This window comes from Sheuella amnicola (assembly GCF_010499255.1).
Classification (GTDB): Bacteria; Pseudomonadota; Gammaproteobacteria; order Burkholderiales; family Burkholderiaceae_B; genus Zwartia; species Zwartia amnicola.
Map to the genome: position 1 here is coordinate 115343 of NZ_JAAGRN010000003.1, position 57671 is coordinate 173013.

Annotated in this window: 45 protein-coding genes, 1 tRNA gene and 1 pseudogene (2 of these 47 running past the window's edge); 14 read left to right on the forward strand and 33 right to left on the reverse strand. The window is 51.0% G+C overall.

All coding sequences use genetic code 11. From position 1 onward, the window contains the following. The 4 genes from acnA to efp form a co-directional block, all read left to right on the forward strand. Positions 1-1544: the 3' portion of an aconitate hydratase AcnA gene (gene acnA / locus G3I67_RS05360; RefSeq protein WP_163652876.1), read on the forward strand. It extends 1162 nt beyond the left edge of the window; the window shows 1544 of its 2706 coding nt (coding positions 1163-2706); the start codon falls outside the window, past its left edge; its stop codon occupies positions 1542-1544. A 121-nt stretch (positions 1545-1665) separates the two neighbouring features. Beyond that, positions 1666-2877, forward strand: coding sequence for a DUF2863 family protein (locus tag G3I67_RS05365; RefSeq protein ID WP_163652316.1), 1212 nt, complete (start codon positions 1666-1668; stop codon positions 2875-2877). 2 nt (positions 2878-2879) lie between these two features. After that, on the forward strand, positions 2880-4028 hold the full coding sequence (gene earP, locus G3I67_RS05370; protein WP_235931736.1) for an elongation factor P maturation arginine rhamnosyltransferase EarP: 1149 nt from the start codon (positions 2880-2882) through the stop codon (positions 4026-4028). Between the two features lie 86 nt (positions 4029-4114). Next, positions 4115-4672, forward strand: coding sequence for an elongation factor P (efp, locus tag G3I67_RS05375; RefSeq protein ID WP_163652321.1), 558 nt, complete (start codon positions 4115-4117; stop codon positions 4670-4672). Positions 4673-4708: 36 nt separating this feature from the next. Here the strand turns inward: efp and G3I67_RS05380 are convergent, their stop codons facing one another. From G3I67_RS05380 to G3I67_RS05410, 7 genes are all read right to left on the reverse strand, one after another. Beyond that, positions 4709-4960, reverse strand: coding sequence for a YkgJ family cysteine cluster protein (locus G3I67_RS05380; protein ID WP_163652880.1), 252 nt, complete (start codon positions 4958-4960; stop codon positions 4709-4711). Positions 4961-4999: 39 nt separating this feature from the next. After that, positions 5000-5518, reverse strand: coding sequence for a DUF1178 family protein (locus G3I67_RS05385; RefSeq protein ID WP_163652323.1), 519 nt, complete (start codon positions 5516-5518; stop codon positions 5000-5002). A gap of 80 nt (positions 5519-5598) precedes the next feature. After that, positions 5599-8784, reverse strand: a complete 3186-nt coding sequence (locus G3I67_RS14960; protein WP_235931707.1) for a dipeptide ABC transporter ATP-binding protein — start codon at positions 8782-8784, stop codon at positions 5599-5601. 5 nt (positions 8785-8789) lie between these two features. Next, positions 8790-9767 (reverse strand): ABC transporter permease, encoded by a 978-nt coding sequence (locus G3I67_RS05395; RefSeq protein WP_163652325.1) that lies wholly within the window; start codon positions 9765-9767, stop codon positions 8790-8792. Further along, positions 9764-12007, reverse strand: a complete 2244-nt coding sequence (locus G3I67_RS05400; protein WP_375539301.1) for an ABC transporter substrate-binding protein — start codon at positions 12005-12007, stop codon at positions 9764-9766. The genes G3I67_RS05395 and G3I67_RS05400 overlap by 4 nt, the downstream gene beginning before the upstream one ends. A gap of 20 nt (positions 12008-12027) precedes the next feature. Then, on the reverse strand, positions 12028-12663 hold the full coding sequence (locus tag G3I67_RS05405; RefSeq protein ID WP_163652327.1) for a thermonuclease family protein: 636 nt from the start codon (positions 12661-12663) through the stop codon (positions 12028-12030). Positions 12664-12752: 89 nt separating this feature from the next. Next, positions 12753-13781 carry a magnesium and cobalt transport protein CorA gene (locus tag G3I67_RS05410; RefSeq protein WP_235931709.1) on the reverse strand — a complete coding sequence of 343 codons (1029 nt, stop codon included), beginning with the start codon at positions 13779-13781 and terminating at the stop codon, positions 12753-12755. A gap of 67 nt (positions 13782-13848) precedes the next feature. On the opposite strand from G3I67_RS05410, the gene G3I67_RS05415 reads away from it, so the two are divergent. Together G3I67_RS05415 and G3I67_RS05420 are read left to right on the forward strand one after the other, a co-directional pair. Beyond that, on the forward strand, positions 13849-14796 hold the full coding sequence (locus G3I67_RS05415; RefSeq protein WP_163652331.1) for a D-2-hydroxyacid dehydrogenase: 948 nt from the start codon (positions 13849-13851) through the stop codon (positions 14794-14796). A 61-nt stretch (positions 14797-14857) separates the two neighbouring features. Then, positions 14858-15853: a Bug family tripartite tricarboxylate transporter substrate binding protein gene (locus G3I67_RS05420; RefSeq protein ID WP_311197047.1), complete on the forward strand. Its 996-nt coding sequence runs from the start codon at positions 14858-14860 to the stop codon at positions 15851-15853. A gap of 11 nt (positions 15854-15864) precedes the next feature. On the opposite strand, the gene G3I67_RS05425 is transcribed toward G3I67_RS05420, so the two are convergent. From G3I67_RS05425 to asd, 4 genes are all read right to left on the reverse strand, one after another. Beyond that, the gene (locus tag G3I67_RS05425; RefSeq protein ID WP_163652333.1) at positions 15865-16440 is read right to left on the reverse strand and encodes a hypothetical protein; all 576 of its coding nucleotides are present in this window, start codon (positions 16438-16440) and stop codon (positions 15865-15867) included. Positions 16441-16468: 28 nt separating this feature from the next. Next, positions 16469-16828 (reverse strand): winged helix DNA-binding protein, encoded by a 360-nt coding sequence (locus tag G3I67_RS05430; protein WP_163652335.1) that lies wholly within the window; start codon positions 16826-16828, stop codon positions 16469-16471. 178 nt (positions 16829-17006) lie between these two features. After that, positions 17007-18308: a lysophospholipid transporter LplT gene (gene lplT, locus G3I67_RS05435; protein WP_163652337.1), complete on the reverse strand. Its 1302-nt coding sequence runs from the start codon at positions 18306-18308 to the stop codon at positions 17007-17009. Next, positions 18305-19198 (reverse strand): archaetidylserine decarboxylase, encoded by an 894-nt coding sequence (asd, locus tag G3I67_RS05440; protein WP_235931711.1) that lies wholly within the window; start codon positions 19196-19198, stop codon positions 18305-18307. The genes lplT (G3I67_RS05435) and asd overlap by 4 nt, the downstream gene beginning before the upstream one ends. 110 nt (positions 19199-19308) lie before the next feature. On the opposite strand from asd, the gene G3I67_RS05445 reads away from it, so the two are divergent. Beyond that, on the forward strand, positions 19309-20910 hold the full coding sequence (locus tag G3I67_RS05445) for an aminotransferase class III-fold pyridoxal phosphate-dependent enzyme (RefSeq protein ID WP_235931714.1): 1602 nt from the start codon (positions 19309-19311) through the stop codon (positions 20908-20910). Positions 20911-20963: 53 nt separating this feature from the next. Here the strand turns inward: G3I67_RS05445 and G3I67_RS05450 are convergent, their stop codons facing one another. Beyond that, on the reverse strand, positions 20964-21575 hold the full coding sequence (locus tag G3I67_RS05450) for a hypothetical protein (protein ID WP_311197048.1): 612 nt from the start codon (positions 21573-21575) through the stop codon (positions 20964-20966). A 265-nt stretch (positions 21576-21840) separates the two neighbouring features. Here G3I67_RS05450 and G3I67_RS05455 point away from each other — a divergent pair, with 265 nt between their 5' ends. Further along, entirely contained in the window at positions 21841-23067 is a 1227-nt protein-coding gene (locus tag G3I67_RS05455) for a glycosyltransferase family 4 protein (RefSeq protein ID WP_163652341.1), read from the forward strand. A 3-nt stretch (positions 23068-23070) separates the two neighbouring features. Continuing rightward, positions 23071-23883: pseudogene (locus tag G3I67_RS05460) on the forward strand (UDP-2,3-diacylglucosamine diphosphatase); the annotation flags it as partial. 31 nt (positions 23884-23914) lie between these two features. Here G3I67_RS05460 and G3I67_RS05465 read toward each other — a convergent pair. The 17 genes from G3I67_RS05465 to smc all read right to left on the reverse strand — a co-directional run bounded on the left by G3I67_RS05465 (position 23915) and on the right by smc (position 46628). After that, complete coding sequence (locus G3I67_RS05465; RefSeq protein ID WP_163652345.1) at positions 23915-24448, reverse strand: C40 family peptidase; 534 nt, start codon at positions 24446-24448, stop codon at positions 23915-23917. A gap of 40 nt (positions 24449-24488) precedes the next feature. After that, positions 24489-25712, reverse strand: coding sequence for a hypothetical protein (locus G3I67_RS05470; RefSeq protein ID WP_163652347.1), 1224 nt, complete (start codon positions 25710-25712; stop codon positions 24489-24491). 204 nt (positions 25713-25916) lie between these two features. Beyond that, a tRNA-Arg gene (locus G3I67_RS05475) sits at positions 25917-25993 on the reverse strand. A gap of 64 nt (positions 25994-26057) precedes the next feature. Then, a complete protein-coding gene (locus G3I67_RS05480) occupies positions 26058-27014 on the reverse strand; it encodes a glycosyltransferase family 9 protein (protein ID WP_163652348.1) in 957 nt (318 codons plus the stop codon). A gap of 9 nt (positions 27015-27023) precedes the next feature. Next, positions 27024-28913, reverse strand: coding sequence for a ferrous iron transporter B (feoB, locus tag G3I67_RS05485; protein ID WP_163652350.1), 1890 nt, complete (start codon positions 28911-28913; stop codon positions 27024-27026). Further along, positions 28906-29157, reverse strand: coding sequence for a FeoA family protein (locus G3I67_RS05490; RefSeq protein WP_163652352.1), 252 nt, complete (start codon positions 29155-29157; stop codon positions 28906-28908). The genes feoB and G3I67_RS05490 overlap by 8 nt, the downstream gene beginning before the upstream one ends. 141 nt (positions 29158-29298) lie before the next feature. Then, the gene (locus G3I67_RS05495) at positions 29299-30651 is read right to left on the reverse strand and encodes an MATE family efflux transporter (protein WP_311197049.1); all 1353 of its coding nucleotides are present in this window, start codon (positions 30649-30651) and stop codon (positions 29299-29301) included. 95 nt (positions 30652-30746) lie between these two features. Continuing rightward, positions 30747-31973 (reverse strand): beta-barrel domain-containing protein, encoded by a 1227-nt coding sequence (locus G3I67_RS05500; RefSeq protein WP_163652354.1) that lies wholly within the window; start codon positions 31971-31973, stop codon positions 30747-30749. Next, positions 31970-33760 (reverse strand): type I secretion system permease/ATPase, encoded by a 1791-nt coding sequence (locus tag G3I67_RS05505; RefSeq protein WP_163652356.1) that lies wholly within the window; start codon positions 33758-33760, stop codon positions 31970-31972. The genes G3I67_RS05500 and G3I67_RS05505 overlap by 4 nt, the downstream gene beginning before the upstream one ends. A gap of 2 nt (positions 33761-33762) precedes the next feature. Beyond that, positions 33763-35067: a TolC family protein gene (locus tag G3I67_RS05510; RefSeq protein WP_163652358.1), complete on the reverse strand. Its 1305-nt coding sequence runs from the start codon at positions 35065-35067 to the stop codon at positions 33763-33765. Further along, positions 35055-35603 (reverse strand): DUF4214 domain-containing protein, encoded by a 549-nt coding sequence (locus G3I67_RS05515; RefSeq protein WP_163652360.1) that lies wholly within the window; start codon positions 35601-35603, stop codon positions 35055-35057. Before G3I67_RS05515 ends, G3I67_RS05510 begins: the two co-directional genes overlap by 13 nt. A gap of 82 nt (positions 35604-35685) precedes the next feature. Further along, positions 35686-37095 carry a histidine kinase dimerization/phospho-acceptor domain-containing protein gene (locus G3I67_RS05520; RefSeq protein ID WP_163652362.1) on the reverse strand — a complete coding sequence of 470 codons (1410 nt, stop codon included), beginning with the start codon at positions 37093-37095 and terminating at the stop codon, positions 35686-35688. Beyond that, the gene (locus tag G3I67_RS05525; protein ID WP_163652364.1) at positions 37095-37754 is read right to left on the reverse strand and encodes a response regulator transcription factor; all 660 of its coding nucleotides are present in this window, start codon (positions 37752-37754) and stop codon (positions 37095-37097) included. The genes G3I67_RS05520 and G3I67_RS05525 overlap by 1 nt, the downstream gene beginning before the upstream one ends. Before the next feature lie 131 nt (positions 37755-37885). Then, positions 37886-39934, reverse strand: coding sequence for an amidohydrolase family protein (locus G3I67_RS05530; RefSeq protein ID WP_163652366.1), 2049 nt, complete (start codon positions 39932-39934; stop codon positions 37886-37888). Positions 39935-39943: 9 nt separating this feature from the next. Further along, the gene (gene ligA / locus G3I67_RS05535) at positions 39944-41998 is read right to left on the reverse strand and encodes an NAD-dependent DNA ligase LigA (protein ID WP_163652368.1); all 2055 of its coding nucleotides are present in this window, start codon (positions 41996-41998) and stop codon (positions 39944-39946) included. Positions 41999-42010: 12 nt separating this feature from the next. Then, entirely contained in the window at positions 42011-43069 is a 1059-nt protein-coding gene (locus G3I67_RS05540; RefSeq protein ID WP_163652899.1) for a cell division protein ZipA C-terminal FtsZ-binding domain-containing protein, read from the reverse strand. Positions 43070-43097: 28 nt separating this feature from the next. Then, entirely contained in the window at positions 43098-46628 is a 3531-nt protein-coding gene (gene smc / locus G3I67_RS05545) for a chromosome segregation protein SMC (protein ID WP_163652370.1), read from the reverse strand. A gap of 127 nt (positions 46629-46755) precedes the next feature. Between smc and lplT (G3I67_RS05550) the strand changes: the two genes are divergently transcribed. Continuing rightward, on the forward strand, positions 46756-48102 hold the full coding sequence (gene lplT / locus G3I67_RS05550) for a lysophospholipid transporter LplT (RefSeq protein ID WP_163652372.1): 1347 nt from the start codon (positions 46756-46758) through the stop codon (positions 48100-48102). 28 nt (positions 48103-48130) lie between these two features. Here the strand turns inward: lplT (G3I67_RS05550) and G3I67_RS05555 are convergent, their stop codons facing one another. Both G3I67_RS05555 and tsaB read right to left on the reverse strand, forming a co-directional pair. Beyond that, positions 48131-49051, reverse strand: coding sequence for a uracil-DNA glycosylase (locus tag G3I67_RS05555; RefSeq protein WP_311197050.1), 921 nt, complete (start codon positions 49049-49051; stop codon positions 48131-48133). A 3-nt stretch (positions 49052-49054) separates the two neighbouring features. Next, positions 49055-50287: a tRNA (adenosine(37)-N6)-threonylcarbamoyltransferase complex dimerization subunit type 1 TsaB gene (gene tsaB / locus G3I67_RS05560; protein ID WP_163652374.1), complete on the reverse strand. Its 1233-nt coding sequence runs from the start codon at positions 50285-50287 to the stop codon at positions 49055-49057. 114 nt (positions 50288-50401) lie between these two features. Between tsaB and ompR the strand changes: the two genes are divergently transcribed. After that, positions 50402-51136, forward strand: a complete 735-nt coding sequence (gene ompR / locus G3I67_RS05565) for an osmolarity response regulator transcription factor OmpR (protein ID WP_163652376.1) — start codon at positions 50402-50404, stop codon at positions 51134-51136. 3 nt (positions 51137-51139) lie between these two features. Then, positions 51140-52471 carry an ATP-binding protein gene (locus tag G3I67_RS05570; protein WP_163652378.1) on the forward strand — a complete coding sequence of 444 codons (1332 nt, stop codon included), beginning with the start codon at positions 51140-51142 and terminating at the stop codon, positions 52469-52471. Here the strand turns inward: G3I67_RS05570 and ispF are convergent. Continuing rightward, positions 52412-52945, reverse strand: coding sequence for a 2-C-methyl-D-erythritol 2,4-cyclodiphosphate synthase (ispF, locus tag G3I67_RS05575; RefSeq protein ID WP_163652380.1), 534 nt, complete (start codon positions 52943-52945; stop codon positions 52412-52414). The two genes, G3I67_RS05570 and ispF, sit on opposite strands and share 60 nt — an antisense overlap. After that, positions 52942-53631 (reverse strand): 2-C-methyl-D-erythritol 4-phosphate cytidylyltransferase, encoded by a 690-nt coding sequence (ispD, locus tag G3I67_RS05580; protein ID WP_163652905.1) that lies wholly within the window; start codon positions 53629-53631, stop codon positions 52942-52944. The genes ispF and ispD overlap by 4 nt, the downstream gene beginning before the upstream one ends. Before the next feature lie 128 nt (positions 53632-53759). Here ispD and mfd point away from each other — a divergent pair, with 128 nt between their 5' ends. Both mfd and serB read left to right on the forward strand, forming a co-directional pair. Further along, complete coding sequence (gene mfd / locus G3I67_RS05585) at positions 53760-57203, forward strand: transcription-repair coupling factor (protein WP_163652382.1); 3444 nt, start codon at positions 53760-53762, stop codon at positions 57201-57203. Positions 57204-57221: 18 nt separating this feature from the next. Further along, positions 57222-57671, forward strand: partial view of a phosphoserine phosphatase SerB gene (serB, locus tag G3I67_RS05590; protein WP_163652384.1) — the 5' portion only. It continues 408 nt past the right edge of the window; only the first 450 of its 858 coding nucleotides appear in the window; its start codon is at positions 57222-57224; the stop codon falls past the right edge of the window.

Consider the following 57671-nt stretch of genomic DNA (forward strand, 5'->3'; position numbering starts at 1 on the left):
TGAAGTCGACATTCACCACTTTGTTTTCCAAACCGATTGCGGAAAACGGATTTAATCAACCCCCTGCCAAATTAGGGCGTGAATTCACAACCTCCACGGGATCCATTCTGCGCAATGGTGACATTCTGATCGCAGCGATCACCTCTTGCACCAATACATCCAACCCTAGCGTCATGCTCGCAGCCGGCCTACTGGCCAAGAAGGCGGTTAAAGCGGGCCTGAAAGTTCGCCCACATGTCAAAACATCGCTTGCCCCCGGATCTCGAGTTGTCACGGAATATCTTGAGCGAGCCGGCTTGCTCAATTCGCTTGATGAGCTCGGATTCAATGTCGCGGCCTATGGTTGCACAACATGTATTGGCAACGCGGGAGATCTCGCGCCGGAATTTAATCAGACGATCATTGATGACGATCTTATTTGTGCAGCCGTTTTATCCGGCAATCGCAACTTCGAAGCTCGAATCCATCCCAATCTGAAAGCTAATTTTCTTGCGTCACCTCCCCTTGTGGTCGCCTATGCGATTGCAGGCAATATCACCCGGGATCTCATGACCGAACCTGTCGGCAAAGGAACTAAAGGGGATGTCTATCTGGGCGACATTTGGCCCACCGCCAAAGAGGTCGAAGATTTAATGCGATTCGCGATGGACCCGAAAGTCTTTCGTAAAAACTACGATCAGGTTCAGAGCAAGCCAGGCAAACTCTGGGAACATATCGAAGGCGTCACCGGAAACATATACAACTGGCCTGAATCAACCTACATCGCCAAGCCTCCCTTCTTTGATCACTTCGCTATGAAGCCGGATGCAATGCCTTCGATAACCGGGGCACGAGCTTTGGGAATTTTCGGTGATTCCGTAACAACCGATCACATCTCGCCTGCAGGATCGATCAAAGAAACATCTCCGGCGGGACAGTGGTTGATCGAACATGGGATCCGTAAAGAAAACTTCAACAGTTACGGATCCAGACGCGGCAATCACGAAATCATGATGCGCGGCACGTTCGCCAATGTCAGAATTAAAAACCTTATGATTCCGCCGAGACCGGACGGGTCACGCATCGAAGGCGGAGAAACGATTCACCAACCCGATGGCCGTCGGATGTCGATTTATGATGCAGCCATGCAATACATGACAACGGGTGTGCCAACAGTCGTATTTGGTGGCGAGGAATATGGAACAGGCTCTTCTCGCGACTGGGCGGCTAAAGGAACTTACCTGCTTGGGATCAGGGCTGTGATTGTGCGAAGTTTCGAAAGAATTCATCGCAGCAACCTGGTTGGCATGGGGGTGCTGCCTTTGCAATTCAAGGGTCGGGATTCTGTGGATTCGCTTCACATTACAGGCAGTGAACTCTTCGATATTGAAGGCCTTGAGCATGGAATCAAACCGCAACAAGATGTCACGCTAGTGATTCATCGACCCAAAGGACATATCGATCGGATACCGTTGTTATTACGAATAGATACACCGATTGAGGTTGATTACTACCAACATGGAGGGATTTTGCCTTTTGTCCTTCGCCAATTGCTATCAGACTAGAAACATTGCACTAAGAGCAACATAGATACATTTGTCGCATCATCCGGATAACAATGCGGTCGACTATTTAGATCGCATTGTTCGTTACACTAGAGGTTCCGATCGTTGTTGTTGACTTTTTATGGCCCGTTCTTCATCCGCTCACACTTCGCGCCTGACTCGTGAAGCGACCCGTCTTGTTACCCTGTCTGTGGCTTTACACAACTCGGGCAGCAGGGTTGAAGATACTTTCTGGGAATCCGAGTTCGGAATATCTCTTACGAAGCTCATGCGTAGCGGCAACGATTCGGCTATTGATATAGCACTTGAATACCTGTCAAAGTGCAATCCTGATGCCTATGAAGTATTGATCGAACAGGCTGAAACCGCATCGGAATCATGCAAAATCGAAAAGGACGATCAGCAGTACGATGTTCTTCTCATCGTTGCTCCAGTCGTTGCCTGGACTAGATACAGCATTCCTGCACCCGCCCTATCCGACTCGGATGCATCCTTGCTCAAGGATGTGCTGCGAACCCAAGTATTGGCCAAAGGCGCTCGTATCGCCTTAATGCCGCAACTGGCAAGTCTGGACCAAATGCCTCGCACATTTTGCGAAACCTGGGATTGGATGCAAAAACTGGGTTTGCAAGCTCTGGGAGGCACAAACGCATACCCTTCACTGAATCAAGAACCCGACGCGGTCAATATGCTGGCTGATACCCGCTATCTGGTTGCAGCAGTCGCCGTACCCAAAGGTCAGGCTATTTTTCGCTGGCAAGAAACACCGGGAGAACAGGGTGAAGGACGTGTTCAAGCACTATCAAACTGGATCGAACACGCCAGACCCGTTTTTTCCAGAATATTGACTGGATGTGGTTTTGAAATTATTTTGCCTGATGCCTTCTATGTCAGTAACCGTGAGGCCGATCGTCAAGTACGCCCTCTTTCGGTCAAAGCGGCCATTTTGTGGCTTTGTAGTGTGCTGAATGTAGAGCCTAATCGTTTACGCGCCATTATTGCCGGTTGCGGTGAAAATCGCGTCGACGAGTATCGGATAGGGTTTACGCAAAAAAACCAGTCCGAAGTCATCTATGGTTGCCTATGGCCCATGTATGAGCGGGAGGATGGCCAAGAATTTTTCGAAGGCGAAGCAGCACAGCCGGACACGCAGGATGAAATAGTCGCGCTCATCAAAGAATGCGGCATCTCCGACATCAGACGTTTACCCGGCATACTGGCTCCCGAGTTTTGTGAAGATTGCGGTGCACCCTACTTTCCGAACCCTTCCGGAGAAATGGTGCACGCTGAGCTTCCCGAAGGAGCCGAAGCAGCGCCAACCCATTTGCACTAATGATGCGGGCAGACATTTTCTGCCGGGTCATTGACAACTTTGGCGACATTGGCGTGGCATGGCGACTTGCTCGTCAATTAAATTCTGAACATGACTGGTCGATTCGACTCTGGGTTGACGATCTGCAAAGTTTTGAAAAGCTCGAACCCAGAGTGCGCAAACAGCCTTCAATCGACGGAATCGAGATCGTTCACTGGACAAATGAAACTGCAGAAAATCCGGCTGATGTCGCCATCGCGATGTTTTCCTGCGATTTACCGGCCACTTATCTCGAAAAAATCAAAATCTCGCCAATCGTATGGATTAATCTCGAATACCTGAGTGCGGAAAACTGGGTTGAATCCTGTCATGCGCTGCCTTCATTGCGTTCGGATGGATTGTCATCCTACTTTTACTTTCCCGGCTTCACCTTGCGAACAGGCGGTTTATTGCGAGAGGTTGATCTAATCACCAGAAGAAATGAATGGCTCGACCATCCGGCCGCACAACTCTCCTTTCTGAAATCCCTTGGAATATCGACTCAGGCTCTTGAAGCATGGCAAGGAAAAAATCAACAACACAAGGCTAAGCTCATTTCGTTGTTCTGCTACCCGAATGCCCCAATACATTCCGCCGTCGAATTACTGACTAAATCAGATACTGCATCTGTGCTTCTGATACCAAAAGGGATCGCACCACATCTGCAAACCAGTCGAATCGGCAATCTTTTCATAGAACGCATTCCTTTCGTTCCTCAAATCGATTACGACAAGATACTCTGGACATGCGACTTGAATTTCGTCAGAGGCGAGGATTCAGTTGTGCGTGCAATCTGGGCCGGCAAACCTTTCATTTGGCAGATTTACAGTCAGACCGAGAATACTCACCTGGTCAAGCTGGATGCCTGGCTGGCACGCTCCGGTCTGCCGCAATCCGTTGGAGAACTTTTTCGCTCCTGGAATCCACCTTCGGATCAATCCAGAAATGCTCCCGACCAACTGTCGATGCATGCGACTGATCAGGATTTTTCGAAGTTTTTTAGAATAAACCTCGCGAATCCGGCCTTCGAAAACTGGCAAGCCCATGCCAGTCGTTTAACCGAAACGCTTCTCAACATGCCTGAGCTGGCATCCTCGCTTGACCGCTTCGTCCGCAACAAGTTAGCCAGTTAGAGCAATATCGGCCCAGAAAGGCTAAAATAGCGGGCTACTCCGGAATTTAGCCCCGGAGATCTTCTGTTCTACCGGAGTGTTAAAGAATGAAAACCGCACAAGAGCTGCGCGTGGGCAACGTTGTCATGATCGGCAAGGATCCGATGGTGATTCAACGCGCCGAATACAGCAAATCAGGCCGCAATGCGTCGGTCGTCAAATTCAAATTCAAAAACCTGCTGACAGGCTCGGGATCCGAAACAGTCTCCAAGGCTGACGAAAAGTTCGACGTTGTCGTGCTCGAGCGTAAAGAGTGTAATTACTCTTATTTTGGCGATCCCATGTATGTTTTCATGGATGCTGATTTCAACCAGTACGAAATCGAAGCCGAAAGCATGGGTGACGCCCTGCACTACCTTGAGGAAGGTATGCCGGTAGAAGTCGTGTTCTACGAAGGTCGCGCAATTTCTGTCGAGTTGCCCACAATCCTCGTTCGCGAGATTGTCTATACCGAGCCTGCGGTACGTGGCGACACCTCGGGTAAGGTCATGAAGCCTGCCAAAATCAACACTGGTTATGAGTTGCCTGTTCCACTCTTCTGCGATATTGGTGACAAGATCGAAATCGATACGCGTACCGGCGAATACCGCAGCCGCGTAATGTAATCTTGGCAGTATGTTGTTAGCGATGCGATGCGCAAATCAGCGCGTCGCTCGTTCAAGCTCCTCCAACCATCGCAAAGCGTGCTCTTTATTTGCACCGCACATCTCATCGGATGGTTGTAACCCCCCACAAAATGCAGGTCGACCGGGCTGACCGAATATCGCGCATCGATTATCGGACATCAACTGCACGCAACGCATGCCCGCGGGCTTACCATCGGGCATACCCGGTATCGGACTGGTAATGGATGGAGCGATGCAGCAAGCACCGCAATCCGGACGGCAGTTCATCATGGCATGAAAGTCGGTATGGCTCGAAATACTCGATCCCTACTGCATTCTATCCGTGTCCAGAAAATCAGGTAGGGCGACCACTGCGATACCCTCCTCGGCAAGTGCTTCACGCTCCTCACGTGTTGCGGTGCCTCTGATCGGGCGCTCTTCAGACTCACCTTCGTGTATGCGCCGCGCTTCTTGTGCGAATTTATCGCCTACGTTTTCGGTCTTGCTGATGAATTCGCGCATTTGCACCATGATAGCGGCTTGCAATTGTGCCAGCTCGGGCGATGCGGCCGTTACCGGCTGGGATGCGATCGGAGCAATATCGGATGAATTCGAAGGCGCAGAAGACTGGTCAGCCTGCTGATGGCTTGCTTGCCTCTGAGCTTCATTGAAATGACCCACGTTCAATCTGGGTGCGGATAATCTTTTTACGATCGAGACACTTTGACACATCGGGCACGTTACCAGCCCGCGCGCCTGTTGCGCGTCATAATCTTCGTGCGAACCAAACCACCCCTCGAAGAGATGGCCATTTTCACACTGCAGATCGAATACTTTTAATCCCATAACTACTGTATAAGGTCGAAAATCAAAAAATCAACAGCAAAGTATAACTGAGCGCCTGTTCAATATATCGGTCTCACACGTCAATCAAAACTCAGACGCGGGACGGATGCCAACAATTCACTAGTCACGGCATGCTGAGGCTTGAGCAGTACCTGATCGGTCGAACCAAGCTCAACCAATCTGCCGGCATCCATAACCGCCACACGATCGGCAATATATTCGACTACTCCAAAATTGTGGGTGATGAATAAATACGCCATCCTCGTTTCACGTTGCAGATCTGACAATAAATCCAGAATCTGCGCTTGGACCGACACATCAAGCGCAGAAGTCGGCTCATCCAGAATCAACACTTTAGGTTCGACGGCCAAAGCGCGTGCAATGGCGATACGCTGTCGTTGACCACCCGAAAACTCGTGAGGAAAGCGCATCGCGCAATCCTTGGGTAAGCCGACGCGATCCAGCAAATAGTCTATACGGCGCTGTTGCTCGACACGCGACCACTCCGGCCTCAAAGCGGCAATCCCCTCAAGCAAAATGGCACCGATTCGCATGCGAGGGTCGAGTGATGCATATGGATCCTGAAAAACAATTTGAATCTGTCGGCGCATCTCCGAAGACAGGCCACTACTTATTCCAAGCAAATCATGTCCATCGATCTGAGCCGAGCCCAGCACTTTCACACTGGGATCGATTAATCGCAACAGTGCTTTGGCAATCGTGGTTTTGCCACACCCTGAGGCTCCGACAAGCGCAACCGTCTCACCGGCTTTGAGCGTCAAATCGACATCCTGAACCACTTTGTTCCAGGAAACGATACGACGTAACAATCCCTGGCGAATCGGATACTCGACTTTCAAGCTACGCACTTCGAGTACCACCGGACCAACGTCAGACGATTCCGAAATACAGGCATGATGAGTCATCACACGATCTTGACCGTTACGGGACAAGGGTCGCCCACGCTTGGCAAAAGTAGGAATAGCATCAAAGAGTTCCCGTGCGTAAGGATGTTTGGGCGCAGTAAAAAAGACATCGGCGCTAGCCGTTTCCACTATTTCGCCGTAACGCATCAACGCAACCGTATCCGCGACATCTCGCACTACAGCCAAATCATGGGTAATCATCAATACAGCCATACCCATTTCTTTCTGTATATCCGCAAGCAATCGGAGCACTTGCGCCTGAACGGTGACGTCCAGCGCGGTGGTTGGCTCATCGGCGATCAAGAGATCCGGCTCTGCGGCCAGTGCGATTGCAATCATGATGCGCTGCTTCTGTCCACCCGAAAACTGAAAAGGATAATCATCGATCCGTACGGATGGATCCGGAATGCCAACTCGTGACAGCCACTCTATCGCACGGGCTCGCGCAGCCTGTCCACGTAACTCTGTGTGCAACTCGATCGGTTCGATCAACTGGGCACCGATCCGCATGACCGGATTTAAACTCGTCGCCGGCTCCTGAAAAATCATTCCTGCCCTACCGCCTCGCACTCGACGCATTTGGGATTCGGATAAGGAATTGATCTCGATGCCATCCAAGTCAATGCGTCCGCCGGACACACGCAACGCATCTGGCAACAATCTCATCATCGCCATTGCCGTCATGCTTTTGCCTGACCCTGATTCTCCCACCAAGGCGAACGTTTCCCCTCTGGACACGCTCAGTGCCAACGCCTTCACCGCGTAACGCAGTTGTTCATCGGAATCGATCGCCACATCCAGATTCGACACCGTTAACACTTCAGATGAATTAGGCTTCACACTCGAATCCGCGGCCGCATCCGCAATCAGTCCGCAAGCCGCCGACACGCCAGATCCCAGCCTACGTAACCTGAACATACGACTGCGGGGATCGAAGGCGTCTCTCACCGCATCCGAAAACAAATTGGCGGATAGAACCAAAGCCAGCATGAAGACGAACGCCGCAAGCAGATTCCACCAGATCATCGGGTCGCGTGACATTTCGAAACGGGCCTTTTCTATCATCGAACCAAACGAATTCATCGTCGGATCGACCCCGATACCCAGATAAGACAGTACGGCTTCGTAGAGCACCAATCCGGAAAACTCCAGCACAACGGTGATCAGCACGATATGCATCACATTCGGCGCCAAATGACGCGCCATGATGCGCCAGCTCGATATGCCGAATGCACGCGCAGCCTGGACATACTCAAGCTCCCGCAGTTTGAGGACTTCAGCCCTTAACAACCGACATAGTCCGGACCATCCTGTTAATCCCAGAATCATGCACAGTAAAAAAAGGCGTAAATCAGCTCGCTGTGAAGCTGTGGGAAACAGACTGGCATTGGCATCGATGTATACCTGCATCATTAACACGCAGGCAGCAATCAGCAACACACCGGGAATGGATGTCAAAGTGGTGTAAACATACTGGATCACATCGTCGATCCAGCCTTTGAAATAACCCGAAGCTATCCCCAGAATCATGGCGGGAGGCAACATGGCAACCGTCGTCAGGCTTCCTATCACCCAAGCGGTTCGTATGCTCTTCAAAGCCTGCCAAAGCACATCATTGCCGGTTCGATCCGTGCCTAGCACGTGATAGCCCGAAGTGAGCCCGACCGTCGCGCCCAAAATCAGACACATGAGCATGACAGTGATCAGGATGGCTCGCCATGGCAGCTCTGTATCACGATGCCATATGCGGCCAAGCATGTCGGTTAGGCCAAGCGAGGCATTCGCATTGGGGCGCGAAAGCTTCCATACAATTAAGAGCACAAAACACAAACCAACTAGTGCGCCAAACAGCATTCCGCTTGCGGCACGAACAAGGACATCACGATGCCAATCTTGTTCTGGATTCTGCAAATGCTTGCCGCCAAAACGCAAACGCGGAAAGTCCCTGCGAGGCTCGCCACCATCCTGCAAAATCGACTCTTTGGTGAATTGCAACCATGCCAGTGGCGCCGAATAAGTTTTTTCTGGACGAACAAAAGCTGTATCGTCAAGCAACGCGTCCAGAACCGAAACCACTTTAGGAGCGTACACAGGCGTGCTATTGGCAGACGCACCCGCCACAGTAGGCAAACGGGGCTGAAAATGAAGCGAATCAAGTAAGCCAATGACGACAAAAAACGCCAATACCACGGCTGAACACATCGCAGGAGCGTTGCGCGCAACGCGTCCCCACACGGCCCGCAAGGTGTGGGTTCGGGAAACATGCCACGCATAAACCAATACAGCACCCACCAAGGCGAAGAGCGCAACATCTGTCCATAGAAAAATAATTTTTGGCATGATGTCTACTCGAACCTCACCCGCGGATCCGCAAGCGTGTATGAGATGTCAGCCATAATCAAACCAACGATATATAAAGCCGACCCCAAAAACACCATCGCACGTACGACCGAAAAATCTTGCGCGCCAATGGCATCAATTGTGTAACTACCCAAACCGGGAATTCCGAAAAAAGACTCTGAAATCAGACTTCCCATAAAAAGCAAGGGCAGCGCAGACACCGTTCCGGTCAAAATAGGAAGCATCGCGTTGCGCAGCACATGCCTAAAAAGCACTATTCGTTCGCTCAAGCCTTTCGCACGTGCGGTACGCACATAGTCTTTACTGATCTCTTCCAGAAACAGGCTACGATAAAAACGTGCTTCAGGACCAAGCCTTGCAACGATCGCAACCAAAACAGGCAGTGACAGGAACTTGATCATATCCAACCCGCCCGCAAATCCCGAATACGGTACAAGTCTCAAGACTTTCGAAAACAGCCACTGTCCGGCAATGATGTAAAAAAGACTGGAGATCGACAGCATCACCACGCATAAAACGACACCCCAAAAATCAAGCCGAGTCGTTCGGAAAAATATCAACACAAGTGAAAACGACACGCTTGCAATCAATCCAAGCACAAACGTCGGCAAGGCCAAAGCCAGGCTGGGCCCCATGCGTGCGCCTATTTCCCGACTAATGTCGCGACCACCATCGGAAGAACCGAAATCAAACTTGAGCAATGGGATGGAGCGTTGATAGAAAATCGTGTCCGTGTATTTATCCAGACCTGCCTTTTGATCATTGATAAAAAGCGGCTTGTCGTATCCATGTTCCACTTTCCATTTTTCGACCGCCTCGGCACTCACCCTTTGCCCGCCAATCGCCAAGCGCGCCATATCATCCGGCGTATTTACCGCGAAAAACAATATGAAGGTAAATAAATTGACCCCAATCAGGATAAGCACGCCATACATCAGGCGGCGCAAAATATAACCCGTCATTTCGCGTCCTCCCCGGCCACATTTCCGAAAGCGGTTCGTCGATCCTGTTTACGCAAAGTACGACCGGCCAACCAGAGCACCAACCCGATGAGCGCAACAATCAATCCAACGGGCCACCAGATCGGTGGATTCCATTCCTGGATTTTTTTTGCTCGCAATTCCGAATCGATTTTCATGTACTGCAGCGTATTGCGCACCATCTGTGTCGGCTTGGCATTTCCAACCCATTGCTGGAAGGCGCCGCCCGATTTGGGAAACACGCCGAACATCCAAGGCGCATCAACTTGAAGGATTTCGATCATTTGCGCAATGACGCGCTCTTTTTCCGGACCATCAGGCAAGTCGCGCATTCTTTCGAATAACGCATCGTATTCGGGATTTTCGTAATTGGATGCGTTTTCACCACCCTTACCGGCTTTTACGTTAGGGCCATAGAGCAAAAAGAGAAAGTTTTCGGCATCCGGATAGTCCGCCACCCATCCCCACATGTACATTTGGGCAACGCCACGCGCCATCTTTTCCTGAAAACGGTTGTAATCGGTTGCCCGAATATCCATTTGAACACCCAGAAGGCTGAATTGTCTGCGCATCCAGTCCAGGGTTGGACTCGAACCACTGGCACCGCCCATCGCGTCGAAATACAGAACCAGAGGTTCGCCCGTTTTTTCATCGCGGCCGTTTGGATAGCCTGCCTGCGCAAGCAATCGTTTGGCTTGGTCCAGGGATTTACGAACAGCCTTGCCACCCTTAACGTCATAAACAACCCGGTTGATTCCAGCCTCACCCGGGATATAACCCAACACACCCGGCGGCACAGGGCCGTAAGCGACTTGAGCCTGGTCGTTTTCGAAAATCGCGACATACTCTTCCCAGTTAAACGCAATGCTTAAGGCCTGGCGCAGCTTTCGATTGCGAACCTGCTGCTCGGGAGTATCCCCCCGACCGACAACCGGATCCTTCCAGTTGAATCCAAAGTATTGCATCTGCGCTTCGACTGTTGTCGGCAACTGAATAGCATGTTGCGCGTACAGTGCTGCCTTTTCGGTCGAATCACCCGCCGCAACCAGCATCGCAACGCCTGTATCGCCCCGGTCGACTTGCGGGATGTCGTAATAGCCCTGGATAAACTTGCCCTGCAACGGAATGCTTTCCTTCTCCATGTTGAAGACAATGCGATCGATAAACGGCGTCATTTTTCCGCAATCCGCAAGCAACCCTTTCTCTCGATCTCCCGGTTCGCCCTCGCATGGATAGGGTTCGCCCCTGAAATTCGGGTTACGCTCAAGTACATGACGGCGATTCTGTATCGATTCACCCAGCATGTAAGGACCCGTCCCAACGGGCCAGTTGTTCAGGGTCAAATTTCGCCGGGCCATGCCGGGCTGGCTGTAAAACCGATCAGCTTCCCAAGGAATGGGCGCGACAAAAGTCATAGCCAGCCAGTATTTGAATTGAGGATACAACCCCTTGACTCGAATACGCAAAGTGTGCGAATCCAGTGCTTGAACGCCTGCAAAGCCCGTTTCTCGCAAATCCAGCCAAGGCACATCCCGAGTGCCAACCGGCAAATCCTTGCGCAAGGCCGCATCCATCTCCCGCAGTCTGCTGCCATACTGTTTAAAGCCGACAATATGCTCGGCCAGCGTCGAAAAAATCGGTGACGCCACGCGAGGGCTTGCCAAACGACGCAAGGCATAAACATAGTCGTAGGCCGTCAACTCGCGTGTTCCGGTCTTCGCAAAATCCGTCATTGCGAATTTGTCTTTCAACTCCGATTCGTGAATGGGCCAATAACTAAACTCGCCGTCCTCCTCGCGCGCAAAAACCGGATTGGGTGCGAACATGATTCCACGCTTGAGCTCAATGTCGTATACGCTTTCGGCGATATCGGCGACCGGAGCGGCCGCGGGTAACTCGCGCCCATCTTTGTCCAGAAACTTGGGCTCGGCAATCGAGGTAGCTGTCCTGGGAATCAACTCATAAGGACGCTTGAGGTAGTGATATCCGTAAAGCGGCTCATAAATGTTGTATGTATAAGGCGTCTCGTCGGTCGAGTAAGATCTTGCCGGATCCAAAAACTTGGGGGACCGCGCGGCAAATGCCGTATAAAGCACGTTCTTCTTCTCGGCTCCGGTCGGATAGGGGCTGTTGATCGCCGCATCCATCCCCTGCGGACCGCACCCCATCAGAATGGCTGCAGAAAATACGACCGCAATCATTCGCCGACCCCGGCCCATCAGTTTGAGCTGCATATTCTTCTTCAGCACTTTTGCTTTTGCCAGCAAACATCACGCCAAACCCACGGCGCCACGGCATTCGGCTCGGCCCACAACCCGAGCTTTTGGGCACGCGCCTGCTTTTCCAAGTCGACCAGGCTGCGATCGCGCAAGTATTTACCCCCACCTTGCTGATTGGCCCAAGCCATTCCCTTTTCGACCTGCAGCCTATTCGCAGTCGTCTCACCCACCGGAACATCGCATACATCACGACCGTAGCGGTCCTTTTCGTAGCAAGTCAGCGTTAAAGTCTTACCGGCCACATATTCAGCCAGATTCTTTCGCGACGCCTCGCCAAAAGGTTGACCAGGGCGCGCGCTACCGTGCGAAGTTTCGGGAGCGTCGATACTGGCCAAACGAATACGATGCGTTTCGCGATCAATCAGGATGTTGATGGTATCGCCATCAGAAACTTGAACCACTTTCCCGGTGAGCGTGAAAGTGGCGGACTTGGGTGATGCCGCCGCGGCCTGGCTCATTCCGGGGATTTCGGGATTCATGAAAAACGTGGCGAGTCCCACGATCCCCACTGCCAAAATCGCGGCCACCGGACGGGAAACGCCAGTCAAACGCAGTAGACCCGCAAGTCGGGACGTAGAAACAGGCAAGGTATTTTTCATCGATAAAAAAACCTAACTAATTGATAATTAAAAGATAATTAATATTTATACACTAATAAAAAGCCTAAAAATCCGGGCCATTTACACGATCACAGCCATTTAGCCTTTCGGAAGCGATAGTACAGGTAACCGCACACACTGGTCATCAATCCGGTGATTACCCAAAAGCCATATTTCCATTTGAGTTCCGGAATGTTCTCAAAGTTCATTCCATATATGCCGGCAATCGCGGTCGGAACGGCAAGAATGGCCGCCCAGGCAGCCAAGCGGCGGGTTGTATCGGTCTGCTTTGACTGCTCGATCAGCATGCCCGCCTCAAACGCAAAGGCCAAGCCGCTGCCCAAGTTATCAAACAATCGGTCAACTCGCGACACACGATCCGACAAATCATTAAAATGCGAGCGCGCCGCTGCACTGATCGGAGTGAAATCCAGATGCCCCAGTCTTCTGCACACTTCACCCAACGGGGCAATCGAGCTATGCATCTTCTGAAAATCGCGCCGCATTTGATAAAGACGCTTGATGTGCAGCCCCTCAAGCCCCCGAACAATCAGCGAATGCTCCATATTGCCTACGGCTTTTTCGAACACATCATAGGCAACGTTGTAGCGGTCGATGAGTAAATCGATTAGTTCGGCCGCGATGAAATCGCTTCCACGGGCCAACTTGTCCGGCATGCTTTCCAGCCGACGGCGCAATTCGGTATGAGGTGCCACCGCACCGCGTCTGATCGTCAGCAGAAAGTTTCGTCCGATCAGCATTTGAGTCTCACCATATACCGGCAAACCGTCCGATGCACCGACTTCGATTGTCATGGCAACCACCAATACCACCGAGTCGTAGTCCATCACCTTGGGCAGTCGGTGCTTAGCCTGCAAATCCTCAACAACGTGACTATCGAGACCAAGCTGTCGAGCAACCTCACCGACCATGACCGCATCCGGCTCCTTGAGCCCCACCCAGAGCAAATGATCCGGTTCGCCGGCTACCCGGGCGAGTTCATCAACTGGCACATCGCGTGCCTGTTTACCTTTTATGTAAACGCGCGATGCGACTAAAGTAGGCGTCTCACCCGACGCTTGACGGCGGGAATCGCGATTTTGAGGCGTTGCGGTCAAACTGTGCTCCATCTACATGTTTTAATGTGCGTACCAATATAAGACCACATCCGGGTGAAATTTGACCATGCAGATCGTTTTTCTCGACAGTGACACTATCCCCGAATTATTGCAGCCCCCCGGTTGGGTCACCGACTGGGTCAATCGGCCTGCGACCGAACCAGATCCCGAACTGATCGTCGATGTGCTGGCGCAGGCAGATATATGCATCACGAACAAGGTCAAACTCACCGCAGCAATTTTGAACAAACTCCCCAAACTCAAATTTGTCTGTGTCGCCGCGACCGGTTACGACTGCGTCGATCTCCAAGCCTGCCGCGAACAGGGGATTACGGTATCCAATGTACCCGGATACTCGAAACAAAGCGTGGCCGAAGGCGTCATCGGCTTTATCTTTTCTTTGCGTCGTGCACTTCCTTACTATCAAACGACGGCACGAAGGGCCTGGCCGCAATCCCCTCATTTCTGCGTCCACGGCACGCCGTTGCTCAATGTACGCGGTGCCACCCTGGGTATTTTTGGTCGCGGCGCAATCGGCAGCGAGGTAGGTCGGCTTGCTGAAGCACTCGGCATGAATGTGCTGTTCGGCGAACATCGCAACCGCCACGAAATCCGACCAGGATATGTCAGATTCGAAACGCTCCTGGCCCAAAGCGACATCATTACCCTGCACTGTCCACTAACTGAAGCCACCCGCAGCATGATTGGACATGCGGAAATCGCTCGCATGAAACCCGGTGCGATGCTCATCAACACGGCGCGCGGCCCCTTGATCAACGAGCAAGCCGTTCTGGACGCGCTTGTCAGCGGACACCTGGGCGGAGCTGCACTCGATGTCCTAAGCATCGAGCCGCCCACGAACGAGCCTGACCTTTTGCAACTCAACCATACTAATCTGATCATCACTCCCCATATAACCTGGGCAAGCGAAGATGGCGTAAGCCGGTTGATGCAAGGCATTATGCAAAACCTGAATGCGTTCGAACAGGGCCACCCAATCAACGTAGTCAGTTAACCTTTTTTATGTTGTGGCAACACGACCAAATCGAATCAAACTTTGAATTCAGGAGCGATCCGTGAACACGATTAAATCACTCATACAAAAGCTGTCCGCAGGCCTGCTGTGCAGTCTGACAATTGGAGTCGCTCACGCGCAGACAGCCCCGGCAACTCAAGACTATCCCACCCGTCCCATCAAACTGATCGTTCCGTTTCCGGCCGGTGGGGCAACTGATATTGTGTCTCGCGCGGTCGCGCAACATCTCGGCACCGAGCTCGGCCAAAGCGTGGTTGTCGACAATCGCGCCGGAGCGGCCGGAGTGATCGGATCAGAAGCTGCAGCCAGATCCCCTGCTGATGGGTACACCCTGGTATTAACCACCTCCAGCACTCACACGATTGGTCCACTGCTGAATAAAAACATCCCTTATTCGACAACCAAGGACTTCACGCCAATCATCTATCTGGCTTCATCGCCTCAAGTCGTCATCGTCCCATTGAGCTCACCAGCCAAATCCATGCAGGAACTCATCGACTACATTCGAAAGAATCCGGGCAAGTTGAACTTTGGTTCGGCCGGCACCGGCGGAATTCCTCATCTTTCATCCGAGCGATTCCTATCCATGACGGGCCTGAAAATGACGCACGTGCCCTACAAAGGGACTGCGCTGGCCATGCCGGACCTGATGGCAGGCCGACTTGACATGATGTTTGATTCGATCGCATCGGCGCTTCCGCATATTCGAGACGGAAAGGTGCGCGCTTTAGCGGTAACCTCGCCAACTCGCACTCCTGTCGCTCCTGATTTACCCCCTCTGTCGGAAACAGTACCGGGCTATGAATCATTGACATGGTTTGGCGTATTCGGTCCGGCCAACTTGCCACCGACAGTTGTCACCAAACTCAATGAGGCCTTAAACAAAACCCTTAAAAATCAGGCACTTCAAGAGCAATTGGCTAAAAATGGTTTCGAAGCAGCCGGTGGTTCACCCTCCACGCTGTCTGACAAGATGGTGAAAGAAACCGCCATCTGGAAGAAAGTGATCGAGGACGGCAAAATCACCCTCGACTAAGCAATTGGGGATCAGGCTCGTGCCGGCAGGACCAGCTTCAGTATGAGCGAAGTCAGGTAAATCACAATTGCCGTGCCGGCCAGATCTCCGACAAACATGGGAACCAAGCCTTCGAATGGCGAAGACATCAATCCGCTGCCATATAAATAGATATTGTGCGGAATCACGTTGAATATCGCACCGACCAGTGCGAACAAACAGATTTGCCTTGGCCCCAATCCACGTAAAGTGCGGGACAGCCCTAGCCACCTGGAACAAATTTCAACAGCCACGACAGGACCAAGCGCAGACATCGTGGACAGGGCAAGCGCAGTTGAAAAGTCGACATCACTAAACAAATCGCTGGTGACCAAGGCACCAAAGAATAGTCCAAGCGCACCCACCCACTCGAAGACGAGCACCGATAGCATGCGGATCGCAGCAGGCAGAAAAATCCAGGAAATATGGGTTGAGAACCCTATCGATGCGAAAAACACATCATTGAGCTTGAATAACAGCACCCAGCACAAAGCAACGAAGGCGATCGCCATAAAAGACGACATCACGGAAATCCGTGCACCTTTTTCATCCCGCATGACTTGCGTCATAAAGACCTGCCAGGTCGGTTAATCGTAATCAGTCAGCTTTCTGGGCTCGGTCAAGCGCTTGACCCATTGTCGCAAAATACTGCGTCGCCAGCTCGGTGGGGACCACGTATTTAATGCGGCTATCGATCTTGTCCACATCAAGCGCAATCAGCCCCTTTGAGCGAAGTGTCTTAAGTCGCCTATGCGCGGTTGTTGCTGAAATGTCGCTAGATAAGCCCATCGCTTCGAGAACACTGATCGGTTTGCCGCCATGCCAAACTGCGGCAAGCATATTGAGCAGCCGCTCTTCAACAGGATCCATAGCTGGAAAGCTGGGGATGTCACGAATAGCCTGAATCAGATTCAGAAATCTGAGATAGGTCGTAGAGAATTTTGAGTTATTAGCCATGAAGTGATCATACACAGGTCATCAAAAAAAGTAATTAAAACCATTTGAGTGACATGTGTTTTGATACAAGCATTTTCAAAAGCATTCAATAAAAAATCAATAAATTCAGGTAATTACGCTAAAAAACTCTCGTCTGATCAAAACATTACAATTTGGAAATAATTGCAACTTATTCAAGTTACAGAGCCCGGCCAAACCCTTCGTGTCCAATTTCGTTTAGTAGGTCTTTTCGCTTTCGCAAATTTGCTCGATTCCAACGCACGATCAACAGCATCAGACATGCGACCGACAATCCGAAAAGAAAAATAATCGTGTTAATCGGCACATCCAGCCAAAGCATGAGTGCGTAAAGAAAAAGCATGAACAGTATATTGAGTTGTTCATTGAAGTTCTGGACCGCAATCGAATGTCCGGCCGAAAGAAGCAAATGTCCTCTGTGCTGAAGTAACGCATTCATCGGCACGACGAAATATCCGGACAAGCCACCCACAACCAATAGCAATAGATAAACAAGCCATTCGTCATAAACCAGCGGCATAAGTAAAACAACCAGACCCATTGCCACACCCATGGGTAAAACTTTCAATGATTTTTGTAAAGGCAACCTGGATGCGAGGGCCGCTCCCACGACAGTACCTACTGCGGCAATTCCCATCAGTATCGAAGTTTGATCCAGTCTATAGCCAAGTTGCGAACGCCCCCACTCAATGACAATCAGTTGCAAAGTCGCACCCGCCCCCCAAAACAAGGTGGTCACGGCTAGCGAGATCTGTCCTAGCTTATCCTTCCAGAGCACGCCAACATAATTCGAAAACATTTTGATCAGTACAACAGGATTTCTCGGCTGTGCCGGGTATTGAATATGCGTATTTGGAATCAGTAGATTCAAAAATGCGGCTGCCAAATACACCCAGCCAATCACGAAAATCGCTGCTTCCGCGCCCGAATTGAATTTCATGCCAAAACTTGACTGTTCCAGCAACCATTGCGAAGCATACGGAGAAATCAGAAATCCTCCCAGTACAGTACCCATGATGATCGACACCACGGTCATGCCTTCAATCCAGCTATTTCCTTTAACGAGTTGGGAAGGCGGCAACATTTCGGTGATGATGCCGTATTTGGCTGGAGAGTATGCCGTTGCTCCCATCCCCACGATCGCGTACGCGATGCATACCAGAATAATTTGTCCGGTGGGCGATAAGCCAAATGCGTCATGACAGAACATCCACACACAACCAATCATCTTGAACGCATTGGTCGTGAACATAACCCGTCCCTTGGGAAAAGAGTCTGCTATCGCGCCAACAAATGCCGCAAGCAATACATACGAAGCGGCCACCCACCATTTAATCACCGGCGCCATCCAATCGGGACCGGACAGGTTCTGGATCAGCGCGATGGCTGCGATGAACAATGCATGGTCCGCGACAGACGATAACGTCTGCGCTGCGATGACGGTATAAAAATGTCGATTCACAATGAACCTTTTGATGAGCAATGTGGCAAATACATCAATGGCGTTCCCATCTTGATTCTGACTCCCGGGGCGATATGCTCGGCAAGATCGAATCCGGCCGGGGCAAAGACAATAATGGTCGAGCCATGTTCGAACCAGCCAAGTTCATCGCCTTTTTCAAACGAGACATCGCATGAAAACCTTGTCTGACCCTTGTATCGCGGATGGAAGAGCATATTTAGGCCATGAAGACGAATACTGGCGACCAGAATGGCTGCAACGGGCACCAAAGCGATGGGATAACCTTTGTCTCCAATTTTGAGCGACAACAAAGCGCGCTCATTTTTGCAAAACAACTGTTCGACTCTCTTTAAAGCAATAGGATTCACGTTCCATGTATCGCCCGACATGTAATCAACCTGCTTCATCACTCCTTGATACGGAGCATGAAAACGGTGATACATCGACGAAGTCAGTCTTAAGGTCACATAGGTGCCATCCTTCCATATGGACGTGTCAGCATTGTGACCAAACAAATCAGTTACCTTGTAAGGGAAGCCTTTGGCCTGAAACACCTGATCATTGACAATCTTTCCGCAGGCTCCAACAATCGCATCGCAAGGGCTCGTCAGGATGTCCGCAGACATGTCCACGGGACGCGCTCCGGCATGAAGCTCGCGAATAAAACAATCATGCAGACTATCGAAGTGTTGTTTCTTCGCCTCTGATAAATCCAGATCGGTAAAAAGCTTCCAAATCCGAATCGATAAATCTCGTACCCATCCGACGCGGATTTTGCTGAACCACCCCATGAAATGGGTCACTGTCAGTCTTGGGATACGGTTTGTCACCAAAAAATTCAAATCCTCGTTCGCGAAGAAATTTCTTAACTCTCTTCTGAAATTCATCATTCCGTCATCCTATTTTCATAAAAATGCAGTTTTCAAGGTAGGTGCATATGACTGAACTAATGATCAAAAGCGTCCAATACATAGTCCTAGTAATCGCTGCTGCTTGGTTGATGGGGAAAGCCCTCCAAAGGCTTCAGCTGTCGCTGGCCAAGAGTCCGTCCCTGGGGGGCCATTTGCGCTGGGCCAAACGCATCGCGGGCTGGATACAGGGATATGCGTACGACCCCAAAAGATGGTTTCATATCGACGGCGCGGACGAGCAGATTCAACAGATGCGTCGTCAAGCGCTTGCGAGACTTGGAGAAGATTTGCGCGTACGTAGCGAAGTCACGCTGAGATACAGCAATGTAGCCAAACCCATGCTGCCCGACTTGCAATTCATTAGCAATTACAGAGTGCCGTTTCAATTTCGCGAAGTACTGCAACAACACATTGCTCTTGGAAGTTTCTGGAAAAGCAGTGATGGAGTTTGGTTGACCGATCCTGATGGAAATCGCTACATAGACGTCACCGGATCCTATGGGGTCAATGTCTTCGGTCAAGATTTCTATAAAGACTGCATCGCCCAAGGTGGCGAGTTGGTTCAAGACCTCGGTCCTGTTCTCGGCTCTTATCATCCATGTGTTTTGGATAACCTTGAGCGACTGCAAAAAATTTCCGGTAAAGAGCAATTCACGTTTCACATGTCCGGAACCGAAGCGGTCATGCAAGCGGTACGCGTTGCGCGATACACCACCGGCAAAAAGAAAATCGTACGCTTTACTTCGGCATATCACGGCTGGTGGGACGATGTTCAACCGGGTCCGGGCAACCCGATGCCACCTTCCAGGCATACCCTCACCTTGCGTGAAATGCATGCAAACACTTTGCGGGTTTTGCGCAACCGCAAGGATATTGCCTGTGTACTGGTCAACCCCATTCAAGCGATGCATCCGAATCGGGTGGCTCCAACCGACTCGACCCTTGTGACGGGCGGTCGTCGGACAAACTACGATAGGCAAGCCTATACATCCTGGCTGAAAGAATTGCGCCAAGTCTGTACCGAAAAAGGGATTCTGCTCATCATGGACGAGATTTTTTTGGGCTTCAGGCTTGCACCACATGGTGCCCAACAATTTTTTGATGTCAAAGCCGACTTGATCACTTACGGTAAAACCATTGCCGGTGGACTGCCTATCGGCGTAGTGTGCGGCAATGCCGATGTCATGACACGATTTCACAACGACCGGCCTGCCGATATATGTTTCGCACGCGGAACGTTCAAGGAGCACCCTTATGTTATGGGCGCAATGAATGCATTTTTGCGAAGCATCGAATCCAAAGAAATCAAAACTTTGTACAGCGATCTGGATGCGACCTGGTCGATGCGCATGCATAAATTGAATCAACTGTTCAAGACTGAAGGATTGCCTTTGCATGTCGATGGACTCTCGACCGTCTGGGCCGTCAGTTTCGACGTGCCAAGCTGCTACAACTGGATGCTTCAGTTTTATCTGAGACTCGAAGGGATTGCCCTGAGCTGGGTAGGGACAGGACGAATGATTTTCAGCCTGAGCTTTACTGATGAGGACTTTGAGCAATTTTGCCAACGCTTTATTCGAGCCGCCCATCAAATGGCGACAGACGGTTGGTGGTGGACACCGGAGGGACAGACAAACAAACGCATCCGGCAGCGTATCTTGATGGAGATGCTCAAGCGGCGATTCCGTTAAACGCGGTTTCCTGCACACTATTCAGATATACCGCGTTTAACTCGCTCAATATGTCAATGGGGTTGAACGTGGTCCATCGGATCGATCAATTGGCCTTTCATCAGATAGACCGGCGAACGGTAATACATCTTGATGTCATGAAACGGATCGGTCAGAATTTTTAATGCCCACGCGACAGCGGCCTGTGCGTTTTGGATTATGCATAATTGGCCGACGCGAAACAGCAATCCCGCTACGCCAAGGAACAACCAGCACATACCGACCATGCGCCAATAGGTATCCTCATAAGCCTGCGGAACGGCCCAGGTCATATACTGCGGCCAAAAATATACGACAACAGGAATGAGCGCCCAGATCGCAATCAAAACTATTTTGCGATTCAAGTTGTAGCCCACCTTGATTTCCTCTTTATGCTCATGCGTTGCCTGATTCACGAAGTCGTAACCCTTTGGCTCAAAGAAGAAATGCCCCGACTGCCTTGCAGTCATGGCGACTAGCCAGGCGATCATCGAAGCCATCACGGGATTAATGAACAGCATCACATACGACACCAGGAAAGACATTGCACTGAGCAAATGCAAACTTTGATTGATGCGGCTGTGATGGTAATAGCGATGATCATCCCATCGCTGAACCTGGAGAGTTTGGAATAATTCTTTCATCATGTTCCTTGAATATCAGTCTCGTCGATTGGCTTGAATGCCGGATACAACCAGCGAAATTATTTCAGACGGAACATTTTTAAAAATGAATTTTTAGTGACATTAAGATTTCAATCTTGTGAATGCATTCGAACAATCCAACGACTAGTGTTGTTCTGAGGTATCGCAACGCACCACTCGGATTTTGTTTCGTAATTTTTCCGGACTGTCATTGAATCGTTACATTCGTCATATAGAGTGGTCACACGTTATTGACGAGCGAGCCACAATGACTGACTTTGCATCCATACAGGTTGATCAGCTTTATCCAGACACGCCTAGCTTACGGATCGCACTCGTCACCGAAACATATCCCCCCGATATAAACGGTGTGGCCAATACTATCCACAAGGTCGTTGAAGGCTTGCGCAAGCGCGGACATGAAGTCATGCTTGTCAGGCCGCGCCAGCAAGGCGATGCAATGTCTGCGGATCAATTCGCCATGGATGAATTGCTGGTCAGGGGTGCGGCTATCCCCATGTACAAGCAATTAAAAATGGGTCTGCCTGCACAAGGTGCATTAAAAAAGTTATGGACAAATCGACGTCCTGATATCGTGCATATCGCAACAGAAGGCCCATTAGGGTGGTCGGCTTCACGTATTGCACGCAAGCTCAAGATCCCTACAAGCTCGGACTTTCGAACCAACTTCCATGCTTACAGTCAGTTCTATGGATTTGGCTGGCTCAAAGGCGCCATCGTTGCCTATCTTCGCAAATTCCATAACGCAACGCATTGCACAATGGTTCCGAGCGCACCTCTGTTGTCGGAACTATCACGCGTTGGATTCGAACGATTATTGATTGTTCCGCGAGGCGTCGATACGACTCACTTTACTCCCGAAAAGCGCTCCGATGAATTACGTCGCCAGTGGGGGGCGGATACAAATACTCAAATCCTCCTGTCCGTAGGGCGACTCGCCTCAGAGAAAAACCTCGATACTGTTGTGCGGGCCTATCAAGCCATGAAATCGCGAAACTTGTCGGTCAAACTCGTTTTTGTTGGAGACGGTCCGCTCAGATCTCATCTGGAAGCGATCTGCCCATCTGCGATTTTCTCAGGCATGCGCACTGGTCATGATCTTGCTGCGCATTATGCAAGTGCGGATCTATTTGTGTTTCCGAGCATGACGGAAACTTTCGGCAACGTCACGATTGAAGCAATGGCCAGTGGCCTAGCCGTCATTGCCTATGACCATGCCGCAGCTGGTCAACTGATTCTTCATGAACAAAATGGAATGCTCATTGCTCCACACGAAGAACAGGAATTATTCAGTGCAATCGGCAAGCTGATCGAAAACAAAACCTTGCGCGAATCCATTCGCTCAAACAGTCGCCAAACATCAATCGAGCATGATTGGAACTCCGTTATCGCGCGAACTGAAGGAATATTTCGCTCGCTGATCAAAGATCAATCCACCTGCTCGCGCACAAATCTCATACACCAAACCATTTAGATGAACGCTACCGCGATCGATATACCCGCCCAAGTTCAGCATCGCTATCGGGCCATCTGGATATCTGATATCCATCTGGGCACCCCAGGCTGTAAAGCGGAATATTTGCTTGATTTCTTGAAATGGAATGATGCAGATAAACTTTATCTCGTTGGAGACATTATCGATGGCTGGCAACTAAAAAAGGGATGGTACTGGAAACAAAGCCATAACGATGTCGTGCAAAAGATACTACGCAAAGCACGCAAAGGATGCGCTGTCACCTACATTGCAGGTAATCACGATGAAGTCGTGCGTCAATTTTTGGGGATGGCGTTTGGCGACATCAAAATTGTTGATGAAGCAACGCATGAACTTTTGGATGGGCGAGTGTTATGGATCACGCATGGAGACCTATTTGACGGAATCATTCAACATGCGAAATGGCTAGCTTATCTGGGCGACAGCCTCTATACGGCCGTTCTCAAAATCAATAATTGCTTTAACCACTTTCGCCACAAGCTGGGCTTGTCATACTGGTCACTATCGCAATATCTGAAACATAAAGTGAAAAACGCCGTTTCCTTCATCAATCAATTCGAGGTCATTTTGACATCGGAAGCAAAGCGGCGAGGATACGATGGGGTCTTGTGCGGACATATACACAAGCCTGAAATCAGGGATATCGATGGCATTTTGTACTGCAACGATGGGGATTGGGTGGAAAGCTTGTCCGCAATCGTAGAGACCGATCAGGGCGAACTTAAGATTATTCACTGGCCATATCGAACACATCAAACAGTCAGTGTCGGGCACAAACCCGCTTCACTGACTTGAACCTCATTGGTTGCAAACAGCAGAGTAATACTTACAACTGCGAATCTTGTTCAACCGAGGCCTTGTCCAAGGCGATACGCCGGACTCCGACCAGACGCTTCGAATAATAAGCTGAGTCGATACTGTCTATGCTCACATTCTTGCCCTTTGTCGGGGCATGAATAAACTGGCGGTTGCCGATATAAATACCAACATGGGAAAGCTGCGCAAACGTGTTGAAGAACACGATATCGCCTGGCTTAACCCGATCAATCGCAACCTGCTCCAACTGCTTGAACATGTCTCGCGGCATTCTTGGGAGGGTTTTATCGAGTTGTTTGAAAACATAGGTCACCAGACCGCTGCAATCAAAGCCGCTTTGAGCTGAGGTGCCACCCCAGCGATACGGAATACCGAGCAATTTCTTCGCAATCGAGACGCTAGGATGAGCCGATTCGGTAGATTTACTCTCACGCGCTGCTTGTTGCGCCACAAGTCGATCGATCAGAACATCAAGTTCAGACGCATGAACGGCAGAGGATCCCAGCAAAAGAACAATAGAAATCAAAAAACGAAAATTCAGCATTCAATAATTAAACTTTATTTAACTTTTGGGATTATAGCGATTATTTGCGCGATGCAACAATCACAGCATAATTGCCATCCTTAAAATAGCCAAACCGGAAAGTTAAGGGTTTAACATCATTGCGCTGAGCAAAGCCCTTCGCCAAATCTCCGTGGTAACTGGTGAACGCGTGATGGGCGACTACAAATTTCCCGTACAAAGCAACGTCATATGAGTTGATGAGGGAGCTGTATTTAATTCCCGTCTCATCTTGCACAATCAACGGAGCATTGTTAAGCACCTCATTGGCGATCAGACTAAAGTTATTGTTCTGCGGCAAATGCGAGGCGGCCTTGAACAATACCGGCTGCTTGGACTCGCGGCGAACAAACTCCAGATTTTCGGGAGACTTGGCGAAGCCCTCGTTCGAAAGATCGATTTTCAGATAGTCCAGAACAATATTTTTTCCATCTTTGCTGGCATTGAAACGAACAGAGCGCCATTTCTCCGAGTCGGGAGAAAGCTCCTCAACCTCGCCATTAGGCAGAACCTGAATAGGCACGACGCGATCAACCCGAAAACCATGTAAGGTTAAAAAAGTTGATAAAAACGTACTGGCTCCGATTCTTGCCTGAGTGGAATACAAATATTTATCAAGGTATTCGGTCACAAAAAAACCGTGTGTGCCGTAGTGCTTCCAGGCGGAAGTCAATAAATCGAGATTAGGGTCAGTTGTCGTGGCGGTCAATGCAGCCAGGTCCAGCGGACGCCCCGCTGTCTGCATCGCGACCATGACGTAGCGTTTAGCATTCGGAAACAACTGATGAACCGTCGTGAAGTCCGGACCGGAAAACGGGTAAAACACCGTATCCGACGTCATCGGAACTTGCTGCTTGGCCCAGTCGCTCATAGGTACGCCGATCTTTTGGGTGTACAGATCCCAATTGGTTTTAACGGCATCCGCATATACAGGCCACTTAGCACTATTTTGCAGATTTTCGGGTAAGCCGGATGGGGGTTGCTTACCGGCCAGCAAATCGGCGATCTTTTGAGTGGGCGTAAGTTGTAGTTGAGGCGGTGAGTTGGGTGTCGTCGTGACAGTTGCGGTTGTAGTCGTATCTGATGAAGTGGCAGCGGGTATCGGCTTACTGTTAATCGCCGGAGTGGTCACCGCGCTTATCAGAAAAGATGTTGAATGATCCGCACCTTGAGACAAAGCCATGCCGCAAAACAAAACACCACAGAGTCCGACGATGAGTCGGACAAAAATTTTCTGATCTTTCACGTTGACTAATCCAACCCTAGATATTCTTTTAAAGCATCAAATTGGTGCGATTTTATCGTTTAAGGATCGATTTTATCGTTTTCGTGAAATATTGCTAAATTCGAGTTAGCACTTGCACGAATGGCAAGGAATCTTTGGAAACAAACTTGCCGGAGAAAAAACATCAGAAAATGAAAAGGCCTCCATGACTGGAGGCCTTAAATTTGGCGCGCCCGAAGAGATTCGAACTCCTGACCCCTTGGTTCGTAGCCAAGTACTCTATCCAGCTGAGCTACGGGCGCTAAGTGAGAACGAAAGTATAGCATACATATTGACGCTCTTTCAAACAGGCATCAGAAACATGACTTATTTAAGGCTGTTGAGTACCTTCAAACAGGCCTTGAACACGTCATTTACGGCCACATGGCCGATTTCTGTGGTGCCGTCAGCCGGAATGACATCCTCACTGGTTTCACGCGCCCAAAACCATTCGCGATTGGGTTCGTGAAATACGCCGACATAAGGCTTGCCCGAAAATTGTGCCAAATGCGAAGGGCCGCAATCGTTCGCAACAATCAAACGGGCTTGCATCACTGCTTTGGAAATCTCGAAAATAGGCTGCGTCATCAGGAAAACAAAATCGTCACGCCCCAGACTCTGTAACCAAGCGTATTCCCCTGCCTCGTCAGGACCAAGCACGAAGCAAAATTTCGGCGCAACCGTCCACGCTTTATTCTCAATGAGTTTGATCTTCAGGGCATCGGCTAGTTCAACATATTTTTGAATGGGCCAACGCTTCCAGTCCCCTGCTCCGCCACCGGGCATCAAGACGACATCGGCCGGGGCAACAACTGATTGCGCTAAATGGGCTAATGCGCAAATCGCATTTCTGGCGGCATTTGCCGGATCAAAATCGCGATACGCCGCCAACACTCTTAGATTTCCCAACCCCATGTACTCGCCAAAGTTTTTAGGATGAGAATGCGTCCACACAAAATCGGTAATGCGACGATTCTTGAACCCTAGCCGAATACGTGGTCTTTTAAGCAATGCTGCCACACCGTATTTATCGCTCGCAAAATGCAGAACTATCAGCAGATCGTCTTGCCTTCGCATGGCCGCAAACACTTCACCCAAACTATTCGCGCGCACGAACTCATCCACCCAAGGTAGGGACAGATAGTGTTTGCCTACATCGTCCTGAGCAACTACGCGCAAATGACAATCCGGCCAGAACTGCTTGATTTGATATAGCAGCGGATAGGACACGATCTGTGTCCCCAGAAACTTCATGCTGCGTATAAAAACGACGACCTGTTTCATGCCAAGAGCTTACAACAAGGCCAGTGAAATCCGGTAAGTGACAAATGCCGCCAGATACGCCAAAGCAAACAAATAGGTCACGCTGATCAGCGGAATTTTCCAGCCACCTGATTCGCGCTTGATAGTTGCCAGAGTGGAAAGGCATTGCGGTGCAAAAACATACCAGGCAAGCAGAGCCAGTGCAGTCGGCAATCCCCACTGCTGTGCAATGACAGGGGCCAGGGTATCGGCGCCCGCCGGCCCGGTTGCCGATAACGCATAAACAGTTCCGAGCGCACTGATCGCGACTTCGCGCGCAGCCATGCCGGGAATCAGTGCGATCGAAATTTGCCAGTTGAATCCGATGGGCGCAAGCACAACAGCCAAAGCTTTACCCATCATTCCGGCAAAACTATATTCGATTGCCGCACCGGTCGCACCTTCCGGGGCCCCCGGAAAACTAGCCAGAAACCACAGGGCAAGGGTCATCACCATGATCACGCCACCGACTCGCTTCATGAAAAGTCGCGCCCGTTGCCATAGACCGATTGCGATATTAAGGGGATTAGGGATGCGATAAGTTGGCAACTCCATCATCAATGGACGAATCTGGCGACCTGATTCGGTAAATCTTTTCAGTGCCCAGGCAACGGCCATGGCCCCCACTATGCCCGCAACATATAGGGAAAACATCACGATGCCCTGCAACTCCAGCGCACCCCATACGATTCGCTGCGGAATGAACGCAGCGATGAGTAAAGCGTAAACAGGAAGCCTGGCCGAGCAAGTCATCAAGGGCGCAATCAGCATGGTTACCGTTCTGTCTCTTGAATTAGGAATCGTACGTGTTGCAATGATTCCAGGTATTGCACAAGCAAAACTTGACAGCAAGGGAATGAACGAACGACCCGACAAACCGACAGTCCCCATGAGTCGATCCAGCAAATATGCGGCACGGGGTAGATAACCCGACTCTTCGAGCGCCAGAATGAATCCGAAGAGAATCAGAATTTGCGGCAAAAACACGACCACGGCTCCCACGCCAGCGATTACGCCGTCGACAATCAGGCTGCGTATCCATGAATCCGGCATGGTGTCGACAATCTGCTGAGACAACCAGAGAGTCCCCTCCTTGATCCACTCCATGGGAATCGCCGCCATACTGAACATAGCCTGAAAGATCACAAACAACAGCACGACGAGGATCGCAGGTCCGGCAACGGGATGCAGCAAAACACGATCCAATTTTTCGCTTTTGAGGTCCGGAGTAACGTGATCAAGATCCAGATGCTTCAGGATGCTTTGCACTCTTTCGTGATCCATGTGAATCAGATCAGGCTCGGTTTCATCCGCAATGTGGGGATCGACAATATGCTTCCAGCTATCGGGCTGATCCAGCGCTATGCGAAGCGGCTCATCTCCTTGCGCCTCGACAGCAACGGTTGACACCACAGGCACACCGAGTTCTTCGGACAAAGCGATTTCATCGATGTGAATCCCGCGCGCGCGCGCTTCATCGGACATGTTCAACGTGACGATAAACGGGATATTCAGTCGTTGAACTGCCAATACCAATCTCAAGCTGCGTCGCAAGTTGGTCGCATCCACCACGCATACGACCAAATCAGGTTTTTTTTCTCCAACGGCGCGACCAGCCAACACATCGCAAGTGACCCGCTCGTCCAAAGATCGCGGATATAAACTATACGTACCCGGCAAGTCCAGTATGCGTAACGTCTTGCCCTTGGGTGTTATCAAGCGTCCTTCTTTGCGCTCTACAGTCACGCCGGCATAGTTGGCCACTTTCTGGCGGCTACCGGTTAAACGATTGAATAACGCAGTTTTGCCGCAATTGGGGTTACCGACCAAAGCGACGAGCGGACCGGTAGGATGAAAATAAACTCTCGCCTGCTCAACCATGCGTATCCTCTAGCTCAACTTCGACGCAAGCGGCTTCCGCAGATCGGAGTGCGAACGTCGACATACCAATTCGCACGACAAGCGGGTCGGCCCCTGGCATGGCTCGCCTTAACAAGACGATTTGCTCTCCGGGCATAAACCCAAGCTCGTTTAACTGGCGATCACATTCAGGCATTGCCTGACTGTGACGCACGGCGACAATACGATATGCCTGACCAATTTTGGCTTGATGAAGCTGTTGCATGAATGGAAGATAAAAACACTGGAAATTCGTTCGCAAGATTGCACGGGATCATAAACGACAGGATTAATCTAAACGATAATCATTCTTATTATAGTGCCAATATCCATTTTTTATGATGGTGCGCCGCAGAGCAGGCCCCTCTCAGGCTTTTCCCCACGGCGTGAACTTGATGGCCGCTGCAGTCGAAATGCCATACACAAACATAGCTGAGGCAATCAACCAATAGAAATCAGACGCCCCTGCTCCGGCATTGATCAGCCAAGTCCCTACTCCTGCCACCAAAACCAATCTTATTGTTCCGGCAAGAACCGGGCCCAACACTTTGCCTGACCCTTGAGAGGCGAAATAAAGCGTCAACCCAAAACCAAAAAATGGAAATGCCGGACCAACGATATGCAAATACTGCCTAGCATATGTAAGGATGTTTTCATCAGAGGTAAACAGCGGCCCCCACAAGTCAGGAGCAATCGCGAATAATCCGCCAATTAACGCAAGATTAAAGGCCGATACGCAACCCGCCGTCCAGGCGACTCGCCGCGCACGGACAACATTGCCGGCACCGATTGCCATACCGACCATGGGCACCGAAGCCACTCCGATACCGAATGAAATCGGGATCAATAAAAATTCGAGTCGCTGACCTATTCCGTATCCCGCTAACGGCAAAACGCCGAGTCTGGCAATCAATCCGGTAAAAATCAGTATGGCCAGTACAGACTGAACAGGCGACAAGCATGCGAGTGCGCCCACTTTCAAAATATCAAAAAACATTTCACGCTGAAAACTCACGCCACGCAAACGCAACTTCAGGCGACCTTTGCCGGATAAGAGGTACCAGAGGAAAAACAAAACGCATGCAGCTATTGCGAGGATTTGTCCCACCGCAACTCCAACCATCCCATACGACGGGATAGGGCCCAGCCCCAAACCCAGTATGCCTCCAAGAAGGATTTGCAATAATGCGGCCGCAAAAATTCCAAAAGAAGGAATCACCATGTTGCCCGTGCCTCGCAAAATGGAAGCAAGCGTATTACCCAGCCACAAAACAAAAGCGCCACAGAACAACACATTTGAATACCGCACCGCTTCGGCAAGCACGGCACCACTGCCGCCGAGCCATTGATAAAAAACAGGGCCGAAGGCAAGGAATATCAATGAATAAATCGTCCCGGCACAAGCTCCTATCGTAATCGCGTGGACCGCAAGCGCATTCGCGCGCTCGGTATTGGATGCGCCTAATGCTCGACTGATTGCCGAAGAAACAGCGCCTCCCATCGCGCCTGATGACATCATCTGGGTCAGCATGGCAAAAGGAAAAACCAGTGCAATCGCTGCAAGAGGTGTCGTACCCAAGCGCCCGATGTAATAGGTTTCGGTTATGCCCACTAGAACCTGCATCACCAAAGCAAGCACATTGGGCACAGCTAGCCGGAGCAATGTCGATAGAATCGGACCGGTTTGCAGTCTCTGAATATCTGAGGAAATAGGCTTCACCTGTGCGGTTGTCTCTTGGCGAGCTTGGAGGTTCTTTTTATCTCAACTCACTTTAGCACAGGGCGAACTCGTATTCTTCGATGTAAATCAGGTCATCAACGCTCGGTTAATGCCTGCGTTACCGATTGCAATGGCCTGAAAAGATATTCCAGAACGGTTTTTTGACCGGTTTTAATTTCAATCGTCGCAGTCATCCCGGGCTTGGGTTTAAGGATCAAGCCTTGTCTTTTGGACTCTTCATTCGCGATACTGATCAAAAGCCTGTAGTACCCCTCGTCCAAGTCGACGGAATTGGCGAGTGGTTTTCTCTGCTTGTTTTCATCCTGCATCGTGTCAGGACTAATGTGCTCCAGCGTTCCATGCAGTCCCCCGAACCGATTGAACTCATAGGCGGTCAATTTGATCACGACAGGTTGTCCGACATGCAAAAACGCGATTTCGGAAGGTTTCACAAAGGCTTCCACCAGCATAGAAGTGTCATCCGGAATAATTTCCAGAATGCTTTGTCCCGCCTGAATCACGCCACCAATAGTGACAACATGAATATTCTTGACCACTCCTTTCATCGGCGCACGAATGACTGACTTCTTGAAAGTATCCTCTCGACCCAGAACAGTCTGTCTGGTTTGCGCCAACTCCGACTCCACTTTGATCAATTCATTGTTTGCATCGGTGACATAGCGATTTTTACGATCTGCGAGTTGTGACTTTAAATCACCCTGCTGACGCCTTAATCTGAGCAACTCAACCTCTGATAACAACCCTTTGCTCACCATCGGGGCAGTTAATGAAATCTCCCGCCCGATCGCTTGAAGAGATTGCGTCAGTGCCGCCACTTGCTCATTCAGTGCATGCTGACGCGCCAAATATGCACGTTGCTCACGATCTTGCAATGCGATTTCATCTTTCAACTCATCGGAAAAGGATAATGGCAACCCATATGCCTCGGCACGCAACCTTGCTGCCTGTGCCGACAGGGATAGCAACTTTTCACGCGCCTCTCTGTACACGGGACCGGATCGCGCATCATCGATCCTGAGCAGAATCTGATCCTTTTCAACTATATCCCCTTCCCTGACAAGTAGTTCGGCAAGCACACCCGCATCCAGGCTTTGAATCACTTGTTCCCGATGTACGGGAATCACTTTTCCCTGGCCTCGAGTGATTTCCTCGAGTTCAAACACACTTGCCCATACAAGCGCCGCAACAACAGCTAACGTTGTTGTCCAAACCAGATATCGCAAAGCGCGACGCTCATCGATTTCGGATGCAAGACTACGTTCATCTGCAAGGCCTTTTCTCCCAGAATTAACTTTGCTCATTTTTCATCCTGCCCAGTCTGCGCTTGAGCTTTCTTGCGAGCGATTTGCTCACCACGGGCAAGTTGCTGCATGATGGCCTCGCGCGTCCCTTGCGCGATACAGGATCCTCGATCGAATACAGCCACACGCTCTGTCAGATAAAGCAATTCAAGCCGATGCGTCGCCAACATAAGTGTGCGCCCTTCCAGCCAAGGCTTCAGCACTTCTATCACACGCATCTCTGTACTTTTATCCATGTTGGAGGTTGGTTCATCCATAAAAACATAGATGGGATTGCGAACCATCATCCGAGCAATAGCGATCAACTGACGCTGGCCACCGGATAATCCCCCACCGGCTTCGGTCAATGGCATATCCAAGCCCATGGGATGCGACTCAATCAGTTCGTATAGATCCAGACTTTTCAAAACATCGATAAGTTGAGTGTCCGAAATCGATTGATCGGACAACTTGAGATTGTCCCGCAAAGAGCCTCTAAACAATTGGGGATCCTGGCCAACATATCCTATGTTCGCACGCATGCTGGAAGGATCGATTTGACGATAATCAATTCCATCGACTTGAACGCTCCCGCTGGTAGGAGAATACAATCCGGCCATTACACGCAAAAAAGTACTCTTGCCGCTGCCAATTTTTCCAAGCAAAGCAATATGCTCACCGCGTTCGATCCCTATTGATACGCTCTGCAGTACACGACGGGCATTTGCTCCAGGATAGGAAAATTCAACTGCATCAGCCGCAATTCTGCCACTGAAGCGTTCAGGCTGAATGTATTGCCTTCCCTTTTGGATATCGCTGGGACGTTGCATGAGTATGTCGAGCGTCTCCAAAGATGAGCGCGCCTGTTGATAGCGAGACGCCAAGGACATGATGTTGCCCAAAGGCGCAATGGCCCTGCCGGTCAGAATGACGCACGCAATCAAGCCACCCAATGTCAAGGTATTAGCCGATATCATGTATACGCCCCATACCACCATCGCAACACTGGCCAATTGCTGACAAGCCGCCGTCAACCCCATCACTAAATTGGTGACTGACCTGGACTTTTTGTATGACTCAGCTGCAGCTAGATTCGACTTTTCCCAGCGATCCTGCAGATAGGATTCGGCGTGATGGGCCTTTAGCAGCTCGAGATTGAGAATCGATTCAACCAATACGCTCTGGCGATCGCCCGACTCTTTCATTCCCGATCGCATGGACTTCATCAACGGACGTTGAGATATGAATCCGATCAAGATCAATATCGGAATTAGCACAACCGGAACCCAGACAAGTGGCCCCCCTACTATCCCGATCAATATCAGGAACAGCAGCGTAAAAGGAATATCCGCGACCAAAACAAGCGACGCAGACGAGAAGAAATCCCTCAATGCATGAAAATCCCGCATGGTACTGGCGAATATTCCAATCGATTGCGGTCGATGCTCCAATTTGATCGCCATGATTTCCCGCAACAACGTGGCGTTGATCGCTAAATCGGCTTTTTTACCGCCAAGATCGACCAAGCGTGCTTTCACCCAACGCATCATGAACTCTAGCAATATCGCCACCACAGTGCCGATCGCGAGCGTCCAAAGCGACATGAATGCTTGCGCAGGCACGACTCTGTCGTAGACATTCATGGTGAAAAAAACCGATGCCAACGTCAGAATGTTCGCAACGACTGTTGCAACCATCGATTCAAAGTAGAACGAACGAAATTTCCAAAGCGTTCCCCAAAACCAGTCAAGGGATCTGCTCGATACGCTATCCGTATTATTCAAACTGTTTTGATCGTGATTGGACATGATTATCTGACGATCTGCGTCATGGGTTGATCGACAGGATTCTGATTTCCGTTGCTTTGATAGGCATGTGCAAGCCGCCCTGTCGCAGCCAAAATACGCGCGTACGCGATACGCTCATCGAACACCGCATTTACCGCATTGCTACTATAGGTATACAAATCATTTTGCACGTTCAAAAGATCGAGTAAGGACCGTCTACCAATCTGAAATTGACTTTCATACCCGTGGACAAGTGATTCTGCGGTTTTCGATTGGCGATTACCCAACTGCGCCCTGCTTTGGGCGCTCTTCCATTCAGACCAGGCTGACAACAACTTTTCGCGCAGAGTCAATTGCACATCCTGCAGATCGTATTCAGCTGCGCGCAATTGCGCCAATGCCGTATCCGTCGCAGCGACTGCCATTCCTCCCGTGAATATCGGAATCTGAACATTAAGCTGGGCAACGTAATCGCCTTGCCCCGATCCCTGATACACCTGCTTTCCATACGTTACGTTGACGGTTGGAGAATGCTGCGAGCGAGCGTTTACAACACCCGCGCGAGCAGCCTCGATTTGAGACTTCTGATAGGCTATTTTGGGATGTGTGTCATTGATATCCGTTAATGCCTGCTCGGCTGAAGCCGGAACCCGCGTCACCTTAAAATCCAAACCTTCCGGAGCTTGCGGCAAACGTCCCATCAGCATCCGGGTAAGTCGCTGTGTAGCTATCATCAGCTCCGCTTCGCGCTGCTGAAGTGATAGACTAGCATTTTCGAACCTGACCTCGGCTTGATCTAGATCTATGCGTCGACCTTGATCGATCAGCGTCATTTCATAAATCGATTCCCGAATACGCCTGTGCTCATCGGTATTTTTTCTAGCTAATCGAACAAGCTCCAGGGATCGCGCCCAATTCTGATAACCCTCGGTAGCCAACAAGGCGACGTCATCGCGGGTGATGCGCTGCTGATGCTTACCTGCATCGGCAAGCGAGCGCGAACGCTCGACATCGGATTCAATCCTCCATCCAGACCATACATTTAAACTGACCGTGGGAGACTGAATCCAATTATTGGGGACATTGCCCGCGTTGTATGTACTTTGCGTCCCCGACCACGCAACTTGTGGCCAATGGGCGCTTTGTGCGCGGCCAATGTCGGACTCAGCCGCATTTTGTCGAGCCTGTGCCGCCAGTATTGTTGGATATTGCGATAAAGCGATCAATACGCTTTGCTGCAAATTCTGGGCAAAGGCCATTGAGGCAAATGTTACGCCCAACAACCCCGCCAGAATCTTTAAGGTCACCTCGAAGACTAGCCTACCCATGCCTGATAGTCAGTTCCATTCACTAATGCGGCTGCCTGCATTTGATTTTCCGCTGATTCCGAAAAACCAACCAGGACGAACTCTCGCGTCTGACCTGATTCTAGATGACCAACCCAGTTTGCGTATCCGGCATCGTCCGCGTCCCGATCCAGTACATTGTGATATAGCTGGTTGACGTACTCGCCGTTATCCAGCGCGCCGTACTTCTGCTGAAACTCGACGCTATTCACAAAACCGCTTGCAACATCATCAAGCTCGACACCGCTTCGAATTACCGACATCCAGTTCGCTAATCCGGATGAGTCTGGCGTTCTGTCCAGGGCAGCCATGTACAGGCGAAATGCCTGTCCATCCGCGTCATCATCAATGTGATACACAACTGGGGGAGATGTGGGCGTTGGAGCCTGCACGACATAGTAGTGCGACTCGTATCGGTCGTCGTTATCATGAACCTCGTAACGATCGTCGTCACGTTCGTAGCGATCGTCATCACGCTCGTAGCGGTCGTCATCGTATTCGTTTTCGTATCTGCTCATGTTCAACTCCTTTGAGAAATTACCATTCTGGTAATTTTGCACTTTGATTCTTAGGACAATCTTAAGAATCCCCGGTTCGTAATCATTTTTTCCAGATTAATTCGGCTCTCAGGCCTGCCTGGGGCAAATTGGACAAGAAAAGCCTCGCGCCATGAATATTGGCAATTCTTTCAACGATCGCCAAGCCTAAACCACTACCCTCGGCGATCACATCCTTGCCTCGCTTGAATCTCTGACTGATGGTCGGCAGCTCTTCGGTGCCGATTCCAGGTCCCTGATCCAGAACAAAAAGACCTAACTCAGTCTCATCGCTTCGGCAACCCAGTGTTAGCGTGGTATGGGATGGCGAGTATCTGGACGCGTTTCCTATCAAATTGGACAGCGCTACCATCAGCAAATCATGATGTCCTCGTATGGTCAGCTCGGCAGTTGGCAAAATCAACTGGATTTTTTGATTTTTCTCTCTGGTGTTAATTGTTTCGACATCCTGCACTTCCAGCAACAAGGTGCGGATATCGATTATCTCCATGGTGTTTTTTAAATCAGCATTGTCGGGATCAAGTCTCGCCAGTCTCAACATCTGCTCCACGAGACGCTCGGACCTTCCAATGCCCTTAAGGACCTGCTCGATAAAACGAGCACGCTCTTGCGGATCAGTGGCTGCCTGCGCAAGTTGCGCATACAGCTTGACCCCCGCCAAAGGAGTGCGCAATTCATGCGCCGCATTGGACGTGAATCGGCGCTCGTTCTGAATACTCAAGCGGACCCGATCCAGCATCAAATTAAATGCCTGAATAATCGGCACCAACTCTTCAGGCACACCGGACAATAGAACCGGATCCAATTCATCCATCGAGCGGTTTGTCAGGTTGTGGGCGATAGCATCCAGCGGCCTTAAGGATCGGCGTGTTGCCCACACAACCAGCAACAGCAAGAAAGGGAAAGCGAAGAATAGCGGCAAAGTGGCTCGCCCAGCCACATCCAGACCGATCTGGTCGCGTGTCGTGACCGGATGGGCAACCTGAATCATGTACTGGTCATTTCGTACGCTCTTAGTGTAAACACGCCATACTTGATCATTGAAGGTCTGAAGTTGATAGCCCGTGGTCATGATTCGCTCCATACCTCGGGCATTTGATGATCGAAGCTTGAGCACGCCATTGATCGTCCAGATCTGAAATGCAAGCTCTTGTTCATAAGGCAGGCGACCTGCAGGATCCAGATTTTCGATCAATGCCGGATAAGTAGAGTCTAATGTGGCATCACGCCTTGGATACCAGGCATCAGGGTGCAAGTTCTCTTCATGACTAATCTGACCATCCAAGAGTCGAGCCGACAAAGCGAGCTGACCATCCATCAACTCCTCGGCTTCGTGCAGGCCTTTATCGTAAGCGAACCAGGCCACCAACCCCCAAACCAACAATAGACTGATCGAAATAGTCAGAACTAGTCTATTGCGCAACGAGGGGGTATTGTCCGAAAGGACTGACATCAAACATCTCCCATGACATATCCCATGCCACGCACTGTTTTGATCAAATCAGCTCCAAGTTTTTTGCGCAAATGATGGATATGCACCTCGACAGCATTGCTTTCCACTTCTTCACCCCACCCGTACAAACTTTGTTCTAAATCCGCCCTCGATCGAATATGACTCGGGTGGCTAATCAAGTCATGGACTAATGCGTATTCCTTTGAGGACAATGTAACGGGCTGTCCATTCAGCGTGACACGCCTGGCCGCCGGATCAAGTGAAAGTCCCCTGTAGCTCAACACTCTCACCCCAGAACCTGAGGTGCGTCGCAATAGCGCTCTCAAGCGCGCCTGTAATTCACTCAGATCGAAGGGTTTAGTTAAATAATCATCCGCTCCTGCATCCAGTCCCATAACTTTATCTTCCCGACTGTCCCGAGCGGTCAACACTAAAACCGGCAAATTGTTGCCGCGCTGACGCAATTGCCTAAGGACCTCGCCGCCATCCAGCTTTGGCATGCTCCAGTCCAGTATGCACGCCGCATACTCTTCAGTCCCCAGCGCAAGCAACGCTTGCTTGCCGTCGCGTACCCAGTCCACGGCATAGCCCGACATCTTCAAGGCTGCCTGAATCCCCTCGCCCAGCATCAAGTCATCTTCGGCCAGAAGTAAACGCATCAGGAATTTCCCAAATCAACGATCAACGCCAAATTTTAGGTTTTGAATCCTTAACGAATTCTGAACAAAATCACTTCCTAAGAAAGAAAAGAACTTTTTTCAATAAAACAAAGTTTTAATTAGTTTTCTATTTATTCGTTCAATTTAATCAACTTAGGTGGCGTCTTAACGAAAGGCTTTACTCCAAGAGCCTCATTAATCTGGTTCGGATAAATTAGCTTGCCGCGCGTAATGACCACAGAAACCTTGCGGATGTCTTCGATATTTCGAGTGGGATCACCATCAATCAAGATCAGATCCGCAAGCTTTCCGCGCGATATGCTGCCGCGGTCATTCAACGTATTCGAATATTTTGCACCGTTCCATGTCGCTACCTGTATCGCTTGCGCAGGGGTCATGCCCGCTTTCACGTATAGCTCCAGTTCACTATGCAAGGTAAAGCCCGCCAATCCATCCGTACCTGCAACGATAGGCACACCCGCACGATAAAGTTTACCGACGAATTCGATCATCTTCTTGTATGAGGCCTCATATCGCTTTGCTGTCTGTTCGTCCGGAATCTTCATGGTGGCGGTTTTAAAACTGCGAACGATATCTGGCGGCATATTGGGGGCGATACTCTTGTAAGGCTCCGCCACTTCACCATCGCGATGCTTCAGGAAATCGAATGTGGCCAGCGTAGGATCGACCACAGTGTTGCGCTGTTTCAGGCGCTCGATGAATTCAAGTATTTCGGGTGTATTGAAATCCATCGCAGCGACTTTTTCTGCCGGGAGATAAAACCTTTCCAATGTTCGAGTATCGGTTTTGTCGGTCGCCAGAAAATTCAACAACAATTGATTCACATGATGCAATTCGTCGAATCCTTGATTCAACACATCGTCGGCACGAACAAAAGCCGGCACATGCCCACTGATTTTGAGTCCGCGCTTATGCGCATAAGAGACCGTATCGGCAAGCAGTTCAGGGGGAAAGGAGTTATAAACTTTTAACTGATAGTACCCGCGCAACGTGTACCAGTCGATCGCATGTTTAATATCGTTGATGTCCGTGACCGTAAATCCATCGTGCGAAGCATACGGACTATCACCATCGACAAAGCCGGCCGGAATCAAACGAGGGGCGAGCAATTTACCCTCCAGCGTATCATCGATCATTTTCTGCAATTCGGCATTGGCGTTGCCCAGATCCCTTACTGATGTCACCCCTGCAGTCAAATGATAAGAAGCGGACCACCTGTTGATATGCGCATGCATATCGTAAAGTCCCGGCAACATCACGCGCCCGGCCGCATTGATTTCATTATCAACGGGAGTCAGGTTCTGTCCGGCAGGATATACCCCGGTAATTCTTCCACGCAAAACGTACACATCGGATAAAGAACCTAGTGTTGCCGATTCGGAATTAAACACCCTGGCGTTTCTGATCACTGTCAGTCCTGTCATGGGATGTTGCAGCTCTTTCGCCCTGACCGCCAGGATCTTGGCCGTCTCTTCTATCTGCGTATTTTTAAGTTCAAGTAAATTTGATTGCCATCCATCTTTAATAACCGCAAAATTTCCGGGCAGAATCACAGCAAACAAATGACTGTCCGCACCAGTCGTCGCCCAAAAGAACTGCGGGCTCAACCCAATGCCGGTATGCATCACCAATTGCACAACCTGACTCTGATCCTCGTGCGTCACCACTTGCTCGGCCAAACGATGCTGCACCAAAGTACCTTCGGGCAAAAGTGGCAAGGAAGATGGACGAGAATTCGATAGCGCACTGATCATCAGCGAGTTGACTTGCCATGAGGAGTCGAGCGGCAGGTAAAACCCTTTACCACGCAGACGTTTGGACCCTTTCTCGGATTTGGAGGACCATTCCGCAACATTGCCTTTGCGGATAAAGCGCTCATCGACCATGCCCCCCATCTCGGAGGTGCCTTTAACATGGTATTCGAGCATTGTCTGATCCGGTGCCATTTTGATCGTTTCATCAAGCGTCGGACCACGTCCATTTTCTTTAAAATCGAAATGAACTTTAAAAATATCCTGACCTACACGCTCTACGGTTTGCTCTCCGGCAAGTGTGCCGTTTTCAAGCAAGATCGTATAACGCGTCGTTTTTGCGGGGTCGGCATTGGCACTAGCCAACAAGCCTAGCGTCAACGCCAGTGAAATCAGAAAATTAAGCATGTTGAAAATTTAACTGTCTAACAGTTTACGCAAGCCCGCTTCATCCAAAACCGCGACACCTAGCTCTTGGGCCTTCACGAGCTTGCTGCCCGCATCTTCGCCTGCTACGACATAATGAGTCTTGCGTGAAACCGATCCACTGACCTTGCCGCCGGCCGCGATGATTTTTTCGGACGCCTCATCACGCGACCAGACAGGCAATGTCCCGGTCAATACAAAAGTTTTTCCGCTTAAGCCACTGCTTTGGGGCGCATCCTCTGTCCTGGGCGAAACACCCTGCGCTTGTAATGCACGCACCACTTCAATGTTATGTGGTTCAGCAAAGAATCGGACGATTGAACCTGCCACGACAGGCCCCACATCCGGGACATCAAGCAAGCGATCCAGATCCGCAGACATCAGTGCTTCGATCGAGCCAAAATGAATCGCCAGATCCCGAGCGGTTGTCTCGCCCACATGGCGGATACCCAAGGCAAAAATCAAACGTCCCAAAAGGGGGTGTTTGGATTTCTGTATGGCCTCGACCAGCTTTTCCGCCGACTTCATGCCCATTCGATCATAGCCCGCAAGTTCAAGACTATTTAGGCCATACAAATCCGCTAGCGAATGAATACGTCCACGATCTACCAACTGCTCGACAAGCTTTTCACCCAAACCCTCTACATCGAGTGCTTTGCGTCCTACAGCATGAATCAAACTCTGTTTTCGTTGAGCACCGCAAAATAATCCGCCTGTACAACGCGCAATCGCCTCGTCTTCGAGCTTTTCGATTGCGGATCCACAGACCGGGCAGGCAGTCACCATGACAAAGCGCTTGACATCGGCCCCACGCTTTTCAAGCACAGGTCCGACGACTTCCGGAATCACATCGCCCGCGCGACGCACTACTACAACATCGCCAATTCTTACATCCTTACGATTGATTTCATCTTCATTATGAAGCGTAGCATTCGTGACTGTGACACCCCCGACAAATACAGGTGCAAGTCTGGCGACAGGAGTAATTGCGCCGGTTCGACCGACTTGAACCTCAATGTCCAACAGCGTGGTTGTGGCTTCTTGGGCAGGAAATTTATGTGCGATCGCAAAGCGCGGAGCGCGCGCAACAAAACCCAGAACACGTTGCGCTTCAAGCTGATTCACCTTGTAAACGACACCATCGATGTCATAGGGCAAGGCGGGGCGCCTTTCACCCACCATACGATAATAAGCCAGCAACTCGCTCGGGCCCTGTGCTATGACATGTTGAGAGTCGTTGACTGGCATTCCCAAGCCCGCTAACCAGTCCAACATTTCGCTGTGCGTTGAAAATGGCGCTTCTCCGACCTCGCCCCATCCATAAGCGAAAAACCTCAACGGGCGCTGGGCTGTGATACGGGAGTCCAATTGCCGCAAACTGCCAGCTGCGGCATTACGCGGGTTTACAAATACTTTCTCGCCCTTTTTTTCCTGCGCTTCATTCAACTTTCGAAAGTCGGACAAATTCATGAACACCTCACCCCGCACTTCTACCACATCGGGGATGGCATACATATCGTCCTTCAGGCGCAAAGGAATCGATTTAATCGTTCTGATATTGGCGGTGACGTCTTCGCCCGTCTGACCATCGCCTCTAGTAGCTGCCTGAACCAACAAGCCCTTCTCGTATCTTAGACTTAATGCCAGTCCATCAAGCTTGAGCTCACAAAAATATTCGACACTTCGATCGAGCTGCAATTTACCGGCAGCGCGCAGCATATCGGCCACTCGCTTATCAAAGGCTTCGACTTCACCATCCTCGAAAGCGTTACCCAGCGAAAGCATAGGCACAGTATGCGTCACGCTTCCAAAAGATGACAAAGGCGCGGCACCTACTCGCTGAGTCGGTGAATCCATCGTGATGCGATCAGGGTGAGCTGCTTCAAGTGATTGAAGCTCTCGCATCAATTGATCGTATTGCGCATCCGAGATCGTCGGATGATCCAGAACATAATAGGCGTGGTTATGACGTTCGATTTCCGCCCTTAGCCAATCGATGCGATCAACAGGCTCGGCGAATAAATCGTTTTGTCCTTCCAAGGGCATTCCAGACGGAAATCAGGAGAATACGCGGCGCGCACGCGGACTAGAAGCCGCCAAGCCCGCTGTCTCTAGTTGCGAATAAAGCGTTTGAAGACGCTCGTCTATTTGCGCTTCCGATCCGGGCTGTAATGGACGATCCTGATCGTCTACAAGTTCGGCCCCGACTCGTTGCGCCAACTCGAGCCCTACTTCGACCATTCGGCTAAACGCACGCGGATCAGGCGGGCTGCAAGGCACATCAAGCAACAAGCTTAGGCGATCGACTGTTGCCATGCCAGCATCGAACGACTCTAAATCTGCGCGAGACAATGTGAAACAAACCATTCCATGATCGCCCAGCCAGGCCATTGCGCCATTTGCCGGGACAAATCCCATGTTTCGCGCTGCGCTCATCACATCCGCTACAGGCCTCGAAGAACCGAGCAAAAGGGTTAGCCCGACTTGCCTATCCAAGCCTGCGCATAAGTCATCAAGTTTGGAGGCCGCTTCGAGCACTGACTGTTGATCAGGCCCATCTATCGTGCATTCGAGTTGATCTGCAAGACTTTGCGCTCTATTCCAAATCTGGGACCACTCGATTGCAGTCAGGAATCCTGTTCTGTTGGCAAGCAGCACAGCCAACTGGACCGAGACATAATTGAACCCTGGCCTGATTTGCGTACTGACATGTCCTTCCGAGTCCTGTGCAAAAATCCTCACAGGTTTGCGCCCGGCTGTTCGCATCGGAGCCAGCATCGGCAGCAAGTCTTCTCCCGCGATTGGACCTTGAAACGTGATTTCGATCACCACCTCTATCGTCGGATCAGACTCTTCCTGATAGGACACTGCTTCGGCGTGGGGTTGCTCAATGGAATCGGTAGAAACAGAATCGAAAATATGCGGCTGGCCTATGCCCGGCTCAACTCTGGTTGCAGAAGATGCCGTGGATCCATCGGCCAACAACGGATCGTGTTCAATGATCGGCATATGCGCCTGCATCCGTCGACGCGCCCTGTAATCCTGCCACCAGTTAAACAACAACAGCAGCACGATGAGTGCCAAACCGACAATGATCAAATATCCCTGCAAGCTCATATTAAAGCTCATGTTCATCTTCGCACGCTCAAGCAGCCTCTGCAGCGAGCTGCAGAGCGGATTCAATATCTACGGCCACAATTCTGGACACACCCTGTTCCTGCATAGTCACACCTACAAGCTGTTTTGCCATTTGCATCGCAATCTTGTTATGAGAAATAAACAGGAACTGAGTCTGATCGCTCATGCTGCCAACCAGATTGGCATAACGCTCGGTATTTGCATCGTCCAGAGGCGCATCAACCTCGTCCAGAAGGCAGAATGGCGCAGGATTCAGTTTGAACAGTGCGAATACCAGTGCTGTTGCCGTTAAGGCTTTTTCACCACCAGACAACAGGTGGATCGAAGTATTTCGTTTTCCGGGCGGCTGGGCCATGACCTGCACGCCAGCATCGAGAATTTCGTCGCCGGTCATGATCAGGCGCGCATCGCCACCACCAAACAATTTGGGGAAAAGTTCGCCAAAATGCTTGTTTACATCGTTAAAGGTGGTTTGCAACAGATCTCTCGTCTCGCGATCAATCTTGCGAATTGCGTCCTCAAGGGTTTCAATTGCATTTTGCAAGTCAGCATATTGCGCATCGAGATAACCCTTGCGCTCACGCGATGCATTCAACTCGTCCAGAGCTGCCAGGTTGACTGAGCCAAGGGATTCAATCTGGCGCGTAATGCGTTGCACTTCAGACTGCAGCCAGGAAGGTTTGGACCACTGTTCAGGCTGATCCACCAGCGAAGCCTTGACGACTTCGCGATCCACCTGACGAGCATCCAATTGCTCGGCAAATTGTTCTGTGGCCAAACGCGCGGCCTGCTCTTGCAATTGCAATTGCATGATGCGTTCGCGACGCGGCTCGAGCGACCTCTCAATCGTCAACCGCTCTTCATCGGCCTCGCGCAACTGTGCAGCCAGCGTATCCATCTCGATACGCACCAGATTCAATTTTTCTTCATGTTCTGCGCGCAACTCGAGCGCTTCCTGCAGACCGGCCTGCGCCGCTGCCGCATCCAAGGTAATCAGATCAGATTCGAGTCCGACCAGTTCCTGCTGCGCACGCGTAATCTGTTCGGTGGCGACCTGCTGGTTTCGCTGCAATTCCGCGATGCGAGCACGCACGCCACGCTCTGTGAACTCGGCCTCTTGTGCTCCACGCTCCTGATCACGCAATCGATTTCGCGCCGCCTGTGCCTCGTCGGCCAGTGCTTCACCTGCGATTTCAGCCTCGGAATACGCCTCTTGCATATTGGCAAGTTCAGCATCCAACTCTTCGAAACGCGCTTCAGCTTCCAGCTTGGTCGCAAGCAGCTCTTCCTGCTGCGTGGTGACTTCGGCAATATCCTGTCCAAGCCGGCCCGATCTTTCTCGTGTTTGTTCAACCAATTGCAAAACGCGTGAGTGCTCGAGCTGGATATCGTGTAGACGCTTGGTGATTTCTGCGACACGCTGTCGAGCCGCCGGAAGGGCCTGGGATATCTGCTGCCAGGCCGATTCGGCTTGAGCAACTGAAGAACGGGACTGATCAGCAATCAACTGACTGGCTTTAATTTCCCGTTGAAGATTTTCGATTTCCTGCTGGCGCGCCAGCAGTCCCGCCTGCTCAGAGTCCGGGGCATAAAAGCGAACACTGTTCGCATCAACAAGATGGCCCCCCTGCACGACAAACAAAGCGCCGGTGGGTAAGGTGTTGCGGGCGGCAAGTGCCTGGGTAATATCGTTCGCAATGAATACCTGACCTAACCATTCCTGCATCAGTGTGCGCAACTCGGGATCACTGATTCTCAGCATGGAGGTCAGTGGCGTCAGGCCGGCTGGGGCAGCAGCGGCTGCTGCAGCTACGGGCAATTGGTAAAAAGCCAGGCGGGCCGGAGGGGCGTCGCTAGCAAAAGCCCTTGCCCAATCCAGACTGCGGACTTCAAGGCCTGTCATTCGTTCATTCAGAACCGCCTCAATCGCAGTTTCCCAGCCGGGTTCCACATGAAGTTTCTGCCATAAACGCCCCATGCCCGAAAGCTCATGCTTGGCCAGCCATGGCTCAAGAGCACCCTTTTTCTGAACATCTTCCTGCAAACGTAGCAATGCGGATAAACGGGCGTCCAAACGGGCGAGCGATTCAGCTTCGGTTTGCGCCTGCTGCTGGGCCTCTGCACGACGCGCATCAGCCTGTGGCAGTCGATCTTCCAATTCGATAAGTGCGGCCTGCGCCTCCTCAAACAACTCCTCGCTCACCAGCTTGTCGCCGGCCAGTTGCTCAAGCAGTGCCGTATCGGGGGCATCAACGCCCTGTAACTCGAGCGTCAGACGTTCACGACGCAATTCAAGCACTTGCAACTGACGATCGGATTCACGCTGCGTTTGCGCAACGAGCGCAAGATTCTGCTCGACTCGCGCCAGCGCCGCGCGCATCTCGTCGCGAGAGGCAGCGGCATGACGCACTTTGGCTTCGATATCTGGCAAGCCTGCCTGTGCGGCTAACGCATGCTCACGCGCTTCCTCAGCGCGAGCAGCACTCGTCATCAACTCTTCTTCACTTTCCTGAATTTGAGCCAGGCAATGCTCTTTTTGAGACGACCACTCGTCCATCTGCACCTGAAGCTGTGCACGACGCGTTTGAACTCGATTGCGCGATTCGACTACATGCCGGATTTCAGCTTCCAGGCTGCTTACCTTGGCATTGGCTTCGTACAGGTCACCTTGCGCTGCGTGAACAGCATCACCCGCTGCATAATGCGCCTGACGGCGCGACTCAAGCGCCGCCTCGGTTGCACGCAATCCGGCCATGGATGCTTCCAGCTCGGTCTGTGCGCGTTCGATTTCTTCCTGCGTTCTGGCGCGCTCTTCATGTGCAGCCGCCTCTTTAAGATACCAGAGCGCGTTTTGTTTTGTTTCTCCATCCGCCTGCAGGCTGCGGTATTCGCGAGCAACCTCGGCTTGCGACTCGAGTTTTTCCAGCTGTGAGGTCAGCTCACGCAAGATGTCATCAACCCGAACCAGATTTTCTCGCGTATCGGAAAGCCTGTTTTCGGTTTCGCGACGACGCTCTTTATATCTGGATACGCCAGCGGCCTCTTCAAGATAAACACGCAGCTCTTCAGGCTTGGCCTCGATCAGGCGATTAATCATCCCCTGACCGATAATCGCGTAACCTCGCGCGCCCAACCCCGTGCCCAGAAAAATATCGTGAACATCGCGCCGACGCACTTGCTGGTTGTTGATGAAATAACTGCTGGTGCCATCGCGGGTTAACACACGCCTGACCGCGATTTCGGCATAACTGGCCCATTGCCCGATGGCACGACCTTCGCTGTTGTCGAAAACGAGCTCGACGGAGGCGCGCGCAGAGGGTTTACGTTGTCCGGAACCACTGAAAATGACATCCTGCATGGACTCGCCGCGCAATTCGGACGCACGGGTCTCGCCCATCACCCATCGGACAGCGTCAATAATGTTTGATTTACCGCATCCGTTAGGCCCGACCACGCCAACAAGCTGGCTGGGCGTGGGGATCACGGTCGGATCGACGAAGGATTTAAATCCGGCAAGTTTGATCTGGGTCAGACGCACAGTAGGAGCACTATTTATAATGAAATCTTGTAGATCATAACGCAGGCTGAGGGCAGTTTTAAGTTCGCTACTCAATTACTGAAGAAGCTATACTCGGTTTCGTTTTTATCATTTTTAGGAATTTCCATTGAAAAGAGGCTTTTACATTGTCATGGCTGCCCAGGCGCTGTCTTCGCTGGCAGATAACGCCCTGTTCATTGCGGCAATTGCGCTGATTCAACAATTGCAGGGGCCGGACTGGATGGCACCCATGATGAAGTGGTTTTTCGCCGCCTCTTATGTCCTGCTGGCGGCCTTTGTAGGAGCGTTCTCGGACTCTTTCCCCAAGGGATGGGTCATGTTTCTTACCAATGCCATCAAGGTTTCGGGCTGTTTGCTCATGTTCTTTTATGCCTTGTTCGGCCTCGATCAATCCGCTCAGGTAGTTTTAGTTTGCGTTGCTTATGGCTTAGTCGGGATTGGAGCAGCTGCCTATTCCCCTGCAAAATATGGCATCGTCACCGAAATGCTTCCTCCGCTTGATTTAGTCAAAGGCAATGGATGGATCGAGGGTCTGACCGTTCTCTCCATTATTTTCGGGACCGTTCTGGGCGGTGTACTCGTCTCACCCTCCGTTTCCAGCTGGTTACTGTCCCACCCCTATATCAATAATTTGGTGCATACCCCAGCCGAGGCCGCCATTCTGGTCATCACTGTCGTCTATGCGCTTGCGGCAGCTTGCAACTTAATGATCCCTGCCACGCACATCAAGTATCCTGCCCAACAAAAGAACCCGGCCAAACTGATCAAGGCGTTTGCCGGCTACGTGAAAATCTTGTGGAAAGACAAAATCGGTCAAATTTCTCTGGCGGTCACGACCTTGTTCTGGGGCGCTGGCGCCACATTGCAACTGATCGTGATCGAATGGGGTCGCAATCAACTAGGTTATCGTCTAGATCAGGCATCCATTCTGATGGGCATTACTGCCCTGGGAACGGTTGTTGGCTCTATTTTTGCAAGCCGCGTGCCACTACGCAGTGCGCTTGGAGTGTTACCGCTTGGTGTTGTCATGGGCTTAACGGTTTTACTGATGCCTTTGATTGATGGTTCCTGGACAATTCATATCTTCGGCGCATCGATTCCCTGGGCTGCATACAGTCTTCTGATCATCATTGGCCTGACATCCGGGTATTTCGTCGTTCCGATGAATGCCTTGCTCCAGCACCGCGGTCATGTATTGCTATCGGCTGGTCATTCGATTGCGGTTCAGAACTTCAATGAACAATTGAATATTCTCTTGATGGTCGCCGTCTACACGCTGATGCTCTGGCTCAATATGTCGATTGGCGTCATTATCGCGATCTTTGGCATTCTGGTTGCAGCCCTGATGCTGTTAATCATTCACTGGAGCAAGCTCAACCTTCGCCACGACCCGACATTAATCGAACAAATCGGGCAGGATGGTCATGGGTCCGCTTTAAAAGATTGCCACTAATTTCAACGAATTAATGCTTTATTCCGCATTAATCGCCGGTAATAGCCCGCACGATATCCCTGGTCTGGTTTAAATCCTTCCAAGCCAGGGCTTTTTCAGCGGGTCGACGCAACAAATACGCCGGGTGATAAGTGACAACTACCGGCACCGTATGTCCGGGATGAGGCAGTGTATAAGTTTGCCCTCTCATCGAAACAAGAGGCGCTTCCACCCCCAGCAACGCCTGGGCGGCGTGCTTACCCACAGCGAGAATGCTTAATGGCTTGATGAGTTCGATCTGGCGCAGCAAAAAGGGGCGGCATGCGGCAACCTCCTCGGGACGAGGGTTGCGATTGCCGGGGGGGCGACACTTAATAATATTGGCGACATAGACATTTTTCTCACGTCCCAAATCGATTGCGGACAACATATTGTCAAGAAGCATCCCCGAGCGACCAACGAACGGTTCACCTTGACGGTCCTCTTGTTCACCGGGCGCTTCACCAACCACCATCACCGCAGGTTGCATGACGCCTTGACCGACAACGACATGCTCACGATCCATACATAAGCCGCAAGCCTGGCATGACGCAATACCTTGGGCAAGCGAGTCTAGCGTTTGTGCTTGAGCGGCAAGTGCTGAAGTCTCGGTGGCACCTGCACGCACGACGGGGGCTAATATTTTGGATACAGGCTGGGCAAACCGCGAGACAGTCCGCGATGGCGTTGCGGTAGTTTGCGCACCGAATACATTTGAACTTGGCGCAACATCAGTTTGAGTAATTTTTGTTTCGGTGTCTTGAGAGGCTGATGACTCAGCAGATTCAGACGCTTGCCGAGCTTGCGATACCTGCACCTGATCAGCTTGTCGAGGCATCGGAATCCAGGGCTTTTCGATGCCAAGCTCATGCAACCACGCCAACTGAAGCGCGGATAGTTGCAAAGCAGAGGAATCGAAATGTGAATTCACAGGTCAGGCGTCACTAAAAATTTGTTTCATTACGATAGCGTCTTCCCGCACTCCATCACCTGCAGGGTAATAATCGCGCCTGCGTCCGGCCTGAGTAAAACCATGACTTTCGTAAAATTCGATGGCGTTTTGATTGGAGGGTCTGACTTCAAGCAATAACCCTTCCAAGCCTCGCTGCCTCGCAGAGTGCTGCAATTGCTCCAGCAAAAGATGGCCGAAACCTTTTTTCTGCTGACGAGGCGCCACGGCAATCACAAGGACATGGGCGATGTCAGGCGCTAGCATTCCAATGCAAAACCCAAGCAATCCCTGATTGGATCTAAGCACCCAGGCTTCATAACCTGCTTCCAACGCATCCTGAAAGTTTCGCTCGCTCCAGGGGAACGACTGGACAGTGCGTTCCACCTCAACCACTTCGGCAATATCCACCTTGGACATCGGCAACAATGCCACGTCATGATTCGCCAACACTCGCGGATTTCCGCCGTGTCCCGACGCGCGCTCGGCTGTCGTAAAGGCCACTTTGTCACGCAAATAAAGAGGCGCGGCCAACTCAGGTGCCAGACAAGCCTTTCGATGCCAAGCATCCAGTGCTAATCGTGCGATCCAGTCGGCCTCGGGGTGGGCATCCAGTTGTTCCGTCGGCCAATCCTGCGCAAGGCCGAACATCGCATTCGAAACCTTCCAACCTTCCCCCACCAGACAGGGGTGGGATGTGTTGATCATATCGGGATCTCGCAACCATAGAGGCAATCGACCAAGAACGAATCCGCCAACATCCACCGCGCTGAGCAGCACAGGAGGTTGTATGTTTACAAGTCGCGCTTGTGAATTCATCACATAGGCGGCAAGATAAATTTCGTCCATGCGGGCATCAAGCGCCGCCAAAATCAACTGCCCCGGACGATTCGCTCCGGCCTTGGCAGCAATGGCATCCAGACACCCGACAGGAATCACCGGTATATCCAATGCGAAACCGACTCCCTGAGCAACCCCGCAAGCAACACGTAACCCAGTAAACGCGCCGGGGCCCTGGCCAAAGCTCACCGCATCCAGTTGATTCCTTGAAAATCCGGACTCTTTCAGAAGGTCATATGCCATCGGCAATACGCTCATGGCATGTCCCGCTGTTCCCTCATGCAGGCGCATCGTTATGCGCACGTCAGCAGCATGCTCGTGAATCAATGCGATGCCACAAGTCGTGGTTGAGGTTTCGAGGGCCAGAATTAAGCTCATAGGCGTATTGTAATGAAGAACATTTAGTTACATTTTTGGTGATAGATGATGGATCTTGTAATAGTTTATGAAAAATAGACCACCTTAAGGCTTGGCGCTGTTACATTTTCTTTTATGCAAATACCTACGACTACCCCATCAAGAAAAATTCTCGTTGTTGACGATGACCCTCGTCTTCGCGAGTTACTGCGTCGTTATCTGACCGAACAAGGTTATAACGTTTGTGCAGTAGAGGACTCGCGTGAGATGAACAAAGCCATTCAGCGCGAACATTTCGACTTGTTAGTACTTGACCTGATGCTGCCCGGTGAAGACGGGCTATCCGTTTGTCGGCGACTGCGCAGCATGCACAACAACACGCCGATCATCATGCTTACAGCCAAAACCGAAGAAATCGATCGGATCATTGGTCTGGAAATGGGCGCGGACGATTATCTCCCCAAACCGTTCAACCCCCGCGAGCTTTCGGCCCGCATTGGCGCCATTTTGCGGCGGCGCAGCATTGACGAACATCCCGGAGCACCAAGTCATGAACAGGAGACCATCAACTTTGGTCCGTTCTGCCTGAACATGGCAACACGCACTTTGACACGGGATGGTCATCCGGTTGATATCACCACCGGAGAGTTTTCCGTTTTGAAAGTGTTTGGTCGACATCCTCGGGTTCCGCTTTCACGCGACAAACTGATGGAACTGGCCCGCGGACGTGAATACGAAGCCTTCGACCGCAGTCTGGATGTGCAGATATCGCGTTTGCGCAAACTGATCGAGGTCAATCCGGCCAAACCGGCTTATATCCAGACCGTCTGGGGTATGGGCTATGTTTTCGTACCGGACGGCAATCGTTAGGTCATGTTTACCCGGACATTTTTATTGCTGGCGACACTGATGCTGGCTTGTCTGGCGGCCTGGGCCGAGGTTTTCGTCATCCTCGAGATGGAACCTCGCGCCATTCAAAACAGCAAGCGCATCACTACCGCGGTGAATCTGACCCGATCTGCCCTGGCCCATGCCACCAGAACCGATATACCGACATTGCTGGACGAACTGTCTTTAAACGAATCTCTGGACGTCATTGCACGCTCCCCAACTGATATCGTTGAGCCTATCCCCGATGACCGCTACTGGCAAAAAATTGCTCATATGCTCAAACAGCATCTTGGTTCGGATACGATTGTCGCCTGGACAGTCAACAACCGCCACGACTTCTGGATAAGCTTCAGCATCGATGAAAAGCAGTACTGGTTGGCGATGCACCGCGACGACCTTGAGCTCAGTGGAGACTTCGAATGGATCGGCTGGGCTGTGGCTGCCATCGTATTCTCACTGATAGGCGCACTTATAAGTGTGCGATACATCAATCGCCCCTTATCCCGCTTGGTTCATCACACGCAACAAATCTCGACCGGTCAATCGCCTCCTCCACTACCGGAAACCGGGCCTCGCGAAATTCGGCAGCTCAATACAAGTTTCAACAGGATGACAGAGGATTGGCGTCAAACCGAAAACGATCGTGAACTGATGATTGCGGGCATTTCTCATGATTTACGCACACCGCTGACCAGAATGCGGCTTGAAATCGAATTAAGCCAAATGCCCGAGGCATCCATTCAAGCAATCGATCAGGATCTTAGACAAATTGATCACACCATCGACCAGTTGCTTGAATATTCACGTGCCGCCAAAATACAAGAGCGCCCATCGACTGACATTTCAACTGCACTCGAGTCTTTGCTCTCTCGTGAACGTCTTCATACCGGTCTGATCCATCACGAACTGACATCCCGGATTCAGCCCAACATCCACGTGCGGATTGATCCGGTCAGTTTTGCACGTATTGTTTTGAACCTGATCGATAATGCCTACCGATACGGTGGCGATGATCAAGGGCGTAGCAAAGTACTTGTCACGCTTCAGGCGCAAGCAAATAAAGCTGTACTTGAAGTGTCTGATCGAGGCGCGGGCATCAAACCAGAAGACGTATCCAACGTGCTTCGCCCCTTTTATCGAGGCGACCATGCACGCTCGGACAGTACAGGAGCAGGTCTGGGATTAGCCATCATCGACAGACTGTTGCGGCAAACCGAGGGCAGTCTTTCAATCAACCCCCGTGTGGGTGGCGGATTAACCGTTTCCGTACTGTGGCCAATCGACACGAGCATCGTCAAGAACAGTACGACCTAGCAGAACCACAACATTAGCGGCGATGCCCTCTTTGCGCCCCAGATAACCCAAGCCTTCATTGGTTTTGGCTTTAATGTTGATCGACTCGGGCGACAAATCCAGATCAAGTGAAATATTGCCAACCATCGCGGGCGCATGTGGACCGATCTTGGGCGCTTGCGCATGAATCGTCGCGTCGATGTTGATCACCTCCCAACCGGCTTGCTTGACGCGATCGTACGCGATACGCAACAGCACCCTGCTATCGGCTCCCCGGTATTGTTCATCTGTATCGGGAAAATGGCGGCCAATATCCCCCAATCCCGCAGCACCAAGCAGCGCATCCGTCAGTGCGTGCAAAAGCGCATCAGCATCAGAGTGCCCTTGTAAACCATGAGTATGCGGAATGATCACACCACCTAATATCAATGGGCGTCCGGATACCAGCGCATGGACATCAAACCCTTGTCCCACACGAATTGCAAAAGGATTCATAGCCAAGATTGCACCCAATCGAAATCTTCAGGCCAGGTTATTTTGGCATTACGCCCGGAACCCGGCACGAGTAAAGGTTTATAACCAACAAACTCCATGGCCGAAGCTTCATCGGTCACGACAAATCCCGCAAAAGCGGCTTGCTTTAGCGCCGACTGCAGCTCTCCCGCCCTAAACATCTGGGGGGTCTGTGCCAACCATAAATGTTTGCGGTCAAGGGTCCTCTCAACACATTGCTGATCATCCTCAAGCTTGACTGTGTCAGCCATCGGCATCGCGAGCAGTCCACCGACATTGCGACTTAGACAAGCATCTAGTAATCGGGTCAGTGCATCGGCGGGCAATCCGGGCCTGGCGGCATCATGCACCAGCACCCAATCGTTGGGAGCAAAATCCGTGCGACTTAATCCATTGAACACTGTATCTGATCTCTGCTCTCCTCCGAAAGGATAGCATCTCGTTCTTGGCAAATCCGACAAGATGTCCGTCGCACGTTGATCGGTTGGCGCGACAATGACACGAACCTCCTTAACGCGAGGGTCGGCGAGCAATGCGTTGACGGAATGCCACAACATCGGCTTTCCCGCCAATACTCGGTATTGCTTAGGCTCGACTGAAGTCCCGTTCGTACTGGCGCGCGCACCAATTCCGGCTGCCGGAACAAGAGCGATCACGCGTTCGGGGATATTCGATACAGTCATGGGATTCCATTAGATAGCGACGATTCAGACGTGCCAGTCAAACTAAAGCAGCACGTTGACCAATGATTTTATAATCATTGGCTGATTTATGATTTTTCTGGTTGCTTGATTCCATGACGGCTGCATTGACTTCTGCCTCTACTCTGTTAGCCGCCCTCAAAACCGGTTTGCGCTACAGCCATCCTCGTCCCCCCGGATCCGGAGACGCATGGTTATTGGCTCAACTCGCAAAAACCGCCGGTAAAACGCTGGTGATCTTGACTGCTGAGCCTCTGGAGGCTCAGCGACTATCCGAAGAAATTCCGATTTTTCAGCCTGAGCTCAAAGTCCGGCAACTTCCCGACTGGGAAACCCTTCCTTATGACAGTTTTTCGCCCCATCAGGACTTGATCTCCGAAAGGCTGCGCACGCTGCACGCCTTGATGCAAAACGAAGTGGATGTCCTGACGGTTCCGATCACGACCGCGCTATATCGTCTGGCACCACCCGGCTTTCTGGCTGCCTATACGTTTTCTTTCAAGCAAAAAGACAAACTGAATGAATCGGCGCTGCGTACTCAGTTGACACTGGCCAATTACGCGCATGTATCGCAGGTCACCATGCCGGGCGAATTCTGCATTCGTGGCAGTCTGATCGATTTGTTTCCGATGGGTTCAGTCGTACCTTACCGAATCGACTTGTTCGACGATGAAATCGAATCGATTCGCGCTTTCGATATCGATACTCAGCGTAGTCTATATCCTGTCGGTAATGTGCAGCTACTTCCTGGTCGCGAGTTTCCGATGGATGAGCCCGCCCGCAACTTATTCAGGGCCAAATTCAGGGAAGTATTTGAAGGCGATCCGTCCAAAGCATCGCTGTACAAGGATATCGGCAATGGCATTCCGTTTGCCGGTGTCGAATATTATTTGCCACTTTTTTTTGAATCTACCGCAACTCTCTTCGACTATCTGCCAGAGGACGCATTGATCGTCACTCTGGGAGACATTGATGATGCGATGCTGCGTTTTACGAAAGATACTGCAAGTCGTTATCAATTCCTAAAAAGCGATCATGAAAGACCGGTTCTGCCGCCATCGGATTTATTTTTGCAAGCGGAATCGTTGCACGAAAAACTGAAGAATTTCCCGAGGCTTGCTCTGGCAAACGACTCCGCAAGCAATGAAATTGTTGCGGCTCCCGATGTAGGTGTCTCCCGCCGGGCCGAGGATCCGCTTCATAAACTTCGCCATGTTCTTTCAACAGCTACGCATGCGCGCGTTGTTCTATGCGCCGATTCACATGGACGACGCGAGACCATCCTGCAAATGCTGGCCGAGCATCAGATTGTCCCGGATGCTCAAACAGAGTCGGTTGCTACTTTCCTGGAAAGTGAAGCGCAATTCGCCATCACTGTCGGATCGCTTGGAACCGGATTTGAAATCCCGTCTCTGCACCTAATCTTTCTGACAGAAAACGACTTATATCCCGGTCACGCAAGCGGTGGCGGTAGACGAGGCAAGCGCGATCAGGAGCGTGCCAGTAACGTTGAAGCCATGGTGCGGGACCTGTCCGAATTGCGTGCCGGAGATCCTGTTGTGCACGCTCAGCACGGCATTGGCCGCTATCACGGACTGGTCAATCTGGACATGGGTGAAGGCGAGATGGAGTTTCTTCATCTTGAATACGCGAATAAAACTACGCTGTATGTGCCGGTATCCCAACTGCATGTCATCGCCCGCTATAGCGGCAATGATCCCGAAACCGCGCCTTTGCACTTACTTGGATCCGGACAGTGGGAAAAAGCACGCAAAAAGGCCGCTCAGCAAGTGCGCGACACAGCTGCGGAATTGCTGGATCTATATGCCAAGCGTGCGGCACGACAGGGCTTCGCCTTCAAACTGCCGATCGGAGACTACGATTTATTTGCCGAGGGATTCGGTTTTGAAGAGACGGTCGACCAGTCTGCCGCAATTCAGTCCGTCATCCATGACATGACCTCCGGTCGCCCTATGGATCGACTTGTTTGCGGAGACGTCGGTTTTGGCAAAACCGAAGTGGCCCTGCGAGCGGCCTTTCTCGCCGTTGCCAATGGCAAACAGGTGGCCTTGCTCTGCCCGACTACGTTGCTTGCCGAGCAGCATGCTCAGACATTTTCGGATCGATTCGCAGATTGGCCGGTTAAAGTGGTCGAGCTTTCAAGGTTCAGATCCGCCAAAGAAATCAGTCAAGCCATGACGGGCATCCAGGATGGCACGATCGATATCGTCATCGGCACGCACAAAATTCTTTCCAAGGATGCGCAGTTCAAGCGACTCGGGCTGGTAATCATCGACGAAGAGCATCGTTTTGGCGTGAGACAAAAAGAGGCTCTCAAATCATTGCGCGCCGAAGTCGATGTACTGACACTTACCGCGACACCTATTCCACGGACCTTGGGTATGTCACTTGAAGGAATACGTGACTTTTCTGTCATCGCGACGGCTCCTCAAAAGCGACTTGCGATCAAAACCTTTGTTCGTCGGGAAGACAACAGCACCATTCGGGAAGCACTTCTTAGAGAGCTCAAGCGTGGCGGACAAGCTTATTTTCTGCACAATGAGGTCGAAACGATTCATAACAGACGGGCTCGCCTAGAAGAACTGGTACCCGAAGCACGCATCGCGATTGCACATGGACAAATGGGTGAACGCGAACTCGAACAAGTCATGAAGGGGTTTTACCAACAACGCTTCAATGTATTGTTGTGCACGACAATTATCGAAACCGGAATTGACGTCCCTAGCGCAAACACGATCATTATTCATCGTGCCGACCGCTTTGGTCTGGCTCAGCTTCATCAGTTGAGGGGACGTGTCGGTCGCTCACATCACCAGGCCTATGCTTATTTAATGACGCCGGGTGAAGACGCCATCACCAAAAACGCAAAAAAACGCCTAGAAGCAATTCAGGCGATGGAAGAACTGGGATCCGGCTTCTTTCTTGCGATGCACGATCTTGAAATTCGCGGCACAGGTGAAGTCCTGGGAGAGTCTCAATCCGGCAATATTCAAGAAATCGGTTTCTCCATGTACAACGACATGTTGAATGAAGCGGTACGCGCACTCAAGGCAGGCGTCGAACCCGACCTGGATGCGCCTTTCAGTGCCGGTTGCGAAGTTAATCTGCACGCCCCTGCCCTGCTTCCCAATGATTATTGCGGGGATGTTCACGCACGACTGTCGATTTACAAACGATTATCCAGTACGACCGATGAGTCCGAGCTCATCGCTATTCAGGAAGAATTGATAGACCGGTTTGGCAAACTGCCTGAGGCGACACGCTGCCTGCTGGCCACTCATAAACTGAGACTAGCTGCCCTTGCCCTTGGCATTCAGAAAATCGACGCAAGCGAAGGGCAAATCATGCTTCAGTTCAAGCAAAATACCATTGTCGATCCCGTTCGCTTGATCGAACTGGTACAAAAACAGAAAACCATACGATTCGCAGGACAGGATAAACTTCGCGCCGAGATAGACTGTCCGGATGTCACCGCTCGTGCTGACGCCGTTCGATCTCTTTTGCGCTCTTTGACATAAATTACGCTGGAATTACCCATGACCACTTTTAATCTTGTTGTTCAGACTCCTGCATTGACCGGCGAGTTGATCGAACAGATTTCCGCCATAGCGGAGGCCTCGGGCGTGCGCCGACTTGGGTCCACTGCTGCTCGCTTGCTTGGTGTCAACGACAGTCCGGAAACTCGCGATGAAGTGCTGGCCTGGGGTGAAAGGAATCACGTAGACACCGCATACATTCGTTCCGGAACCCGTCTATCGGACTGTAAGGTTTTGGCGATGGATATGGATTCGACTCTGATCAACATCGAATGCATTGATGAGATTGCCGATTTTGGAGGCGTCAAAAAAGAAGTCGCCTCGATTACTGAGGCCGCAATGCGAGGCGAAATCAAGGACTTTTCCGAGAGTCTGATTAAACGCGTTGCCTTCCTCAAGGGTCTATCGACTGATGTCTTACAGTCTGTTTATGATCAGCGACTACGTCTG

Excerpts from the sequence above, each read along its gene's own strand:
- efp (WP_163652321.1), top strand. The coding sequence starts at position 4,115 with ATGAAAACCGCACAAGAGCTGCGCGTGGGCAACGTTGTCATGATCGGC.
- G3I67_RS05570 (WP_163652378.1), top strand. The coding sequence starts at position 51,140 with ATGTTTACCCGGACATTTTTATTGCTGGCGACACTGATGCTGGCTTGT.
- G3I67_RS05430 (WP_163652335.1), bottom strand. The coding sequence starts at position 16,828 with ATGGCTAATAACTCAAAATTCTCTACGACCTATCTCAGATTTCTGAAT.
- G3I67_RS14960 (WP_235931707.1), bottom strand. The coding sequence starts at position 8,784 with ATGCCAAAAATTATTTTTCTATGGACAGATGTTGCGCTCTTCGCCTTG.
- G3I67_RS05540 (WP_163652899.1), bottom strand. The coding sequence starts at position 43,069 with ATGAGCTTGCAGGGATATTTGATCATTGTCGGTTTGGCACTCATCGTG.
- G3I67_RS05465 (WP_163652345.1), bottom strand. The coding sequence starts at position 24,448 with ATGCTGAATTTTCGTTTTTTGATTTCTATTGTTCTTTTGCTGGGATCC.
- feoB (WP_163652350.1), bottom strand. The coding sequence starts at position 28,913 with ATGGTTGAGCAGGCGAGAGTTTATTTTCATCCTACCGGTCCGCTCGTC.
- G3I67_RS05445 (WP_235931714.1), top strand. The coding sequence starts at position 19,309 with ATGGGGAAAGCCCTCCAAAGGCTTCAGCTGTCGCTGGCCAAGAGTCCG.
- G3I67_RS05490 (WP_163652352.1), bottom strand. The coding sequence starts at position 29,157 with ATGCAACAGCTTCATCAAGCCAAAATTGGTCAGGCATATCGTATTGTC.
- G3I67_RS05525 (WP_163652364.1), bottom strand. The coding sequence starts at position 37,754 with ATGCGTTTACTTCTGGCCGAAGATGACTTGATGCTGGGCGAGGGGATT.
- G3I67_RS05395 (WP_163652325.1), bottom strand. The coding sequence starts at position 9,767 with ATGACGGGTTATATTTTGCGCCGCCTGATGTATGGCGTGCTTATCCTG.
- mfd (WP_163652382.1), top strand. The coding sequence starts at position 53,760 with ATGACGGCTGCATTGACTTCTGCCTCTACTCTGTTAGCCGCCCTCAAA.
- G3I67_RS05365 (WP_163652316.1), top strand. The coding sequence starts at position 1,666 with ATGGCCCGTTCTTCATCCGCTCACACTTCGCGCCTGACTCGTGAAGCG.
- G3I67_RS05385 (WP_163652323.1), bottom strand. The coding sequence starts at position 5,518 with ATGGGATTAAAAGTATTCGATCTGCAGTGTGAAAATGGCCATCTCTTC.
- G3I67_RS05520 (WP_163652362.1), bottom strand. The coding sequence starts at position 37,095 with ATGTCAGTCCTTTCGGACAATACCCCCTCGTTGCGCAATAGACTAGTT.
- ligA (WP_163652368.1), bottom strand. The coding sequence starts at position 41,998 with ATGCCCTTGGAAGGACAAAACGATTTATTCGCCGAGCCTGTTGATCGC.
- G3I67_RS05450 (WP_311197048.1), bottom strand. The coding sequence starts at position 21,575 with ATGATGAAAGAATTATTCCAAACTCTCCAGGTTCAGCGATGGGATGAT.
- G3I67_RS05500 (WP_163652354.1), bottom strand. The coding sequence starts at position 31,973 with ATGAGCAAAGTTAATTCTGGGAGAAAAGGCCTTGCAGATGAACGTAGT.
- G3I67_RS05415 (WP_163652331.1), top strand. The coding sequence starts at position 13,849 with ATGCAGATCGTTTTTCTCGACAGTGACACTATCCCCGAATTATTGCAG.
- G3I67_RS05480 (WP_163652348.1), bottom strand. The coding sequence starts at position 27,014 with ATGAAACAGGTCGTCGTTTTTATACGCAGCATGAAGTTTCTGGGGACA.
- ompR (WP_163652376.1), top strand. The coding sequence starts at position 50,402 with ATGCAAATACCTACGACTACCCCATCAAGAAAAATTCTCGTTGTTGAC.
- asd (WP_235931711.1), bottom strand. The coding sequence starts at position 19,198 with ATGATGAATTTCAGAAGAGAGTTAAGAAATTTCTTCGCGAACGAGGAT.
- G3I67_RS05505 (WP_163652356.1), bottom strand. The coding sequence starts at position 33,760 with ATGTCCAATCACGATCAAAACAGTTTGAATAATACGGATAGCGTATCG.
- G3I67_RS05455 (WP_163652341.1), top strand. The coding sequence starts at position 21,841 with ATGACTGACTTTGCATCCATACAGGTTGATCAGCTTTATCCAGACACG.
- earP (WP_235931736.1), top strand. The coding sequence starts at position 2,880 with ATGCGGGCAGACATTTTCTGCCGGGTCATTGACAACTTTGGCGACATT.
- G3I67_RS05515 (WP_163652360.1), bottom strand. The coding sequence starts at position 35,603 with ATGAGCAGATACGAAAACGAATACGATGACGACCGCTACGAGCGTGAT.
- tsaB (WP_163652374.1), bottom strand. The coding sequence starts at position 50,287 with ATGAGCTTAATTCTGGCCCTCGAAACCTCAACCACGACTTGTGGCATC.
- G3I67_RS05510 (WP_163652358.1), bottom strand. The coding sequence starts at position 35,067 with ATGGGTAGGCTAGTCTTCGAGGTGACCTTAAAGATTCTGGCGGGGTTG.
- G3I67_RS05380 (WP_163652880.1), bottom strand. The coding sequence starts at position 4,960 with ATGAACTGCCGTCCGGATTGCGGTGCTTGCTGCATCGCTCCATCCATT.
- ispF (WP_163652380.1), bottom strand. The coding sequence starts at position 52,945 with ATGAATCCTTTTGCAATTCGTGTGGGACAAGGGTTTGATGTCCATGCG.
- G3I67_RS05425 (WP_163652333.1), bottom strand. The coding sequence starts at position 16,440 with ATGACGCAAGTCATGCGGGATGAAAAAGGTGCACGGATTTCCGTGATG.
- G3I67_RS05530 (WP_163652366.1), bottom strand. The coding sequence starts at position 39,934 with ATGCTTAATTTTCTGATTTCACTGGCGTTGACGCTAGGCTTGTTGGCT.
- G3I67_RS05405 (WP_163652327.1), bottom strand. The coding sequence starts at position 12,663 with ATGAAAAATACCTTGCCTGTTTCTACGTCCCGACTTGCGGGTCTACTG.